Origin of the sequence: Flavobacterium araucananum (genome assembly GCF_002222055.1) — a bacterium.
GTDB classification, from domain to species: domain Bacteria; phylum Bacteroidota; class Bacteroidia; order Flavobacteriales; family Flavobacteriaceae; genus Flavobacterium; species Flavobacterium araucananum.
The window spans coordinates 57,672-115,342 of sequence record NZ_MUGS01000051.1; the positions used below are offsets into that span (position 1 = coordinate 57,672).

Annotated in this window: 50 protein-coding genes, 1 tRNA gene and 1 pseudogene (1 of these 52 only partly in view); 17 read left to right on the forward strand and 35 right to left on the reverse strand. The window is 34.5% G+C overall.

Annotated elements, in window-relative coordinates; all coding sequences use genetic code 11:
* Positions 1-1,148, forward strand: partial view of an alkaline phosphatase family protein gene (locus B0A64_RS19430; RefSeq protein ID WP_089481150.1) — the 3' portion only. 55 nt of this gene lie to the left of the window's left edge; only the last 1,148 of its 1,203 coding nucleotides appear in the window; its start codon lies off the left edge, out of view; it ends in the stop codon at positions 1,146-1,148.
* Between the two features lie 195 nt (positions 1,149-1,343).
* Here B0A64_RS19430 and B0A64_RS19435 read toward each other — a convergent pair whose 3' ends face one another.
* The 5 genes from B0A64_RS19435 to B0A64_RS19455 all read right to left on the reverse strand — a co-directional run bounded on the left by B0A64_RS19435 (position 1,344) and on the right by B0A64_RS19455 (position 6,444).
* The gene (locus tag B0A64_RS19435) at positions 1,344-2,183 is read right to left on the reverse strand and encodes an oxidoreductase (RefSeq protein ID WP_089481151.1); all 840 of its coding nucleotides are present in this window, start codon (positions 2,181-2,183) and stop codon (positions 1,344-1,346) included.
* A gap of 91 nt (positions 2,184-2,274) precedes the next feature.
* Positions 2,275-3,183, reverse strand: coding sequence for a helix-turn-helix domain-containing protein (locus B0A64_RS19440; protein ID WP_089481152.1), 909 nt, complete (start codon positions 3,181-3,183; stop codon positions 2,275-2,277).
* Between the two features lie 220 nt (positions 3,184-3,403).
* Complete coding sequence (locus B0A64_RS19445) at positions 3,404-4,933, reverse strand: SulP family inorganic anion transporter (RefSeq protein ID WP_089481153.1); 1,530 nt, start codon at positions 4,931-4,933, stop codon at positions 3,404-3,406.
* A 278-nt stretch (positions 4,934-5,211) separates the two neighbouring features.
* Positions 5,212-5,424 carry a hypothetical protein gene (locus B0A64_RS19450; RefSeq protein ID WP_089481154.1) on the reverse strand — a complete coding sequence of 71 codons (213 nt, stop codon included), beginning with the start codon at positions 5,422-5,424 and terminating at the stop codon, positions 5,212-5,214.
* A 30-nt stretch (positions 5,425-5,454) separates the two neighbouring features.
* A complete protein-coding gene (locus tag B0A64_RS19455; protein WP_089481155.1) occupies positions 5,455-6,444 on the reverse strand; it encodes a DUF6268 family outer membrane beta-barrel protein in 990 nt (329 codons plus the stop codon).
* A 179-nt stretch (positions 6,445-6,623) separates the two neighbouring features.
* On the opposite strand from B0A64_RS19455, the gene B0A64_RS19460 reads away from it, so the two are divergent.
* Positions 6,624-7,625, forward strand: a complete 1,002-nt coding sequence (locus B0A64_RS19460) for a sensor histidine kinase (RefSeq protein WP_089481156.1) — start codon at positions 6,624-6,626, stop codon at positions 7,623-7,625.
* Entirely contained in the window at positions 7,595-8,317 is a 723-nt protein-coding gene (locus B0A64_RS19465) for a LytR/AlgR family response regulator transcription factor (protein ID WP_089481157.1), read from the forward strand. The genes B0A64_RS19460 and B0A64_RS19465 overlap by 31 nt, the downstream gene beginning before the upstream one ends.
* An 11-nt stretch (positions 8,318-8,328) precedes the next feature.
* Here the strand turns inward: B0A64_RS19465 and B0A64_RS19470 are convergent, their stop codons facing one another.
* A complete protein-coding gene (locus B0A64_RS19470) occupies positions 8,329-8,760 on the reverse strand; it encodes a hypothetical protein (RefSeq protein ID WP_089481158.1) in 432 nt (143 codons plus the stop codon).
* 3 nt (positions 8,761-8,763) lie between these two features.
* A complete protein-coding gene (locus B0A64_RS19475) occupies positions 8,764-9,243 on the reverse strand; it encodes a helix-turn-helix domain-containing protein (protein WP_165769852.1) in 480 nt (159 codons plus the stop codon).
* A gap of 584 nt (positions 9,244-9,827) precedes the next feature.
* Between B0A64_RS19475 and B0A64_RS19480 the strand changes: the two genes are divergently transcribed.
* The gene (locus B0A64_RS19480; RefSeq protein WP_089481160.1) at positions 9,828-10,298 is read left to right on the forward strand and encodes a hypothetical protein; all 471 of its coding nucleotides are present in this window, start codon (positions 9,828-9,830) and stop codon (positions 10,296-10,298) included.
* A gap of 368 nt (positions 10,299-10,666) precedes the next feature.
* Here B0A64_RS19480 and B0A64_RS19485 read toward each other — a convergent pair whose 3' ends face one another.
* Entirely contained in the window at positions 10,667-11,359 is a 693-nt protein-coding gene (locus tag B0A64_RS19485) for a S24 family peptidase (protein WP_089481161.1), read from the reverse strand.
* Between the two features lie 91 nt (positions 11,360-11,450).
* Between B0A64_RS19485 and B0A64_RS19490 the strand changes: the two genes are divergently transcribed.
* Positions 11,451-11,663, forward strand: a complete 213-nt coding sequence (locus B0A64_RS19490; protein ID WP_089481162.1) for a hypothetical protein — start codon at positions 11,451-11,453, stop codon at positions 11,661-11,663.
* A 151-nt stretch (positions 11,664-11,814) separates the two neighbouring features.
* Here B0A64_RS19490 and B0A64_RS19495 read toward each other — a convergent pair whose 3' ends face one another.
* Both B0A64_RS19495 and B0A64_RS19500 read right to left on the reverse strand, forming a co-directional pair.
* Positions 11,815-12,426: a YkgJ family cysteine cluster protein gene (locus B0A64_RS19495; protein WP_089481163.1), complete on the reverse strand. Its 612-nt coding sequence runs from the start codon at positions 12,424-12,426 to the stop codon at positions 11,815-11,817.
* A gap of 114 nt (positions 12,427-12,540) precedes the next feature.
* Positions 12,541-12,981, reverse strand: a complete 441-nt coding sequence (locus B0A64_RS19500; protein WP_165769853.1) for a DoxX family protein — start codon at positions 12,979-12,981, stop codon at positions 12,541-12,543.
* 290 nt (positions 12,982-13,271) lie between these two features.
* Between B0A64_RS19500 and B0A64_RS19505 the strand changes: the two genes are divergently transcribed.
* The 4 genes from B0A64_RS19505 (at position 13,272) to B0A64_RS19520 (ending at position 18,179) form a co-directional block, all read left to right on the forward strand.
* Entirely contained in the window at positions 13,272-14,501 is a 1,230-nt protein-coding gene (locus B0A64_RS19505) for a TMEM143 family protein (protein ID WP_089481164.1), read from the forward strand.
* Positions 14,502-14,590: 89 nt separating this feature from the next.
* Positions 14,591-15,058 carry an Mpo1 family 2-hydroxy fatty acid dioxygenase gene (locus B0A64_RS19510; RefSeq protein WP_089481165.1) on the forward strand — a complete coding sequence of 156 codons (468 nt, stop codon included), beginning with the start codon at positions 14,591-14,593 and terminating at the stop codon, positions 15,056-15,058.
* 39 nt (positions 15,059-15,097) lie between these two features.
* Positions 15,098-15,847 (forward strand): hypothetical protein, encoded by a 750-nt coding sequence (locus tag B0A64_RS19515; RefSeq protein ID WP_089481166.1) that lies wholly within the window; start codon positions 15,098-15,100, stop codon positions 15,845-15,847.
* A 127-nt stretch (positions 15,848-15,974) separates the two neighbouring features.
* Positions 15,975-18,179, forward strand: coding sequence for a TonB-dependent receptor (locus tag B0A64_RS19520; RefSeq protein ID WP_089481167.1), 2,205 nt, complete (start codon positions 15,975-15,977; stop codon positions 18,177-18,179).
* 9 nt (positions 18,180-18,188) lie between these two features.
* Here B0A64_RS19520 and B0A64_RS19525 read toward each other — a convergent pair whose 3' ends face one another.
* Both B0A64_RS19525 and B0A64_RS19530 read right to left on the reverse strand, forming a co-directional pair.
* Complete coding sequence (locus tag B0A64_RS19525) at positions 18,189-18,989, reverse strand: zinc-dependent peptidase (RefSeq protein ID WP_089481168.1); 801 nt, start codon at positions 18,987-18,989, stop codon at positions 18,189-18,191.
* Between the two features lie 410 nt (positions 18,990-19,399).
* The gene (locus B0A64_RS19530; RefSeq protein WP_089481169.1) at positions 19,400-20,992 is read right to left on the reverse strand and encodes a C1 family peptidase; all 1,593 of its coding nucleotides are present in this window, start codon (positions 20,990-20,992) and stop codon (positions 19,400-19,402) included.
* A 436-nt stretch (positions 20,993-21,428) separates the two neighbouring features.
* Between B0A64_RS19530 and B0A64_RS19535 the strand changes: the two genes are divergently transcribed.
* The 3 genes and pseudogenes from B0A64_RS19535 (at position 21,429) to B0A64_RS25275 (ending at position 27,052) form a co-directional block, all read left to right on the forward strand.
* Complete coding sequence (locus B0A64_RS19535; protein WP_089481170.1) at positions 21,429-21,806, forward strand: hypothetical protein; 378 nt, start codon at positions 21,429-21,431, stop codon at positions 21,804-21,806.
* A 122-nt stretch (positions 21,807-21,928) separates the two neighbouring features.
* Positions 21,929-22,378 (forward strand): annotated as a pseudogene (locus tag B0A64_RS19540) (transposase); the annotation flags it as partial.
* A gap of 408 nt (positions 22,379-22,786) precedes the next feature.
* A complete protein-coding gene (locus B0A64_RS25275) occupies positions 22,787-27,052 on the forward strand; it encodes an alpha-L-fucosidase (RefSeq protein WP_109746156.1) in 4,266 nt (1,421 codons plus the stop codon).
* Positions 27,053-27,170: 118 nt separating this feature from the next.
* Here B0A64_RS25275 and B0A64_RS19550 read toward each other — a convergent pair.
* From B0A64_RS19550 to B0A64_RS19620, 15 genes are all read right to left on the reverse strand, one after another.
* A tRNA-Arg gene (locus B0A64_RS19550) sits at positions 27,171-27,244 on the reverse strand.
* A 77-nt stretch (positions 27,245-27,321) separates the two neighbouring features.
* Positions 27,322-27,771: a GatB/YqeY domain-containing protein gene (locus B0A64_RS19555; protein WP_089481172.1), complete on the reverse strand. Its 450-nt coding sequence runs from the start codon at positions 27,769-27,771 to the stop codon at positions 27,322-27,324.
* A 205-nt stretch (positions 27,772-27,976) separates the two neighbouring features.
* Positions 27,977-30,001 (reverse strand): cell division protein FtsZ, encoded by a 2,025-nt coding sequence (ftsZ, locus tag B0A64_RS19560; RefSeq protein WP_089481173.1) that lies wholly within the window; start codon positions 29,999-30,001, stop codon positions 27,977-27,979.
* Positions 30,002-30,084: 83 nt separating this feature from the next.
* On the reverse strand, positions 30,085-31,506 hold the full coding sequence (gene ftsA / locus B0A64_RS19565; protein WP_089481174.1) for a cell division protein FtsA: 1,422 nt from the start codon (positions 31,504-31,506) through the stop codon (positions 30,085-30,087).
* 6 nt (positions 31,507-31,512) lie between these two features.
* Positions 31,513-32,235: a cell division protein FtsQ/DivIB gene (locus B0A64_RS19570; RefSeq protein ID WP_089481175.1), complete on the reverse strand. Its 723-nt coding sequence runs from the start codon at positions 32,233-32,235 to the stop codon at positions 31,513-31,515.
* The gene (murC, locus tag B0A64_RS19575) at positions 32,222-33,571 is read right to left on the reverse strand and encodes a UDP-N-acetylmuramate--L-alanine ligase (protein WP_089481176.1); all 1,350 of its coding nucleotides are present in this window, start codon (positions 33,569-33,571) and stop codon (positions 32,222-32,224) included. The genes B0A64_RS19570 and murC overlap by 14 nt, the downstream gene beginning before the upstream one ends.
* A gap of 153 nt (positions 33,572-33,724) precedes the next feature.
* Positions 33,725-34,810, reverse strand: a complete 1,086-nt coding sequence (murG, locus tag B0A64_RS19580; RefSeq protein WP_089481177.1) for an undecaprenyldiphospho-muramoylpentapeptide beta-N-acetylglucosaminyltransferase — start codon at positions 34,808-34,810, stop codon at positions 33,725-33,727.
* A gap of 47 nt (positions 34,811-34,857) precedes the next feature.
* A complete protein-coding gene (locus B0A64_RS19585; protein WP_089481178.1) occupies positions 34,858-36,177 on the reverse strand; it encodes an FtsW/RodA/SpoVE family cell cycle protein in 1,320 nt (439 codons plus the stop codon).
* Between the two features lie 79 nt (positions 36,178-36,256).
* Complete coding sequence (murD, locus tag B0A64_RS19590) at positions 36,257-37,588, reverse strand: UDP-N-acetylmuramoyl-L-alanine--D-glutamate ligase (RefSeq protein ID WP_089481179.1); 1,332 nt, start codon at positions 37,586-37,588, stop codon at positions 36,257-36,259.
* Positions 37,589-38,815: a phospho-N-acetylmuramoyl-pentapeptide-transferase gene (mraY, locus tag B0A64_RS19595; protein WP_089481180.1), complete on the reverse strand. Its 1,227-nt coding sequence runs from the start codon at positions 38,813-38,815 to the stop codon at positions 37,589-37,591.
* Between the two features lie 102 nt (positions 38,816-38,917).
* Positions 38,918-40,381, reverse strand: a complete 1,464-nt coding sequence (locus tag B0A64_RS19600) for a UDP-N-acetylmuramoyl-L-alanyl-D-glutamate--2,6-diaminopimelate ligase (protein ID WP_089481181.1) — start codon at positions 40,379-40,381, stop codon at positions 38,918-38,920.
* Complete coding sequence (locus tag B0A64_RS19605; RefSeq protein WP_089481182.1) at positions 40,378-42,387, reverse strand: penicillin-binding protein; 2,010 nt, start codon at positions 42,385-42,387, stop codon at positions 40,378-40,380. Before B0A64_RS19605 ends, B0A64_RS19600 begins: the two co-directional genes overlap by 4 nt.
* The gene (locus B0A64_RS19610) at positions 42,378-42,725 is read right to left on the reverse strand and encodes an FtsL-like putative cell division protein (RefSeq protein WP_089481183.1); all 348 of its coding nucleotides are present in this window, start codon (positions 42,723-42,725) and stop codon (positions 42,378-42,380) included. Before B0A64_RS19610 ends, B0A64_RS19605 begins: the two co-directional genes overlap by 10 nt.
* 15 nt (positions 42,726-42,740) lie before the next feature.
* Positions 42,741-43,649, reverse strand: coding sequence for a 16S rRNA (cytosine(1402)-N(4))-methyltransferase RsmH (gene rsmH, locus B0A64_RS19615; protein ID WP_208863558.1), 909 nt, complete (start codon positions 43,647-43,649; stop codon positions 42,741-42,743).
* Entirely contained in the window at positions 43,624-44,097 is a 474-nt protein-coding gene (locus tag B0A64_RS19620) for a division/cell wall cluster transcriptional repressor MraZ (RefSeq protein WP_029273286.1), read from the reverse strand. Before B0A64_RS19620 ends, rsmH begins: the two co-directional genes overlap by 26 nt.
* 378 nt (positions 44,098-44,475) lie before the next feature.
* On the opposite strand from B0A64_RS19620, the gene B0A64_RS19625 reads away from it, so the two are divergent.
* Together B0A64_RS19625 and yihA are read left to right on the forward strand one after the other, a co-directional pair.
* Positions 44,476-45,240 (forward strand): alpha/beta fold hydrolase, encoded by a 765-nt coding sequence (locus B0A64_RS19625; RefSeq protein WP_089481184.1) that lies wholly within the window; start codon positions 44,476-44,478, stop codon positions 45,238-45,240.
* A gap of 42 nt (positions 45,241-45,282) precedes the next feature.
* The gene (gene yihA / locus B0A64_RS19630) at positions 45,283-45,903 is read left to right on the forward strand and encodes a ribosome biogenesis GTP-binding protein YihA/YsxC (RefSeq protein ID WP_089481185.1); all 621 of its coding nucleotides are present in this window, start codon (positions 45,283-45,285) and stop codon (positions 45,901-45,903) included.
* Between the two features lie 238 nt (positions 45,904-46,141).
* On the opposite strand, the gene gldC is transcribed toward yihA, so the two are convergent.
* The gene (gldC, locus tag B0A64_RS19635) at positions 46,142-46,477 is read right to left on the reverse strand and encodes a gliding motility protein GldC (protein ID WP_165769854.1); all 336 of its coding nucleotides are present in this window, start codon (positions 46,475-46,477) and stop codon (positions 46,142-46,144) included.
* Complete coding sequence (gene gldB, locus B0A64_RS19640; protein ID WP_089481186.1) at positions 46,477-47,436, reverse strand: gliding motility lipoprotein GldB; 960 nt, start codon at positions 47,434-47,436, stop codon at positions 46,477-46,479. Before gldB ends, gldC begins: the two co-directional genes overlap by 1 nt.
* 99 nt (positions 47,437-47,535) lie before the next feature.
* On the opposite strand from gldB, the gene nadE reads away from it, so the two are divergent.
* Positions 47,536-48,342: an NAD(+) synthase gene (nadE, locus tag B0A64_RS19645; protein WP_089481187.1), complete on the forward strand. Its 807-nt coding sequence runs from the start codon at positions 47,536-47,538 to the stop codon at positions 48,340-48,342.
* A 92-nt stretch (positions 48,343-48,434) separates the two neighbouring features.
* Positions 48,435-49,064, forward strand: a complete 630-nt coding sequence (locus tag B0A64_RS19650; RefSeq protein ID WP_026730588.1) for a response regulator transcription factor — start codon at positions 48,435-48,437, stop codon at positions 49,062-49,064.
* Here the strand turns inward: B0A64_RS19650 and dnaG are convergent.
* The 6 genes from dnaG to rlmN all read right to left on the reverse strand — a co-directional run bounded on the left by dnaG (position 49,061) and on the right by rlmN (position 56,564).
* Positions 49,061-51,130, reverse strand: a complete 2,070-nt coding sequence (dnaG, locus tag B0A64_RS19655) for a DNA primase (RefSeq protein WP_089481188.1) — start codon at positions 51,128-51,130, stop codon at positions 49,061-49,063. The two genes, B0A64_RS19650 and dnaG, sit on opposite strands and share 4 nt — an antisense overlap.
* A 127-nt stretch (positions 51,131-51,257) precedes the next feature.
* Complete coding sequence (locus B0A64_RS19660) at positions 51,258-52,289, reverse strand: hypothetical protein (RefSeq protein ID WP_089481189.1); 1,032 nt, start codon at positions 52,287-52,289, stop codon at positions 51,258-51,260.
* Between the two features lie 259 nt (positions 52,290-52,548).
* On the reverse strand, positions 52,549-53,298 hold the full coding sequence (locus B0A64_RS19665) for a hypothetical protein (RefSeq protein WP_089481190.1): 750 nt from the start codon (positions 53,296-53,298) through the stop codon (positions 52,549-52,551).
* On the reverse strand, positions 53,285-53,845 hold the full coding sequence (locus B0A64_RS19670; RefSeq protein ID WP_089481191.1) for an RNA polymerase sigma factor: 561 nt from the start codon (positions 53,843-53,845) through the stop codon (positions 53,285-53,287). The genes B0A64_RS19665 and B0A64_RS19670 overlap by 14 nt, the downstream gene beginning before the upstream one ends.
* A gap of 190 nt (positions 53,846-54,035) precedes the next feature.
* A complete protein-coding gene (locus B0A64_RS19675; protein ID WP_089481192.1) occupies positions 54,036-55,013 on the reverse strand; it encodes a polyprenyl synthetase family protein in 978 nt (325 codons plus the stop codon).
* Positions 55,014-55,520: 507 nt separating this feature from the next.
* Positions 55,521-56,564, reverse strand: coding sequence for a 23S rRNA (adenine(2503)-C(2))-methyltransferase RlmN (gene rlmN / locus B0A64_RS19680; protein WP_089481193.1), 1,044 nt, complete (start codon positions 56,562-56,564; stop codon positions 55,521-55,523).
* Between the two features lie 443 nt (positions 56,565-57,007).
* Between rlmN and B0A64_RS19685 the strand changes: the two genes are divergently transcribed.
* Positions 57,008-57,568, forward strand: coding sequence for a YceI family protein (locus B0A64_RS19685; protein WP_089481194.1), 561 nt, complete (start codon positions 57,008-57,010; stop codon positions 57,566-57,568).
* The last annotated feature ends 103 nt before the right edge of the window (positions 57,569-57,671 follow it).

Below are 57,671 nucleotides of genomic sequence, written 5' to 3' on the forward strand. Positions count from 1 at the left end.
TTTCCTATTCTCAATCTAATAAAGACACCTATGTCGTTCTAGTTTCTATGGATGGATTTCGTTGGGATTATGCCAAACAATTTAATCTCCAGAATCTAAAGAGAATAGCAAAAGAAGGCGTTCATGCAAAATCAATGCGACCGTCTTATCCAAGTAAAACTTTCCCGAATCACTATTCGATTGTAACAGGTCTATATGCTGATCATCACGGGATCATCAATAATGCTTTTTATGATGCCGGGCTAAACGCATTATTCTCGCTATCATTGGATACAAAAAATGATTCAAGATTTTATGGGGAAAATCCAATTTGGAATGTAGCCGAACAACAAGGCGTAAAAGCGGCTTCTTTTTTCTGGCCCGGATCAGATCTGGATAAAAGAAGACCTGGTTATTATAAAAACTATGACAATAAAATTCCATACGAAACCAGAATAGATACAGTCTTACATTGGCTACAGCTTCCTGAAAAACAGCGCCCACATTTAATTACTTTATATTTTGATGAACCAGACCATACAGGCCATGAATTTGGTCCGCTATCTGCGCAAAACAAAAAAATGGTAATCAAAATGGATTCGATTATGGGAGAATTATCCCAAAAACTAGATCACCTGGCTATTGGAAAGCAAATTAATCTGATTATTGTTTCAGATCACGGAATGACTGATATCAGCAATGAAAAAAAAGTAATCATCTTAGATTATCTAAAACCGGAATGGCTGGGCTATAAAGAGGTTATTAACCCTATTATGAGCCTTCAGGCAAAACCGGGCTATCAGGATTCTATTGCAAAAGCTTTAAAAAAAGTACCCCATATCAAGTTCTGGAAATCCGGCGAAGTCCCAAAAAGATTGCATTACGGCACCAACCCAAGAGTTCATGATTTTGTTATTGAAACTCAAAAAGGATATAGTTTAGCCAAGGACAAGAACCAAAATACAAATGGCGGAACACACGGTTATGATAATAGAACAAAAGATATGCAGGCTATTTTTTATGCAAAAGGTCCGGCTTTTAAAGTGGATAAAAAAGTAGGTTCTTTTCAAAATGTTTCGGTTTATCCTTTAATTGCTCATATTCTAGGATTACAAATTGACGAAGTCGATGGAAAATTCAGCGAAGTAAAATCGATGTTGGTGAAGTAATTAGAAAATTTACAAATTTGATAATTAGATAATTATACAACCAGAAAAGGCTTTAGCCGAACTTTAAGTTTGGCTAAAGCCTTTCATAGCTTTGTATTTATTCCTCCAGTTAAAGCTGGAAACTATTCAAATTAGAATTCACTTTAATAATCGAATTTCAAAATTATCTAATAGACACATTATCTCCTTATCTGACTAGAATCCGGTCGAAACAGAAACGGCTTTCCAGTTTTCTAAATCTTTTTGTACACTTTCGATTTTTTGGTTGGCCATATTATAAGCATCTTCTCCCAGAAATAAATGCAACGGAGGATTTTTTTCGTGACTCATTTTGATTAATGCTGTTGCTAATTTTTCAGGATCTCCAGGCTGATTCTGATTGATATCGTCTTTGTGTGCACTTTCAGATTGTCTCACTTCTTTGTAATCTGCAATTAGATTTTGTGGCAATAATAATGAGCTGTCTTTTAAGAAATCAGTCCTGAAATAACCCGGATAAACAATTGTTGCATTGATTCCAAATGGTTTTATTTCTGCCGCTAATGATTCTGTCAAACCTGCAACCGCAAATTTGGTAGAGCAATAAATTCCCCAGCCCGGAAAATTTCCGGAATACCCGCCAACAGACGAAATATTAAAAATTTGGCCAGATTGGTTGGCACGCATATAAGGAATCGTATTTCTGATTACATTTAATAAGCCAAAAACATTTACCTCATAATTTTTTCTCGATTCAGCATCGGTTAATTCCTCCAACGCACCCAGTAATCCATAACCTGCATTGTTTACCAATACATCAATTGTTTTAAAATAACTTACCGCTACTTCAATTGCATTTTTGACACTTTTCTCGTCAACCAAATCCATTTCAAGAGGAAGAAAATTTTCCGATGGATCTCCAAGTACTTTTATTAATGCTTCTTCGCTTCTTGATGTTGCAGCCACTTTGTAACCTTCTGCCAATAATTTTTTAGCTAATTCTAATCCTAGTCCTTTTGAGGCACCTGTGATAAACCAAACTTTGTTATTTTCCATGATTTTAAATTTTTACATTTTAATTACAGGACAAAGGTATTGGCGAAGTACTTCTAAAAAATTAAAGTAATCAAACAAGAAGTTACGAAAATCAAATAATTTCAGTCACACGATATGTTTTAGGGGAAACCTGAGTAGTCTTTTTGAAGAAATTAATAAAATGAGACAATTCTTCGAAACCTAAACACCATGCAATCTCATTAATATTCCAATTGGTTTGTTTGAGTAAAATCATCGCTTCCTGAACAATTCTTTCGGATATAATTTGCGAAGTTGTTTTTCCGGTAGTTTCTTTTAAAGCTTTATTCAAATGATTGACATGTACATTGAGCTGATTTGCAAATTCTGATGGCGATCGAAAATTAATTTGTTGTGAGATTGACTCTATTGGAAACTGACGTTCCAGTAACTCCAGAAACAATGACGAAATCCGGATTGTAGCATTCGATTTACTGTATAATGAAGCAGTTACCGTTTGCGTTTTTAGTGCCAGATGAATAATTTCAAAAACCAGATTCCGAAGCACATCGTATTTAAAAGCATAATCAGAATTGATTTCATCAAACATTTTTAAATACACCTTTTTTAAAACTTCAGCCAATTCTGTTGAAACCGGAACAATAGGATTCCCGCCGGGCTGGAATAAAGGATACTCTTTTAAATTGCCAAACTGACTAAAAAAAGCATCTGTAAAAATGCAGAAAAACCCGGTTTGATTTTCATCAATATGTTCCCAGCTGTACGGAATTTGTGGATTTGCAAAAAACAAAGCCTGATCTTCGATCGAAACAACTTTATCTGCATAATGAACTTTGTTTTTACCAATGATCAAACTTACTTTATAAAAGTCTTTTCGGGTATAAGGCAAAGGATTACAAGTACTACCAATATAATCATCGAGTTTAAAAACATTAAAATGTCCGATTTCTTTTTGCAGATTCTCAGGCATTCCTTTTATTTTTACGGTATAAAAATCTTCGAGGGTTTCTGTTAGTTTCATTTGACAAAGTTACAAAAATCAATCTTTGTTCAATTAGATAATTTGTCAATTAGAAAATGAAATCATTATTGACACAACGCATCTCTAGCAAATATTATAATACCTAATGTGAATATCCCACGCAGGCACACTGCATCTTTATAGAAAATCAGGATTTAACTTATATTCGAATTCAAAATTATCTAATGGTCTAATTTACAAATTGGCACATTTTCTAATTTTAAGACACCACTTTATACGTAGGATCTTCGATTACATTTACTTTTATTACCGCTTCGGCATTTTTAAGCAATTTGATACAATCGGGGCTTAAATGTTGTAGTTCGACTACTTTATGGAGCTGATTGTATTTTTTAGTCAAATTATTCAGCGCTTCAATCGCCGACATATCAGCAACACGGCTTTCTTTAAAATCAATAATTACGTGATCCGGATCATTTGTAACATCAAATTTTTCAAAAAAAGCAGCTATCGAACCAAAAAACAAAGGACCATAAATCTGATAATGTTTTACTCCTGTTTCGTCAATAAAATGTTTTGCACGGATTCTTTTGGCGCTTTCCCATGCAAATACAAGTGCCGAAATGATGACACCTATTAAAACTGCCAAAGCAAGATTGTGAAGCAAAATAGTAATCACAGCAACCAATATACCCACAAAAATATCATGTTTTGGCATTTTGTTGATCACTCTGAAACTAGCCCACTCAAAAGTTGTAAGGGCAACCATCATCATCACACCTACCAAAGCTGCCATTGGCAATTTGCCAATTACAGGCGCTCCAAAAAGTATGATTAGTAAAATAGTTAATGCTGCAATGATCCCGGAAAGTCGGGCTCTTGATCCGGCACCAAGATTTACCAATGTTTGGGCAATCATGGGACAACCACCCATCCCGAAAAAGAAACCATTTAATATATTAGAACTTCCTTGCGCGATACATTCGCGATTGCTGTTTCCTCGGGTTCCTGTAATCTCATCGACAAGGTTTAATGTCAGCAAACCTTCAGTTAAACCCACAGCAGCAACAATTACAGAATATGGAAATATGATTTTGAAAGTCTCAAAGGAAAACGGAATTTCAGGAATGTGAAATGGAGGAAATCCTCCTTGAACAGAAGCGATATCTTGGACCGTTTTGGTTTCAATATTAAAGATTATTACAATTGCAAAAACGACCATAATTGCTACCAACGAAGCGGGAACTGCTTTTGTAAGCTTCGGAAAAAGCAAAACAATACTTACCGTTAATGCAACCAAACCCAGCATGATATACAAAGGTGTGCCTTGCAACCATGAAACCTGCCCATTAACAACGGTTTTAAATTGCTCCAGCTGCGACATAAAAATAACGACTGCCAATCCGTTTACGAAACCAAACATAACGGGTTGCGGAACTAACCGGATAAATTTTCCGAGTTTAAAGAGTCCAATACAAATTTGAACTATACCTCCTAATGCGACGGCAGCAAAAACGTATTCTATACCGTGCGATTTCATTAAGGCAATTAAAACAATAACGGTCGCTCCTGCTCCGCCTGAAATCATTCCGGGTCTTCCTCCAAAAATTGCAGTAACCAAACCGGCAATAAAAGCAGCATACAAACCTACCAAAGGCGGAAATCCTGCTAAAATAGCAAAAGACAACGATTCAGGAATCATCGTCATAGCAACGGTTAAACCTGCTAAAATTTCATTTTTATAATTGACTTTTTGAGTAAAATCAAAGAGATGGAGTGCTTTTTTCATAGACTGCAAATGTAGAAAATAATGCCCAAAAAGAGCGTCACTCTTTTAGATCCTGAAAAAGCAATAAAAGGCAATAGTAAATTTAAGCTGTTATGTAAACAGCTTTAAAAACAAAAGCAGAAGAGAAAGAATAACGCTTATCATAACTTAATTTTCTAAAGAAATTATCGCACAAAAGTATTTATAAACCGGCAAAATACAGCTACGTATTTATACCTGTTTTTTATTTAATATTAAACCGCAGCAGAGGTCAAAAACCGTATAACAGGCAAAAACAATTAATCTAACCTAATACAGATATATCCAAGACAATTAACGTAATCGATAATATTATCACATTGCAGATCAACACCTTCGATTCGTAATATTTTATCGCAGTCTTCTAAATCAAAATTAATCTTATAGTCCGGAAAATGGGTCTGAATTACGGCTATGACATAATTTTTATCTGATTCTTTCTGGACATTCGTTTTAAAAACCTCAACAACCATAACTATTTATTTAATTTTTTAGCTTCAGAATTATTTTCGTTGAAAAAGATTGTATGATACTCCTACTCTAAAATATCCCTGTGCATCTTCTTTATGGTCGTATACATATTGACTGGTACGTTCTCCTTTTTCGGTAACACGTGTACTAAGAACATTGTTGACACCGGCTTTTACAAATGCAATTATCTTGGGCGTAAAGCAATACTCGTAAGTAATGCCGGATTTTAATTCCAGCTGATTGAGTTCGTAAATGCCATTTAAATTTGAGGTGCTTAAATTTAAGTAAAAACTTTCAGAATTTAACTCTGTTCCAAGCGAAATCCTTCCATTTTCCGACAATTCTCTTCTAAATAAAAGACGTTGCGGCAATATAAAGTCCATATCCCATTTTGAATCTTTAAATTTATGATTCAGTGTAAAAAGTGGCGTTACCGGAACAATCGAAGACGGATCTAACAAAGCCAAAGCACCTACTGTAATCGTAGTACTTGGTGTTCTTTTAAGCACTATAACCGCAGATACAAATCCTTTTAACCGCTGAAAATTATCCTCATTCCCGTCAGCACTTACCGTAGCATTGTAGATCACCGGTTTTTTAAAAAGTGATGTCATATAAGTGGCACTCACCGCTCCAGCCCAATAATGAAAATCTTCTGTCCCTCTGGTATAATTTTGTGTGGTACTATAATTATAAGTAGTACCAAAATCATAACTTTCATATTTATACCTAAGGGAAGTTGTCAATACCAGTCTTTTAGATTTTGATATATAAAACGGTAGATTAAAAGCCGCTTTAAATCGGTTATGACTTTCGATTCGGCCTCTTTCAGAATTATTTCCAAACAATTCCGAATCGTAATTTGTTGGTCCTAATTGTTCGCACTGCACATCAAAAGTTCTTGTTGTAGGGAATTTATCTACTAATGCCTTACCCAAAACTTTCATTCCGGGTTCTTTTTCCTGAGCGATGGCTTGCAAAGATGCAAATACAACGATTAACGAAATGATTTTTGATTTCATATTCTGAAGAATGACTAAAGTTGTTTTTGGATGGTTTAAAACTCAGAGCAAATGTAATGGGCAAGTGTTTTTTATAATAGTTTTTTTATACCAATGGCGTTTCATTTATACCAATGGCGTTTGTATAATTCCAGCGACCAAAGGCCTAAAAACTATAATATTACCTTAATTTTGCCGTTATGACGATTCTTAAAATTTATCAAAACTTTTTTCTCCGGAACCTCATCGTAAATATCCTGGTTATCGGGATTATTTTCGTTTGTATTTATGACGAAATGAATTACTATAAAAAAGATTCTTTTATTCTGTTGCAAAATATTTGTCTGGGTTACCTGCCCATGTATTTGGGTGTAACCATTAGCAATATGTTTATAATCAATAAATTTCTTTTCAAAAAAAAGTATCGGGTTTTCTGGGTGGTATTCGTCATCTATTGGGTTTTCTTTTACTCCTTAATGACGGATTATTTTTTATATGCAGGGCTGGGAAAAATGAAAACTTTATCGATCATATCTTTAATTTTTAATGGTACTTGTTTGTATTTTCTCCATTTGGGAATCATGAAAAAAGTTTCTCAAACCGATAAGGATATTATTAATTTTAAGTCAGAACTTTCGTTTTTAAAACAACAGCTCAATCCGCATTTTTTATTGAATGCGATGAATAATCTATACGGAGAATCATTATCTGATCCTGATAAATTGCCGGATCGAATCCTCAATCTTTCAGATATGTTGCGCTATCAGATAGAAGCCAGCAAAAAAGATTATGTTTTTCTGGAAGAAGAAATTGCTTTTATCAAAAAATATACGGAGTATTATACTTTTCAGAACGAACGTCTTACGGTTACCCAAAACTTTGAAGGTGATTTTGATACTATGGATATTCCGCCTTTGTTCTTTTTGCCTCTGGTCGAAAATGCGGTTAAATTCTCGGCAGAAACTGCACAACCTTTTATTGTAATTGATTTAAAAGTAAAATGTCAAAATTTATCTTTTACACTCAAGAACAATTATTTAGAATCAGGTTCCCGACTTTCGAGTACGGGAATTGGTATCGAAAACCTAAAAAGACGTCTTGAAGTTTACGGATTAAGGCATGAACTGAACTGTAAAAAAGAAAAGAATATCTTTATCGTAAAATTAAAAATATGGCAACTCCCTACCGCTGTCTTATCATAGACGATGAATCGCCGGCACACAAGGCGCTTGCATCACATATTTCTAAATTTGATAATCTGGAACATTCCGGAAGTGCTTTTAGTGGCATGGAAGCTGTAAAAATGCTTAACGAAAATAGCTACGACATTATTTTTCTGGATATTAATATGCCTGTAATCTCAGGTGTCGAATTAATGGAATTGCAACCCAAAAGACCTTTAACGATTGTTACCACGGCCTACTCTGACTATGCACTTTCGGCTTATCAAAACGATGCAATAGACTATTTGCTCAAACCTATCTCGTTCGAAAAATTCTCTAAAGCAATCGAAAAAGCCAAAATCTACTTATCAGGTAATATACTGCAAAAAGAAACTAATACAAATACAAAAGTTCTCTCACATCGCGTAAACGGACAAATGGCCGAAATACCTCTAACAGATATTATGTATATCGAAAGTCTGGGCAACTACATGAAACTGTATAGCACCAAACTAAAATCGCCTACAATTATTTACGGATCACTGGCAAGCATTGCCGCAGAAATTGACAGCACTAACTTTGTTCAGGTACATCGCTCGTTTATAGTAAATGTTACCAAAATTAAGGCTGTAACGTTTAAATCGCTTACAATGTTTAATGGGGAAGTTATTCCTGTAGGGAGAAAATATCAGATTTTATTGGATAATTTGAAAAAATCTCGGCCTTTATAATTGGATTCTTTTTATTTAACCACAAAAATAACGTCTTTTTCAACCAGATTGCTAACGTTTAAAGTTGGTATAACAAATCTATTAAAAAAGGTATTTTCTGTCTTTGCATGCAATATTCCTCTTGCAGCACCAACTGTTATCACACTAAGATGTTCTAGAAAATGCTTTGGTAATGTGATTTTTTTCTCAGACACAATCTGATTTTTCCATGATGTTTCTTCTACATCAAAATTACAAACTACTGTTATTGCAACAATTGGCTGTTTTTCATGAAGAAATTGAAATTTCATTCTACAGGAAACAACTCTATTTTCAGCATTAATCGAAAACTGAAGTTCTGATTTTAAAGCATTATTATCCGGTACATTTTCGATTTCAAATGTCGCAAACTGCTCTGTAACAATATTCAATAATCTAAAACCAATATTTTTCTTTACATCCATTTTTTACGAATAACTATATTCTACTTCAACACACTCCTCTTCACTTATATATACATCTAAAGGAATGTTTTTGGTTTCCTCTTCTGCAATTATAGTTTTCTCAATTTCATTAAGGTAAGTATGCACTTGAGTCGAAATTTCGATAATATTTACAGTGCTACTAATTAGGATATTATTATTTTCACAAATGTGCATTATTTTAATACCTAATGCTTTTTGTATTCTGGCTATTGTAAAAAGACCTAAGTTTTCAGATCCTTTAACCCACTTATTAACTGTTTGTGGGGTTACCTCTAATAAATCTGCTAAATCCTTTTGAGACATTTTTTTTTCTCTAAGTGTTCTTAAAATACGAACAGCAACTTGTTGAGAAAATCTTAATCCCTCCTTATCTTCAAATCTTTTATTACTTTCCTCAATCCATTTGCTGGGAGTTTTAGAAACCAATCCTTCTAATTTACTTTTTAATTCTTGATTTTCCATAATTGTAGTTTTCATAAATTAATTCAGAATGTCTATATATCCAAAATCATCATCTCCTAATAGTCCATTTTCTCTTAAGTATGCCGCAGTAATTTTTAGTTTAGATAATATTACTTTTGTATGGTCGTGCTCATTCATTGTATCTGTTAGCTTTATAGCACTTCCCGATACTACATAACATTCCAATTCCTGAATGCTAATGTAAATTCATCGCAATCACAATTATCAAACTGAACCGACAACAATCTATTCTCTACAATTGCAAAGATATCAACAATTTCCATAAAATCAACTTATAAGCTTATTATTTTACTATTCTTAATCATTAGCAAAACTCCTAATCACAGATGCTAATCCCGAATGACACAAAAATCGTTAAAAAATTGTTTCAGAAAGAAATTACTTATAAACAATATTAAATTTGAAAATTTAATTTATAGCTTAACTATTTTTTATCCTCTTTAATAATCACACTTCGCATCAAGCATAAATTTTTTCTGCAAAAAAAACCTTTCCTAAACCAATTTTTCTTACATAAATAATTATATTAGCCCCGCCACTAATCGTTAAAATAATTGTAGAAAATGACCTTTTTTAATTTCCTGTTTAGAAGATCAAATATAGAATGCCCCAGATGTCTTGGTAAAGCATTTGTTGATTGGGATGATATCCAACGTTTAAATAGAGTATTAAAATGGGCTCCCGGTCCTTGTGCGTATTGCTACGGTACGGGAAAGGTTGACAAAGAAATGCTCTCGAAAGTTGCAGTTGACTACACTTACCTTACCATAGATTTGCCAGAATCTGAAATGGACAAAATAAAAGAGGGCGACGAAGAAACACTTGAAAAAGGAAGAATACATGAATTTTTTTTAGATAATCTTATTCAATATATCGAACATCAGTATCTAAGTAACAAAATGGATGCTGAAAGTATTGCCAATTTATACCTGACTACTGAGGATGAAACTGCTTTATTTTCGCTGGAAAGAAAAAATCTGATACAGTATATCGAAAAAATAATCGAATTAAAAAAATCTGAACCCAAGCAATAAAGCAAGAAAAATACTTAACAATTCGACTTAACCTCTTTTATTTATGCACTGTTACTGCTTATTGAGCTAAAAACAGGTATAAATACGCATTGCCAAAACTTTATTTAGTGGTAAAATTGCAGTAAATAATTTTTACTTGAGACTGTAGTTTTCCCTAAAAGAAAATTATTATAATACTGTCATTTTTTTTGGAACAATTAAGTGAGATTTCTAATCGTAAATAACGATTAAAAGTCTCACTTTTTTTTATGTTGTACATTAAGAGGGATAAACCAGGAATTTTCACTCCGCAAGGCTCTATACTCTTTGGATAGAAAATATCAGGAATATATTTTTAGCACAGTATAAACTTCTGGCGCTGCAAAAATTTAAAGCATCGTATTTATTCTGACAGAACCTTTTACCAAAGCAAGTGCTTTTATACTACTTACATGAAACTCTATGGTTTGATGATGTGGGTTCTGAGCCACAAATTGCACATACGATTCTCGTTCTGATTGTTTCAGGAAACGGATAAAAAAAGATTCATTGCCATCATTGTTTACATAGACCAGATACATCTCGCCCCAAATAATATTGCTTTCGATATTGAGTATCTTTCTGTAGGCTACAATATCTCCACTTTTTAGCAAAGGATACATACTATCGCCGGAAACATATAATGCTCCGTCGCATTCAGAAATTTTAGGAATTCTGATATAATCTACCACGACCTGATGTTCGTTATCACCAAACAAATCAACAATTCCTTCAGGGGTTTGCACATCGTATAACGGAATATTTGTTTTGTCGTATTTACTTATTTTTTTATAAATGCTCGCTTTTTCTTCCAGAATGCTCAATTTTAACATTTCACCCTCTCCAGTTAGGAGCCAATGGTAGTCAATATCAGTATATCTGTTTAAGATATTTTCTAATTTGTCAACGCCAATTGTTTTGTTATTCTTAAATTGACTGGCAAAAGAACCATTGGACATACCAACTTCTTTTTCGAAAGCACTAACGTTACCACCAATAGAATCAATGTATACCTTGATTCTTTGTATTATCCCTCCTACCATAGTTTATTGTTTTTAGAAAAAATCCTATAAATACTTGTTTTTTAAGAAATATCTTACTATATTTACTACTTAATACGAAACAAAGTGAGCAATGGACAAACCTACGAAAAAAAATAAGAAATATACCTATGATCAAGGTATCATAAGGGCTCTGGCGGAGAAATACAGGGTAACTCCCTTTTATGTAAGGCAGTGTTTAAGCGGGTTTTCTACTAGCGGAACTGCTGATAATATAAAATTGGATTACAAAGAGTTAGATAAAAAGATAAAAGCGACTTATGTCATTTTTATAAATAATTTATAGAAGATTTTAATGCCATTTACCTTGAGGAAATACAGTATACAACAATTTTTTTAAGTTCATGTTTTCTTTATTGTTGTATCTTAATGAGGGAGCTACTAACTCCCTCATTTTTTTTATAATATCGAATGTCAATACTTCTATAAAAAGTCTTTTAAGCGATATTATCCAAGCCCCCCGGAAATGGCCTGTAGGCATAATAATGTAAAACCTCTTCGAGAGCGATTTTTAATGCCTGGTTTACAGGCAATGACAAAACCCCCATTCTAATATCAATTTGTGCAAGCTGCATATAATAATTGGCCAAAACAGGGACGTATTGGTCTTTGTTTATTGCTTCTTCGGCTGCTATAAAATTTTCTTGTTGCTGCTCTTTTATGATCTTGCAGGTCGCTAATCGCAATTTTCCATATTTATCGGTATTTGCGGCATAACCAAAGAGACGACATATTAAACCACGATATCGATAATTGCTACAGCTTCCCTGATGATGTTCTAATAGGGAAAGCGGGCGATATAATAGACAGCTGTTAGAAGATGATGTATCTCTTAAGGATGCCAAAGTTTCTTCGGCTTTGCCATTCAAAAATAAATGAAATGCCCAAGGCAAAAATTCTAATGGCGAAGCATCAATATTGGGTGTGGTACAACATTTGCCGCAACCTGTATTGCAATACAATTGTGTTTGTGTTTTAAAAGCAGTAATTTCTATTTCAAGACGATCAAATAGTGCTTCAACCTGCCGAACCTTATCTTCTATCGCCATCTTTTTGTGTAAGGTAGGCTAATAGAAATGGCTCAAACCAGATCCGGGCTTTTATTGTGAATAGTTTGTGCTAATGACCTGAATGTTTCAGGCGTCAGGTTTAACGTCATTACATTAAAACCTTTGATAGTCTGAGCCTTTTAGTTTTTGCGCTATAAACCTAAGCGCACCTGTAGACCATAAGGTTAGGAAAATTAAAACAGGCTGAAAGAACAATCGCATCAAACGCAATTGATCGGTATCAAGACCAAAAGCACTGGTACCGTTAAGATATTGAGCAATATTGCCCGGAAAAACCAATACGTAAAATAGTGCCAGCGCAAGTCCTGCTTTTACTTTATAGCGGGTTAAAAACACCATACTTAACCCCAATGCTATCTCTACAATTCCGGAGAGTATTACAACAAGATCTTTATCAAGCGGAACCCAATCAGGAACCTGCGCCTGAAAATCGGCTCTTTGAAAAGTAAAATGCCCAATGGCGGCGGCTATCATAAAAATCCCCAAGAGGATTCTAAAGAAATTTTGAGTTTTAGATGTTTTTATATCTTCCATATCAAATATTATTTTGCTTAACGTTTTAATTCCCAATTTAAAAAACAGTTTTTTGTAAAAATTCAAATGCTTTCAAATTTACAATAATTCGCAATTCTTTATTTGTAGGGTTGCTATCGAATTGTTGTGTAATATCCATGTGATTAACCTCCTTAAACTCTTGTTAGTTTCAATCTTTAAAACGCTAAAAGAAAATAACTAAACTTTAATACAAATCCCTCTGTAATTCAAATTTCGGATGTTATTTTTGCGTTTTAGAAATGCCACTAAAATTTAAGCCCAAAATCTGTATGACACGAGAACATTACATTCCCTTTAATAAGGAATTCTTACTCGAACAACAAATAGTTTCTTTTTCTGAAGATCAAAAAAAGGTCGATGATTTTAAAAAGCTGTTTGATATCATCGAACACTATTTTCATTACGAAGCTTTTAACCTGAATCGAAATCTAAAACAAAACTACGCCTTATTTGATCCTGATTTAAGCTACAAAGAGCGTAAAGGATTTATGGGTAAAAGTGATTTTAATATTTTTAAAGAAACGCTGCTTAAAGTTTTAGAACAGGGTAATTACCGTCGTATCGATCAGGAAACTTTAGACAAAGCTTTTAAGGATTCAGATTTAATAGACTTAAATCTTTCGATAGATTTTAATGCTTTTAAAGACTACGAACTGTATGTTCGGGGGCATCATAAAGCAAAAGAAAAAGTAAAAAAATTCATTTTCTGGAAAAAAGAAATTGAAATCGAATATTATGATCGTGTCATGATTTACCTCAATTATAACGAGAAGGATTATTTGAGCGAGAATAAAGTTAAGTTGGGCAAGATGCCTATTGATCCGGGAACTATTGCTTTAAAAATCTTTAAGCGTGTTCCTAAAAACGATCTCGAAACGATTTTTCCAAATGCGATTCCCAGAATGTCTACAAAAGATAAATTATTCTTTTGGGTACCGGGTATTGGTGGCGGAATTTCGTTATTAAGTACTACCGTAATTCCGGCTTTAATTGGTATGTATGCCGCGTATCAATCTGGCGAAGCGATCGATTTGCTCAACAGCAAAGCTTCTCTAAACCAAGGCTTAATCGCGTTGGGAATCTTGTCTTTGTACTTATTTCGCCAATATAGCAACTTTGCAAACAAAAAAATAAAGTACTCTAAAATACTTTCGGATAGTCTTTATTTTAAAAATCTGGGGAACAACAGTGGCGCTTTTTATTCGTTGCTAAACTCCTCTGAAGAAGAGGTACTTAAAGAAACCATTTTGGCCTATACTTTTTTATATACCAGTGACAACCCCTTAACAGCAGAGGAACTTGATGATCAAATCGAATCCTGGTTTAAAACGAAGCTAAACACTGATCTTGATTTTAATGTAAAAGATGCTTTATCAAAATTAAAAAATATTGGTCTTGGTATAGAAACTAATGGCAGATGGGAGGTTATTGCTTTAGACAAGGCCCTTGTTACTATAGATGAATTATGGGACAACGTTTTTGATTATCATCACAAATAAGATTTAATACTATTTTTTTAGCCAAATTTGTAAATTCGATCAACTAAAGGGAAATTTTATTAGATTTACGTATACCTAAATCCAAAAAAATGAGAACATTAGAACAATGGTTTGAAGAATATGCGGTAAGTCATCAAAACCCAAAAAATAAGGCGATACATTACATCTGTGTACCGGCTATTTTCTTTTCTATCGTAGGTTTATTAATGAGTATACCAAGCGGTTTAATTGCCAATACCTTAAAGTTAAACTCGCCAATTATCGAAAATTGGGCGGTTGTGGTGCTTATTTTTGTTCTTATTTTTTATATACGTTTATCTGTTGCAATGGCAATAAAAATTGCTGTTTTTTCAGCAATTTGTCTAATTGTCAATTACTACATTGGACAAGTTGTGCCGTTATGGATCTTTTCTATTGGTGTTTTTATCATTGCCTGGATTGGGCAATTTTACGGTCATAATATCGAAGGCAAAAAACCTTCGTTCTTAAAAGATCTTCAGTTTTTGATGATTGGTCCGGCTTGGGTCGTAGAAAATTTATTTTCGAAAAAGCAATAACATCTTAGCTGTATTTATTGCTAATTAATATCCTGCAATATGAAACCCCAAACAAATAAGGAGATTAAAATTGAAAATTATGACATTTTTACTTTTAGACGAATAAGGCGTGCGATTGGATATTTAGGGATAAGTCTGCCCCTGTTTTTGGTTGGTTTTTCTCTAATTCCTTTCTTTCAAACTCAGGTTCAACCTTCTATAAGTCATTATTATTATACCAACTTAAGAGAAATTTTTACCGGAACCTTATGTGCTGTTGGTTTATTCCTGATTCGGTACAAAGGTCATGATAATCCTTCGCTCTGGAAAAACGACAATTTATTAACCAATATTGCAGGAGTTTTGGCTTTGGGTGTTGCTTTGTTCCCTACGAATCCAGACGATTTTGCAAACAAAATTTATACCCTGATTCCTTATCCTGAAAAGTGGCTGGGTTGGCTTCATTATAGTTTTGCTGCGCTCTTATTTTTAATCCTGGCGTTGTTGGCAATCAACGTTTTTACGATTGGTCAGGAAAACGAAACCAGAACTCCTAAAAGTATCCTGAACGAAAATAATATTTACAGGGTTTCCGGATATTCGATTATTTTATTTGTGGTTTTGGTTCCTGTTTTTGAACTTTTAAAATTATTTACGTATTCGACTTTGGTATTAGAGGCCCTTTCGCTTTTTGCTTTTGGACTTGCATGGTTGGTAAAAGGTCGTGCCTTGGGGGATAAAGGTGTTATAGGTCAAAAACTTTATCAGGAGAATAATGGTGTTAGTACCGAAAAAATCTTCGAAGAATAAAAACCTCCAATACAATCACTTAAAAAATAATCATTTTCTTACAATTAACATATTTTTGTTTTATATTTTGTTTTTGTTAGATTACTTTTGCGGTTTTTAATTGTTCTAAAATTATTACCCTATTCGCATGAGATTATTATTTGTTCTTGGATTGTTTATGTTGTCTTTTTCTATAAGTGCACAAGCTACTCAGGGTATCATTACAGATACAAACGGAAAACCTATTGACGACGCTCTGATTTTAAATAATGTATCAAAAACACACGCTCATAGTTCCATTAACGGAAAGTTTACAATCGAAAGCACAAAACCACAAGACAGCATTCAAATCTCTAAACAAGGTTTTATTACAAAACATCTTAAAATCCTGACCAACGAAGTACTTTCTATCAGCTTAGACGAAAAGCCTTTTTTACTCGAAGAAGTTACCATTTCTAACAACCTGAAATACCTGAATACGATTTCTAAAATAGACTTAGAAATTCAGCCTGTCTCCAACTCTCAGGACCTCATGCGCAAGGTTCCGGGACTTTTTATTGGTCAACATGCGGGCGGTGGCAAAGCCGAACAAATTTTTCTTAGGGGTTTTGACTGTGATCACGGAACAGATATTAGTGTTTCTGTAGACGGAATGCCTGTAAATATGGTTTCGCATGCTCACGGTCAGGGTTATGCTGATCTGCATTTTGTAATTCCGGAAACCGTCGATAACATAGATTTTGACAAAGGAGCTTATTTTGCCGATAAAGGCGATTTTACCACTGCAGGTTATATTGCCTTTAATACAAAAAAAGCGCTGAAAAACAGCTCCATATCGTTTGAGCTTGGCGAATTTAATACCTATAGAACTGTTGCTTTATTTGATTTATTACATACTGAAAATCAATCAGCCTATTTTGCAGGAGAATACATGATGACCGATGGTTATTTTGATGCGCCACAGAACTTTAACCGTATTAATTTATTTGCAAAATATGCTGCCAAAATGGATAACGGAGATAAAATTGCGGTCTCTTTATCGCGTTTTACAAGTCAATGGGATGCAAGCGGACAAATCCCTGAGCGTGCCGTAAATAGCGGTATGATATCGCATTTTGGAGCTATCGATTCTAATGAAGGAGGAAATACCGGCAGAACGAATATCAACCTGCAATATGATTCGAAAATTGATGATTATTCGCAGATTAAAAATACGGCTTACTTAAGTAAATATGATTTTGAATTGTTTTCGAATTTTACTTTTTTCTTAAACGATCCCGTAAATGGAGATCAGATAAGACAAAAAGAAAACCGCACTCTTGCAGGATTCCAATCTGAATATGATCACAAGATAAATGCACAATGGAGTTTTAAATTAGGTGCCGGATTACGAAATGATAACAGTAAAGGTCTTGAATTATCGCATACGGTAAACCGAAAAACGGTTTTAGAATATTTAAGCCTTGGCGATGTCAACCAGACCAATCTTTTCTCGTATGCCAGTGCTGATTTTATATCCGGAAAATGGCTCGTTAATACCGGTTTGCGTTTGGATTATTTTAAATTTGGTTACGAGGATCAATTAGCTCCTGCTTACAGTAATCAAATTCAAACGAAAGCAATCGTGAGTCCAAAACTGAATTTTTTATATACCCAGGATAATACTTTACAATATTTTTTAAAATTAGGAAAAGGGTTTCATAGCAATGACGCCCGCGTTGTAGTAGCCCAAAAAGGTCAAAAAATTCTTCCTGAAACTTATGGTGCTGATCTTGGAATAAACTGGAAACCTTTCCCGAGAATGATTGTTAACACGGCACTTTGGTATTTGTATCTGGCGCAGGAATTTGTATATGTTGGCGATGAAGCTGTAGTAGAACCAAGTGGAAAAACTGCCCGTAAAGGTTTTGATTTTGGTTTAAGGTATCAATTCACCAATTGGTTATTCTGGAACACTGACTATACTTATACGCACGCTCGTACTATAGACGAACCAAAAGGACAGGATTATTTGCCCCTGGCTCCTGTTCATACTTTAACAAGCGGAATTTCGGTTAAGGATCTAAAAGGATTTTCCGGCAGTTTAAGAACCCGTTTTTTAGGAGACAGACCTGCGAACGAAGATAATTCGGTACTAGCAAAAGGATATTGTATTACTGATTTCTCTGTAAATTATCAAATAAAAAAGATCTCGATTGGTGTAAATATTGATAATATTTTTGACACTAAATGGAAGGAAACACAGTTTTTGACAGCGAGTAGACTTGCCAATGAAACGGAACCTGTAGATGAAATACATTTTACTGCAGGAACTCCGTTTAATGCCCGTTTAATCCTGAAATACAGCTGGTAAGTAACTTAATTAAAGAATGCTTTGATAATTAATCATGATTTTTACATGCTCAAATAATTCCGGAAATTCTTCTTTAAAAACTTCCGGAGTTTCAAAAAAGCATTCGAAAATAACGGCTAGAAACTCAAATTTATTCGTGTAGGCATACTCTCTAAAATATTGTTTTTGCCTGATTTCTTCCTTCAAATTTTCATCATCAAAATACTTTTCAATTTCGGTAAATTCATCAAAGAAAATAATGGCATTAGGATCTGTGCTTTTTCTGGAATTAAAATGCAATACATGGGCAAATTCATGCAGTCCTAAGTTTATATTGTCTTTAATCTGATGTCCGCTTAAAAAATCTTCCCAGGAAAAAACTACTGCTTTTGCTCTCGGATTGTATTCGCCTTTGTGATATTCTTCATTTATAACAGAGTAATAGGATGTGGGATATATAATAATGTTTTCGAACAATTCGATCAGGTATCTTCGCATTCCAAAAGTGAGCATGATGTACGTTCCGGCAATAATCAACTTCATTTCATGAGTTACAATAATATCTTTGCCTTCAAATTTATAATGGTTGATAAAACAGTGAATCCTGTGTTCGAAATAACCCTTTTTTTTATCTGAAAGATTGGCATAAAAAGAAAACTCTCTTCTTAAAATACTTTTATCATTTAGGTCTATTTTGTTCAAAATTGGATTCCAAAATAAAAATAACGGTTTATTAAACAGCAGCATATAAGCCGGTTCAATAACTCTGAAAACAATAATTATAAGGCATAAAAGACCGAACAAAATGGCAAAAAACAATAGTAGAATCATAAAAGACAAGATTTGGGATTAAAGATTACGTGCTATTTCTATCTCTTAAGAAAAAAAATACTGATCTCTATTTTGGCTAAAATAACAATTAAAAAAGTTTTTTAACGACCCCTAATTAAACTTGTTGTTTCATTTATCCCTGAAATTTGAAATGCCTGATAAAAACCAATTGGATCTTTATTATGATAAATTGCTAAGCAGCTTCTCTATTTACTTACAAAATATTTTGCGTAAGTATAATATCTTTCATCCAGAAACCAAAGATGATATTGATACTACTATGAAAAGACAAATTATTGAGGAGTTGGTATTTCAGAAAGAATTATGAGGCTAAATACCTCTAATCGAAAAAGTCTCCAAAATCAAGTTGATTTTGGAGACTTTTTTATGATTTTCTTACTCTAAACTTACTATTCGAACCACTGCATCCAGGGTCTTATTTGGGTAGCTGCTATAGTTCCATCAAAACTATCTATCCCTATTTGTTTACCATTTTTATAAACTCTCACATCTGAAATAGAACCTATAGTACCTACAAGCTTTATACCAAAAGTCCTTAACCTATTTATTCCTGATGGTAATTTAGAGTTACTATACATGCCGGTCAAATAAAATTGTCCGTTTTTAACACGGAATCGTATTGTTTTGTCCTCACTAAAAACATTATCACCAAAACCATTGCTTAGATAATTATAGGCTATGTATTTATAAGTTTCTCCTAAATTATTTTTAAAAACAGACTCCTTAGCTGTCCCTGACATTGGAACATTACAACTTATAGATTGATCTTTACCTCCGTACGCCCCATTCCATAATTTTAGCTCAACCCCTTTTTCTGTATCAATAGGATAGCTGGTGTTTTTGCTGGATTCAATTCTTAATCTTACCTCAAAAGTCAAATCACCATCTACATCCAATCCATCATTATTAGGTGTATAATAATTTATATCTAACGTAGGATTATTGTATTGTTCATAGTAAGGTTTTACCAGATTGTTACTCCAATTCAATTCTCCATTGTTCATAAATGCAGCCAATTGATCAACTGAAAAAGTTATGTTATCTGCTTCATTATTTTTATTTTTAACCAAGTAAACAAAACACATAGATCCACCTTTATAAGATAGCAAATTATCTGTTTCTAATACGTACGCATCTGGACTTATAGCTTCTTGTATTTTTCTGTAGGTAGCCCAAATATATCCATTTTCTCCCCAACTCGATCCCCAGGAATTAAGAAGTCTAAAAGCTTGTTTTTCATCATCGTAACCAGTTAAAACGACAGCATGATTACCATAAAAACCAGAACTGTTTTTGTCCCACAATCTAATAGAGTTTGATCCAAAATCGTAATCAACTTTTATACCTATTATTACAGGGTTTCCGTTTGCAATTTGTCTTTTTATATCTTCCAATATCGGTTTACCTGTTTCAGATGGTAATCTATAGTAGTCGTTTACTCTGTTTTTCTTTGCGTTTTTTTCTTGAGATGCAGTAGGGAGAACACCGCAGTTTACTAATCCCATATCTGCATAACTTGGTGTACCTTCTGTTTTTAAGGCATCCAGAGCTTCAATAAAAAAAACACCATTGTCACAACTGTTTTTATTAAACTTATACTTCTCGTATAAATAATCTGCACTTGCATAAGCTTCATAATTTGGACTGCCGTTAGCCAATGTTTTCGATTCTTTATTTAAAAGAGTACGGGCATGAGCAATTGAATAAGCAACACAAGATCCTTTATACCCTTGATTAAGAGCCACGGGTAACTCTGGAAGTACATACTTTGCAGGAAGGGATTCCTTATTATAGTATGAAAATGCATTTAATTCTTTAATTTCTGCCAACTGATCTGGCGTCGATGGAATATATCCCATTGCCCGCCCTTGATTTAAAGTACTATTGGTTTCTCCATTTTGTGGAAGCTCATCCTTTTGACAAGAATGAAGCAGTAATGTTACGCATAATACTCCTGCTAATTTTAGAAATGTCTTTTTCATATTAAATAGTTTTAATGTTGTTAATCAAAACTAAATATCATCATAATATATTATTTATCCTACAATTTAAGTGTTAAAAATAATAATTAACCTATAATTTAATCCTATTCCTCATATATTGGAAGTCAAAAATGGATGTTCTGCTTTAATTAAGTCTAATTACTTGATTTTAGCATAAATAACAAAATAGTACCAACCTTGTCTGAGAAAAATAAATGCTTCTAAAAGACTTCCTTTATAATTCGAATCTATTTATAGTTTAAAAAAATTCTTATATAAAAAATCAGATAATTATAATTTTGCAACTGAATAACGGATCCACAGCAAAAAAACTAAATCAAGGTACGTATTACGGATAATTAAATAGAATCATATCTATATTTTTGTACTAAATCCACAAGAAAGGATTTCCAAAAACCTAATTAAACTAAATACTATGTCTGATTTTTTAAAACAATTCGGAGAAGATCTCAAAAAAAATGTACCTGGTTTTATAGCCGTTTCTGTAGCTGAAATCAAAAGCGGAATGTCATACTATTCACATTCTGTTTTGAGCGATTTCGATCCTGAATTGGCTTCTGCATTTAATCTTGAAGTGGTTAAAGCAAAGATGAATGCCATAAAAGCATTAAATTTAACTGGTCAGGTCGTTGACAATATCATGATTACGTTAACCTCTCAAATTCATATTATCGATGTTTCTGATAATGGGGAGTACTTTATTTATTTAGCAGTAGATTCAACCAAAGCCAATCTGGGAATGACAAAATCGATCCTTAATAAATACAAAAAAGAAATAGCCGAAAAACTGTAATTGTTTTTCTTATAATTGTGAAAAGAGAATATTCGAAAAGGATATTCTTTTTTTTTATTTAATATAATTTTTTGTGCGCGTAGATTAATTTATATTTAATCCCGAAACAAAAGATTTACTGCATGGAATTACGCGAGTACTTCGAGAAATACCACAATGAAGAAACCTGCATTGAAGAATTAAAAAACAAACGCCTGCAAAATGGTTTAGTCTGTAAGAAATGCGCACACAATACACATTCGTTTAGAAGAGTTGATTTAAAATTTCAGTGCAAAAAATGTGGAACCAGAATGGGGCTTCGATCCGGAACTGTGATGGAAAATTCTAATTTGCCTATTAGATACTGGATGATTTGTATCGAATTAATGACACTCTCCAAAAGAAAATTCTCTATACTCCAACTTCAATATCTTTTAGGGCACAAGCGCTATGAACCCATCTGGCTAATGGTGCAAAAAATTCGCCTGGTCATGCACAAAAGAGATGAAAAATATTGGCTAAGGGCCTACTCTGAATTTGATCCTGAGTTTCTTAATGAAATTGATAAATTAGCCCATTTAAAAAATAAAAAATAAGATATTGTCGAAAATTGATCTTTTAAAAACAGTTTAAGAAAGAATATTAAGATAATTAAAAATCGATTTTGTAATGAAATAGATTTTTTTAGAATTTAAAGTACTCCCCTTTTTCTCTTATAGGACTCTTATCTTTTATTAGACTACTTCAAGATTCTAAGCGACTTAACAAAGATCAAAAAAGAAAAGCAGTCAAAATAATTTAAGTAATATTATTCTCTCATCTTGTATTGTTCGATTATAAGTAATACATTCGTACCATACACTCCACAATATACTGACATCCAGCAACTAAACCCGGAAAATCATCAGTATTTTATTTTCTACAGACCATCAAAGTTTATCATTAGCAGTATTACCTATCGCTTTCTTTACAATTATTTATCACTTAAATTAATTAATTTTATGAAAGAATCTACATCAATACCTATGCTTACAGATGAAGAGTTGCTTACAAAAACGCAACAATACACCTTTAAATACTTTTGGGATTATGCATCAAGTTCGGGAATGGTATATGAGCGTCTTCCTGTTTCAGGAACAGCCGGAAACAGAGTTACATCTGGTGGCTCCGGGTTTGGAGTGATGGCTATTTTAGTAGGCATTGAGAGAGGGTTTATTACCCGAGAGCAAGGTCGTCAGCGTATTGAGGGAATTGTCGATTTTTTGACCAACTCTGCGACTAATTACAAAGGAGCTTTTGCGCATTGGATCAATGCAACTACCGGTGAAACTATCCCGTTTAGTACAGATGACAATGGGGGCGATCTGGTCGAAACATCTTATATGATGCAGGGCTTGATTACGGCGCGTCAATATTTTAATCAGCCAACATTACCAGAGCAGGATTTGGTTGTTAAGATCAATATACTTTGGAACAATGTCGACTGGGATTATTTTACGTTTGGGTCAGATAAATTGTATTGGCATTGCAACAATGCGTTGCAAAATGTGATTCAATTGCAAATTGTTGGCTGGAACGAGTGTATGATTACGTATTTGCTGGCTATTGCTTCGCCAACTCATGCCATTAATCCTGGTTTATGGCAAAGCGGCTGGTCTTCTGGAAGTTCCTATAAAACTAAAAATCAAAAGTTTTATGATATTACTCTTCCTATTGGCAAAGGAAGCGCAAAGGGTGGACCTCTATTTTTCTCTCATTATTCATTCTTGGGATTTAACCCAAAAAATTTAAGAGATAGCTATAATGATGTCAATTATTTCCAGCAAAACCAGGCTCATACCTTGATAAACAGAGCTTACTGCGAAGAAAACCCCCTGGAATATACCGGATATGGCGCAAAAAAAGCCTGGGGATTGACTTCTTCTGATGGAGATACAGGTTACAGCTCCCACTCACCCGGAAATGACACAGGTGTTATTGCCCCAACAGCAGCAATCTCCTCTATGCCCTATACACCCAAAGAGTCGTTAGCTGCTCTGAGATATTTTCATGAACAGTTGGGTACTAAAATATGGAACGAAAAAGCAGGATTTATAGACTCTTTTAATGAAACTGCCAATTGGCTCGATGGCAGTTATCTGGCTATTGATCAGGGCCCGATTATTTGTATGATCGAAAATTATCGTTCGGGTTTGCTTTGGGATTATTTTATGTCGGCTCCAGAAATTCAGTCAACATTAGGCAAACTGCAGTTTACTCCGGATTATTATCCGCGTCCAATAATTAGAGAACCTCTTTTATTTGATAATTTTGAAAACGGACAGATCAACTTTACTGCTAAGATTAATATAAACCCTGTAGGCTCTATGCAAATTACGGTAGTAGATAATCCGGACAAAACAGGATCAAACCAAAGTAATAAAGTATTGCAGTTTACACGTCTTGACAACACCATTAAGTGGGCAGGTTTTTTTTGTACACCAAATGAGCCTCTTTCTGAATATAAATATTTGTACCTGAAGTATTATCGCAACAATCCTAACTCTCAGATAAGACTTAGTGTTACAAATGAATTCTTATCTCAAAGCCCCTTAGACAAACAAAACGAATGGGGAGTAGCGGTATTTGATTTATTGTCGAACAAAGTAAAAGATATCACTGTGTTTGGTATTCAGCCTGATTTTACCGACAGTCGTGCCATTGGAGATATTATTTATATCGATGAGCTGACTTTTAGCGATACCGAAATTGATATTAATCCTTTCTACAACAACAATCCTCAAGAACTCAAAGCAACCAATGTACAGACCAATACGATTAGTTTATCCTGGAATCTACTTCCCGGAATAACGTCATACGATGTATTTAAAGAGGGCGTTTTTTATCAAAATGTTACCCTAAATTCGATAACTATAAACGACCTGAATTCATTTGATATTTACTACTTCACAGTAAGAGGTCGTGATGACAACCAGAATCTTTTTACTAAAATGAGTACCAGTCTTTATGTCGCAACACAAGAGACAAAAGCACACAAAGATGAGCGTATGGCCTGGTGGCGTGAAGCGTGTTTTGGGCTGTTTTTGCATTGGGGTACCTACGCCGGACTGGCGGGACATTATACAGGGCCTACTTTAATGAAATCAGGTACAGGTATTGGCCCTGATTACTGGATGCAGGATTATTATTCCTGTTATCGTCCTGAATGGGTTAATCCGGACGGAACTATTAAAATTGATCCTGCTACAGGACAGCCTTACGAACGTGGTCAATATGCGGAGTGGATTATGTTTGCAGCTCAAATTCCAAGAACTGAATACGAAACCCGCTGGCAACAAAATTTTACAGCACAAAATTTCAATGCTTCTCAATGGGTAAGAATGGCAAAAGATGCCGGCATGAAATATATTGTCATTACTGCCAAACATCACGAAGGTTTTACATTGATGCACACCCATCATGTAGGATATAATATTGAAGATCATACCAATATTTCAGCCGATATATTGAAAGACCTTGTAACCGAAGCTCATGCAGCAGGGTTAAAAATTGGATTTTATTATTCGCAATGTCTGGATTGGATGAACCCGGGAGGTATGGGATGGATTCCTCAGAATACTACACCCAGTCATGAGGCTTCCTACGAGGATAGTTCACAATATACGGATAACATTGTAGTGCCTCATATTCAAACCATGATTAATGATTATGGTATTGACCTGATATGGTGGGATATGGGAGGTAGCAACACACCTGAATTCCGTTACCGAATGATGAAGGCTATTAAAAATATCCCCGGATCAGACCGTTTGATATTCAATAATCGTATGGAAGATGGTTTGACCGCAGACTTTAGAACTCCTGAACAAAATATCCCTAATATGCCTCCAAACGGAGATGGAACAGATTGGGAAACCTGTATGACGATGAATGACAATTGGGGGTATGATGCTTATGATACACGTTGGAAAACCGAAACAGATCTCATTCAAAAGCTGATTGATATTGTTAGTAAAGGAGGTAATTTCCTTCTTAATGTTGGTCCGGAAGCAGATGGAACATTCCCTCCTGAAGCTATAAACAGACTGGATGGGTTTGCTGCCTGGATGGTTATCAATAAAATGGGAATAGAAAAGGCCCAATCCAGCCCCTATACCAAACAATTATCGTGGGGACGAGCGACCCGCAAAATTATCGACGCAACGCAATACTTATACCTGCATGTATTTGCCGATAATTGGCCTGAGGATGGGAATTTGGCTGTTCCCGATCTCCTTGACGGAAGTATTGTCAAAGCTTATTTTCTTGCCGATACAACCAAAACAGCATTGAATATAGCCCCGAACGACAATGCTTCAGGGTATATTATTCCGGTACCTGAAAATCCTTTGGACAGCATTAGCACTACCATTGTTCTGGAAATGTCAGGAGTTGTAGATCTTCTGATCTCTTTTGTTAAACAATCTAAAAATGGTACACTTAATCTAAACGCAGTCGATGCAACTGCAACCGGGCTAAGTATAGAAAATGGACCGCTTTATAATCTTGGATCATGGACAAATGATGCGAGTTATGCTACCTGGCATGTAGAAGTTATCCAAGCCGGCAACTTTGTTTTGGATGCAGTGGTAGCTGGGTACTCCGGACAGTTCGTATTAAAAATAAACGGAATAGATCAAGTACCTTATCCATTCACAATTACAACCAGCGGTTTAAGCAACTATCAGAGCTTATCTTTAGGAACCGTTAATTTGCCAGCGGGTGTTTATGACATCGAACTGCATCGTATTGCAAATGGAGGATGGGATCCTGTTAATGTACGTCAAATTTCGATTCATCTTCCAGTTGATACAACTCCTATTGTAACTCAAAACACAGATAAAACTCTTGTTCTTCCTGCTCAAAGTGCCGTACTGCACGGAAGTGGTATTAAGATAGAAAATGCTCCAAACTATAATATTGGTGCTTGGACAGATGCAGCCGCTTATGTAGCCTGGAGAGTAAAAGTAAATGAAGCAGGTATTTACCACTGGAAAAGTGAGCTGGCGGGTATTTCCGGCAAATTTCAATTGATGATAAAAGATAATTTAAGTATTACTTATTCGTTTACAACAATTAACAATAGTTTTACGAACTATCAAATCAAAGAATTGGGTGATATTTATCTCGAAGAAGGAATTTATTACATCGAATTGCACCGTATTTCCAACGGAGGTTGGGATCCTGTCAATGTACGCAATATAACTTTCTATCAGGAGCTGTTGTGAGTACCAAAAATAATAAAGAACAGTTCGAATAAAGACAAGGAATTGCTTTTATAAAAACAAATAGAATTAACAGCACTAAAAAAAGCCTGTAAAATAATATTTACAGGCTTTTTTGTTGTGACCACGGAGGGGTTCGAACCCCCAACCCTCAGAGCCGAAATCTGATATTCTATCCAGTTGAACTACGTGGTCTTTTTGATTGCAGATTGTTGAGTTTAGATTTTAGATTGTCGAATGAAATCTAAAATCTGAACTCTAAAATCTAATTTTTATACTAGTAATTTCTTAACGATTGTCGAAATTGTTTTTCCTTCAGCAGTTCCGCCCAATTGTGCAGAAGCTAATCCCATAACTTTACCCATAGATGCAATTCCTGAAGCACCTGTTTCTGCAATGATTTTTGCAATTACAGCTTCTACTTCTTCTTCGCTTAATTGTGCAGGCAAGAATTTCTCGATTACAGCAATTTGTGCTAATTCAGGTTCAGCCAAATCAGGACGATTTTGTTCTGTAAAAATACGAGCACTTTCTTTACGTGTTTTCACTAATCTTTGAAGTAACTTAACTTCATCATCTTCTGACAATTCTTCTTTAGAACCTGATGCAGTCGACGCTAGTAACATTTCAGATTTAATTGCTCTTAATGCTTCTAGTGCTACTGTATCTTTTGCTCTCATGGCGGTTTTAATCTCGTCCATGATTAATGTTTGTAAACTCATCTTATTTTTTTATTTAAATAGGTAAAACCTATAATTGATATCAATATTTTGAATGTTTATTCTCGACTTGTCTCGAACTGATAACAATATTAACTTTAAAAGTCAAATATCGAAGTCAAATTTTAAATTCTGTGCGAAGATAAAAAAAATAACCCGAAAATTAAATCCAATTTTCGGGCTATCTCTATAATTCGGATTTGTATTCTTAATCTACGTTGTCGTGCAAAAATGAATTATTGGAACGCAACTGCAAATCGTTGTTACTATCTGTTCCAACTGAGATTCTTGAATTAGTCGTATTAGACTGATTGTTTGACAAATCGATTCCTAATCTTTTGTAAGCAGGCTCTTTTTCAAGTTCGTCAATTCTGGAAACATTATTATGAAATTTATAATTAAATTCTTTTAGTTTCTTTCTTCTCTCTTCTGCTCTTAAACGTAAAGTTTCTTCGATTGTCAATTCAAGAGGAGAAACTTCTGAAGTGGTTGTAAAGGCAGCTTCACTTGCAAAATCAACTTTTGGTTTCATGGTAATATTTAATTCCGCCGGAATCACTTCTTCTACCACTTTATCCACAGGTTTTGATGCTACCAGATCATTCTCAACTTCCATATATTCTTCTAGCGAATATTTGATGATTCCTTTATCCGAAACTTCTGTTACCGGTACAAATTGTACAGGATCATTTACTTTAATATTACGGGTATCATTCGTTAATTCGAATAAAATTTTATTTTCCTGTTGTGCAACCGGTTCTTTTTTTACTTCCGGCTCTGATCTGAAAAGAGGCAAATCAAAAGAAAAAGTGGTTTGCTCTTCTCTTTCAAAAATTCTTTGCTGAACTGGTTTTGTTTCCTGAAAATTATGTACTTCAGGAGTCGAAATCGTAAAATCGATATCGGTAATAGGCGAAACAATTTCGAACGTTACATCAAGGTTTTTAATAAACTCTGACATTACTACTAATTCTTCCTTATTCATTGATGGAGCGACTGCAACGGGTGCAACTTCAATTGGAGCAACTTCAACTGGAGTAACTTGTTGTGTAGGCGCAAATGGGGTTACCACATCTTCGTCTTCGATTAATTCAAAAACAATTTTCTCTTCTGATTTCGCAGTAGGTGTTTCAGCATTTAAATCAAAAGACGTAACCGATTTATTCGTTAGATTATGAACACTTCTTTGCTCATCTTCCAGCGTATGAATGATTTTTTTAGGCTCGGTATTTACAATTTCGTTTTGTTGTTCAACATCAAAACCCGTTGCAATAATGGTCACGGCAATAGCATCACCAAGAGTTTCGTCTTCACCAACTCCCATGATAATATTAGCATTATGACCTGCTTCTACCTGAATGTGATCGTTGATTTCTCCAATCTCATCCAATGTAATTTCGTTTGATCCAGAAACGATAAGCAACAATACGTTTTTGGCTCCTGTAATCTTGTTGTCATTTAATAACGGAGAATCCAATGCCGAAACGATAGCATCTTTTGCTCTGTTCTCACCCGCAGCAACAGAAGATCCCATGATGGCTGTACCACTATTTGATAAAACAGTTTTAGCATCACGTAAATCGATATTTTGAGTATAGTGGTGCGTAATAACTTCAGCAATACCTCTGGAGGCGGTTGCCAAAACTTCATCTGCTTTAGAGAATCCTGCTTTAAAACCAAGATTTCCGTATACTTCTCTTAATTTATTATTATTAATTACAATTAACGAATCGACTTGCTTACGCAATTTTTCGATTCCTAAAAGTGCTTGCTCCTGACGCACTTTTCCTTCAAACTGAAAAGGAATAGTAACGATACCAACCGTCAGGATTTCTCTTTCTTTGGCTAGTTGTGCAATTACCGGAGCTGCACCTGTACCCGTACCACCACCCATACCAGCGGTAATAAATACCATCTTAGTACCACGGTCTAACATTTTTTCGATATCTGCGATACTCTCAATAGCAGATTGTTGTCCTACATCAGGATTTGCTCCTGCTCCCAGACCTTCTGTCAGGTTCATACCTAACTGAATTTTGTTGGGTACTGAACTGTTCTGTAGTGCTTGTGAATCTGTATTACAAACGATGAAATCAACGCCCTTAATACCTTGTTTAAACATATGGTTGATAGCATTACTACCACCTCCACCTACACCTATTACTTTGATAACATTTGATTGGTTTTTTGGTAAATCAAATGAAATACTTCCAAATTCTGAGTTGCTCATCATCTTTTTGGTTTTTGAAATTCTTATTTAATACATTTTTTACTTCTTGACTTGGGGCAAAAAGTAATTCCTTTTCTCTTTTTATTTTATTCTGCGTTGTCTAAAAAATCTTTGATTTTATCGACATATCTATCAAAAAATGATCTTCTGATTTTTGTTTCCGTAGATTCTGCCTTACCCGAACCGTTTCTGGTTTCTCTTGAATCTTCGATAGTTTCTACTCTTTCAACGTAGTTTTCTTCGACTTCGTATCGGGGTGGAACAGGTTGTTGCGGCTGCGGAGGAATGTTTCTGTACACCACTTTTGTCTGTTCATTTACAATCTCCATTCTAACAGCACTTTGCGTACTATTTTCGATACTGTTCATTACTAAACCAACTGCTGTTGCAAACAACGGACTTGAAATTTCTTCGCTTGAATTTCCTGCCAGATGCTCATTTGGATATCCAATTCTGGTATCCATACCGGTAATGTACTCTACTAATTGTTTTATATGTTTTAGCTGAGCTCCACCACCTGTAAGGACAATTCCTGCTATTAATTTTTTGCGGGGATCTTCGTGTCCATAAGCTTTAATTTCTGCAAAAACCTGCTCTACAATTTCTACTACACGAGCATGAATAATTTTAGATAAGTTTTTAAGCGAAATCTCTTTTGGCTCTCTGCCTCTTAAACCCGGAATAGAAACAATCTCGTTGTCTTTATTTTCTCCCGGCCAGGCTGATCCGAATTTTATTTTTAACAGCTCTGCTTGTTTTTCGATAATCGAACAACCTTCTTTAATATCATCAGTAATTACATTTCCTCCAAAAGGAATTACGGCTGTATGACGAATAATACCATCTTTAAAAATGGCTAAATCTGTTGTTCCGCCACCAATATCGATCAAAGCTACACCGGCTTCTTTTTCTTCCTGACTCAAAACAGCATCTGCCGAAGCCAATGGTTCTAATGTCAATCCTGACAATTCGATTCCGGAACTCTGAATACATCTTCCAACATTTCTAATCGAAGAAGCTTGCCCAACTACTACGTGAAAACTGGATTCCAGTCTTCCACCGTACATCCCGATTGGTTCTTTTATTTCAGATTGCCCGTCGATTTTAAACTCTTGTGGCAAAACATGAATAATTTCTTCTCCCGGTAACATCGCCAGTTTATTAACCTGGTCGATTAAAAGCTGAATGTCTTTTTCGCCAATTACTTCTTCCGGATTACTACGGCTGATGTAATCTGTATGCTGTATACTTCTTATGTGTTGTCCGGCAATACCCACAACAACATCTTTTATTTTGTAACCTGAATTGTTTTCTGCTTCAAGTATTGCTTGTTGTATCGATTGAATAGTTTGTGTAATGTTGTTTACAACTCCTCTTGCAACTCCCAGACTTTTGGATTTACCAATACCCAGAATTTCCAACTTACCATACTCATTCTTCTTGCCGATCATGGCAACTATCTTTGTCGTTCCAATATCTAGACCTACTGCAATGTTATCTTTTTCCATTTTCTATTATTTTGTGCAAACTACTTGTTCCGTAAACCTAAGGTCAATTTTTTTATATCTGTATAACGAACTGTCTAAAACCGCTTTTTGAAAAAAGGCTTTATAGTTATCAAATTTCTTATCAACATTCATCGTTCTGCCAAAATCGATGAAGTAATTATAATTTCTATTAAACATTTTTAAGCTACCATTAGGCATAATCTGTATTGCAATGATGTTTTTTTTCAAAAACGCATCGTCATAAATTGTGCGAAATAGAGTAGCTAAATCTTCGTTATTTTTTTTATTTATTGCCCCGGAAACAAGAGGAACCCGAGCGGTAAAATTATCCGACAAAGGCATTTTATTACCCTCATAGTCAATATAAAAAGAAGAGTCACCATCATAAACTCTCGCTATTGGTGTCTTCTGTTTTACTACCGCTTTTAGAACCCCATCGATACTTACAAAAACATCTGACTTTTCAATCATCGCTTGCGTATCAAGGGTTTTCTCAATCTTATTCAAATCTAACTCATCTTTTCGGATACTGGAAGCGTCTCTTTTATTTTCTATCAACAATTTATTAACCGTTTCCGGCTTTACAAAAAGCGTATTTTCTCCTACAAAAACGACCATGGATTTTTTTAATTTCCGATCACCATTTCGATGTTGAGCAAAAGAATATAAAAAAAGTACTAGCCCTAAAATGAGAATTAATCTAACATTTGTCCAATTAAATATTTTCATTTAGCATTTTTTTGATTGATGGAACCATTTCACCAATATCACCAGCTCCTATTGTTACAATTATTGGCGCATCACTGGCTTTGATCTCCGCTAATAAATCACTTTTTGCAACAATTTTCTTGTTCGAATTTGTCATTTTTCCCAGCAACCAATCAGATGTAATCCCTTCCATCGGTAATTCGCGTGCCGGATAAATATCCATTAAAAATACTTCATCAAAAGCCGATAAACTTTCGGCAAATCCATCTGCAAAATCTCTTGTTCTGCTAAACAAATGGGGCTGAAAAATTGCTAATACTTTACGATTCGGGTATAACTCCCTTACTGCCTGGTGTACTGCATTTATTTCTGTTGGATGATGCGCATAATCATCTATGTAAACTAAATTTTCGCTTTTAATCTGATACGAAAAACGTCTTCTTATTCCGTTGAATGAAGCAATGGCTTTTGCAATCAAGTCGGTCGGGGTGCCAAAAGTCTTTGCCATCGCAATAGCCATCAATCCATTCATTAAATTGTGTTTTCCAGGCAATCCAAAATGTAAATCTTTTATAATTTCTGATGGTGTTTGTACATCAAAAACATAGCTTCCGTCCTCAATTCGAACATTAAAAGCCTTGTAAACAGCATCTTCGTTTATAGCACATTGTACACCCTCTAGTGGCAACTCTTTTGTTATAAACAGTTTATTTTTATCTTCTACTTTCGAAGCAAATTCTACAAACGAAGCTTCAATTGCTTCACTTGTTCCGTAAATATCCAAATGATCTGCATCCATAGAGGTAATGCAGGCAATATTGGGATGCAAATGCAAAAATGAACGATCAAATTCATCTGCCTCTACAACTGTTACTGTTTTACCGTTCCCTATCAAATTCGAATTATAATTCTCTACAATACCACCCACAAAAGCTGTAACATCTGCACCACTTTCATACAGTATATGTCCTAAAATACTTGACGTTGTTGTTTTTCCGTGTGTTCCGGCAACCGCAAAACTAAAAGTGTCCTTGGTGATAATCCCTAAAACTTCGGCACGCTTTTTAATCTCGTAATTTCTTTCTATAAAATAATTCCATTCTGAATGTGTTTTTGGAACCGCAGGCGTAAAAATTACCAACGTATTTTCTGCAAAATAATCAGACGGAATCAAATTGATGTTATCTTCAAAATGAATCTCAATACCACTTTCGATCAATTCACTCGTTAACATTGATGGCGTTTTGTCGTAACCAGAAACCTGTTTCCCGATATTTTTAAAATAACGGGCCAGAGCACTCATTCCGATGCCTCCAATGCCAATAAAATAAACGTTTTGTATTTGATTTAAATTCATTTCTATTTAATTTTGAGCTATTTACAAGTTGCTTTATTCTATAAAAAACTAGTAATTAAGCCTTTGTAATTTTATTTTTTTAACAACTCAAAACGCCTAAAAATAGCGTTCTAAATTTTTAATTTTGTTCTATAATTTTCGAAAAAAGTTATATTATAACAACTTTTTAATCTGATCTACAATAACTTTTGTAGCATTAGGCATTGCCAATTTTTTGATGTTATCACTTAATTGTTTTTGCTTTCCCTGATCTTTTAATAAGGCTTCAAAAACAATATTAAACTGACTGTCCAATTCTGATTCTTTCAACAAAATAGCTCCTTTTGCATCTACTATTGCCTGAGCGTTTTTAGTCTGATGATCTTCGGCTACGTTTGGCGAAGGAATAAAAATTACAGGTTTCCCCACAATAGATAATTCTGATACTGATGATGCTCCTGCACGCGAAATAATTACATCTGCCGCAGCATACACAAAATCCATTCTTTCTATAAAATCAACTACCCTTACGTTTTGCTGATTGTGCTTTTTATACTCTTCAAAATATAATTTCCCGCATTGCCAGATGACCTGAACATCTTGCGAAAGTATATCCTGCAATTCTTTTTCGATTAACTGATTGACTCTTCTCGCCCCTAAACTTCCGCCTAGAACCAACAATGTTTTTTTATTAGGATCTAAGCCATAAAAAGCTATTGCTTCGTCACGTTTGCTTTCAATATCTATTAAATCCTGACGAACGGGATTTCCGGTTAGAATGATTTTATTTTTAGGAAAAAATCGCTCTAAGTTTTCGTACGCCACACAAATAGCATTTGCCTTTTTACTCAATAATTTATTGGTAATTCCGGGAAATGAATTTTGTTCCTGAATTACAGTCGGGATTCCTGCCCCTCCCGCTGCCTGCAATAATGGCCCGCTTGCAAAACCACCTGTGCCTATTACAACATTGGGTTTAAACTGTTTGATAATTCGTCTTGACTCTAGCAAACTTGTTGCCAATTTTAGCGGAAACATCAAATTTTGCAAGGTCAATTTACGCTGCAATCCGGCAATCCAAAGTCCTTTTATTTCATAACCTGCCTGTGGCACTTTTTGCATTTCCATTTTATCCTTGGCTCCCACAAAAAGAAACTCAGCATCAGGAAATTGTGTTTTTAATTCATTAGCAATAGCAATTGCAGGATAGATATGCCCTCCTGTTCCTCCACCGCTTAATATGAATTTATAATTTGTCATATTTTTAAAAGTTATTCGCTTTAAAAACTATTCTGTTTTTTATTTTTTTACTTGTTCAAAACTGCATTCATCGGATTTCTCGAATTATCTTCGATAGAATACATCCCTTCTTCTTCATAAACCGATTCTCTTTCATCCTCTATCAAATCTTCTTCGGCCAATTCTTTGTCTATTAATCTTTGAAGTGCTTCTTTTCGTCTTTCTTTTTCCTCTTGCTCTTCGGCGATTTCTTCTTCTTTTTTGGTTACACTAATAATAATTCCAAGAGAAAAACAAGTCATCCAGATCGAACTACCACCACTACTAATAAGCGGAAGGGTTTGCCCTGTTACCGGCAATAATTCTACAGCAACTGCCATATTAATCATCGCCTGAAATATCATTGGAAATCCAAGCCCAACGACGACTAATTTCCCAAATAGCGTATTTGCTTTATGTGAGGCTATCACAAATCTAAACAGCAATAATAAATATAAAACCAATATCGCTACCCCACCTACTAAACCATATTCTTCGACAATAATCGCATAGATAAAATCGGAAGAGGATTGTGGCAAAAAGTTTTTCTGAACACTTTTTCCCGGTCCTAAACCACCTAATTTTCCTGAGGCAATAGCGATTTTCGCTTTCTCGATTTGATAATCATCTTCGTCCGGTTTGTCTGAGGTAAAATTCGTAATACGACTTTCCCATGTTGATACCCTGCTAAAGAATCTTGAATCCGGAAAAGCTTTGGCTACCAAAAGAAAAAACAAAAGCATAGCAACTCCGGAACCTATGATAAAACCAATATATTTTAATGGATACCTGCCAATAAAAGTCAACATAATTACCATTGAAAATATCAATGCCGTAGTCGAAAAGTTGGCTGGCAATATAAGCACCAGGGTTATAAAAACCGGCAACCATAACTGTATTAACGACGTTTGAAAAGGTTCGTTTTCGTCTCTGGTTTTCGATAAATAACGGGCAACATATATAAATAATATACTCGCCGCCAAAGTCGATGTTTGAAACGTAATACCAATAAAAGGTACCTGAATCCAACGGCTTGCATTTGCTCCCGCAATTACAGTTCCTTTTAGAAGCGTATAGGCCAATAAAATCCAGACAACAGGAAGGGCAACTTTCGAAATCGCTCTAAAATAATGATACGGCACTCTATGAACCCAATAAATAATCAGGAAACCAATACAAATATGTGCAAGATGTTTTACCAAATAACCCAGTGTATTTCCGGTTCCGTGACCTATATATGCCAAATTACTACTCGCACTAAAAACAGGCATAAACGAAAACAACGCCAATAAAGCCACGAATGACCATATTACCCTATCTCCTTTTAATTTGTTCACTAATTCCTTCATGCGTTTAGTTTCAAGTTTCTTTTGTTTCAGGCTTCATGTTTTAGGCGTCGAACTTGAAACCTGAAACATGAAACTATTTTTATAAATTGTGTACTGCTTGTTTGAATTGTTTTCCACGATCTTCGTAGTTTTCGAATAAGTCGAAACTTGCGCAGGCTGGAGACAATAAAACAGCATCGCCTTTTTCTGTTAAACGTTGTGCTGTTTTTACAGCATCCGTCATGGTGTTTACTTCGACCATAATATCAACAACATTTCCAAAAGCGTTAATAATTTTATGATTATCAACTCCAAGGCATATAATTGCTTTTACTTTTTCGCGAACCAATGACATTAATTCGTTATAATCGTTTCCTTTATCAACACCACCAACAATCCAAACTGTTGGTACATTCATACTGTCTAAAGCAAAAAAAGTAGCGTTTACGTTTGTTGCTTTTGAATCATTGATGTATTGGACATTCTGAATTTTTAATACTTTTTCTAAGCGGTGTTCAACACCTTGAAAATTGGATAAACTTTCGCGTATTGTTGCATTTCTAATTTGCATCAATTTTGCTACAGAGCTTGCTGCCATTGCGTTTTTCATGTTATGTTTTCCTTCTAACGCAATGTATTCTGTTTCCATTGTAAACTCTTCTTGGTTGATCTTTATTTCCATTTTGTTGTTATTTATAGAAGCCCCTTCATCAAATTTTTCAGTCAATGAAAAAGGAATTAATTTTGCTTTTGTTGTGTTGTTTTTTAACCATTCTCCAATTGCTTCATCATCTGCATCGTAAATAAGATAATCGCTTTCGGTCTGATTCATTGTTATTCGAAACTTTGAGTCAATGTATTTTTGATATTTATATTCGTATCGGTCTAAATGATCCGGACTAATATTTGTGATAATGGCAATATCGGGTCTGTAATCTATAATTCCGTCAAGCTGAAAACTACTGAGTTCAAGTACATAGGCATCATATTTATTTTCTGCCACCTGCCACGCAAAACTCTTCCCGATGTTTCCTCCTAAACCTACATTCAAACCTGCTGATTTCAACAAGTGATGCGTTAACATTGTTGTAGTAGTTTTACCATTACTACCCGTAATTCCTATTGTTAGCGCTTCTGTAAAAGGTTTCGCAAATTCAATTTCTGAGATCACTTTAATTCCGACAGCGATAAGCTTTTGTACTATGGGAGATTTCTCTGGAATTCCCGGACTTTTCATCACCACATCGGCATTCAAAATCAGGTCTTCCGTATGTTTTTCTTCTTCCCAAGCAATTTTATTAATGATAAGAACTTCTTTGTAGCTCTCTTTTATCTTTCCAAAATCAGATACAAATACATCGTATCCTTGTTTTTTTCCCAGAATAGCAGTACCAACACCACTTTCTCCCCCTCCTAATACTACCAATCTCATCTATCTAAGTTTTAAAGTAACGATTGATAATATGGCTAACATGATCGCAACGATCCAAAATCTGGTTACAATTTTACTCTCATGATATCCTTTCTTTTGGTAATGGTGATGTAACGGTGACATTAGAAAAATTCGTCGCCCTTCGCCAAAACGTTTTTTTGTATACTTAAAATAGGCTACTTGTAAAATTACCGAAGCACTTTCTGCCAGGAAAATACCGCAAAACAAAACAATCAATATTTCTTTTCGAACGGCAATCGCCAGAACTGCAATGATCCCTCCAATAGTCAAACTTCCTGTATCTCCCATAAAGACGGATGCGGGATAAGAATTGTACCAGAGAAAACCAATTAACGCCCCCACAAATGCGGATATAAAAACGGTCATCTCTCCCGAATTGGGGATGTACATAATATTGAGATAATTAGAAAAAATGATATTCCCGGACACAAACGTAAATATACCGAGCGCCAGAACAGATATTGCCGAGGTTCCCGCTGCGAGACCATCGATACCATCTGTTAAATTAGCTCCGTTAGATACGGCAGTTATAATAAAAATAACAACCGGTATAAAAATTAACCAAGCCCATTTTTCATATCCTTCGCCTGTCCAGGCTAGTATTTCGGCATAATCAAATTCATTATTTTTTACAAAAGGTATTGTTGTCGCCGTAGATTTTTCTTCAATCTGAGCAGGCATAACTATCGAAGTAGATGCTTTTACTCCTCCACTATAACCTGTATCTGTTCTTACCGTAACTGCAGGATTAAAGTAAAGTACGGTACCCACAATAAGACCTAAACCAACCTGACCAATAACTTTAAAAATTCCTTTAAGACCTTGCTTGTCTTTTTTGAATATCTTGATGTAATCATCTACAAAACCAATAGTTCCCATCCAAAGCGTAGTTACAATAAGCAATACGATATAAATGTTTTGCAAACGGGCAAATAACAAAACCGGTACAAGGGTTGCAAAAATAATAATCAAACCACCCATTGTTGGCGTTCCTGCTTTTTCGTTTTGACCTGCAAGACCTAACTCACGAACTGTTTCACCAACTTGTTGATTGCGCAAAAAGTTTATAATTCTTTTTCCGTAAATGGTGGACAGAAGTAACGAAAGCATAAATGCTAAAGCTGATCTAAAAGTGATGTACTGAAAAACTCCAGCACCTGGCATGTCTAATGTTTTTCTTAAGTATTCAAATAAATAGTATAGCATATATCTTGGTTTATATGGTTATTCGGTATTTTTTTTATTTGTAAGTTTTTGACTTTAATAATTATTCGATAAAACAAATAATCTATTAAACTGTTCAACTTTTTATTTTCCTAATTGATCTAAAATTTCTTTAACAGTTTCCATATCATCAAAATGATGGCGAACACCACTTATTTCCTGATAGGTTTCATGACCTTTGCCGGCAATTAAAATAATATCATTGGGCTGAGCCAATTGACATGCTGTTTTTATAGCTTGTTTTCTGTCGGTAATTCTCAATATTTTTTTATAATTATGAGCTTCAACTCCTTTTTCCATCTCATCCAAAATCACTTCCGGATCTTCGTTTCTGGGATTATCAGATGTTAAAATTGCTTTATCACTAAGATCTGTTGCAATTTTAGCCATAATTGGTCGCTTTGTTTTATCTCTGTTTCCTCCACACCCCACAACCGTAATGAGTTGTTCGTTTTTAGTACGGATATCATTTATTGTATTTAAAACATTATCAAGCGCATCCGGTGTATGTGCATAATCTACAATTGCAGTAATATTCGTTTCTGAAACAATGTATTGAAAACGCCCCGAAACACTCTCTAAGTCAGACAATAAACGAAGAGCTTCAAGACTATCCATCCCCAGTTCTACAGCCGTTCCATAAATTGCCAAAACATTATAAGCATTAAAAGTCCCTATTAGTTTTACCCAAACTTCATTGTCGTTTACTTTTAATAACAATCCTGACAATTGGCTTTCTAAAATCTGTGCTTTAAAATCAGCATACGATTTTAAGGCATAAGTAAATTTTCTCGCCACTGTATTTTGCAACATCACAGTTCCGTTTTTATCATCTATGTTAGACAAAGCAAAAGCTGATTTTGGCAATGAATCAAAAAATGATTTTTTTACGTCTCTGTATTCTGCAAAAGTTGGATGATAATCTAAATGATCGTGTGATAAATTGGTAAAAATTCCTCCCACAAAATGCAATGCTTCTGTACGTTTCTGGTGAATTCCGTGCGAACTCACTTCCATAAAACAATGCGTTACACCTGCTTCGATCATTTCATTTAAATAATGATTTATTGTTATAGAATCCGGTGTTGTATGCGTTGCCTTATACTCCGTTTGATCGACCATGATTTTTACCGTTGATAATAAACCAACTTTAAAACCTGCCTTTTCAAACAACTGAAACAATAACGATGCAATGGTCGTTTTTCCGTTTGTACCTGTAACACCAACCAGTTTTAATTTTTCTGAAGGATTCCCAAAATAATTGGCCGCCATAAAAGCTAAAGCCGTATTGGTATCTTTTACTTTAATATAAGTAATTCCTTTTTCGACATGCTCCGGCAACGTATCGCAAATAATCGCAATTGCCCCTAATTGAATAGCCTTTTCTATATAATCATGCCCATCAGAAAGTGATCCGCGAATCGCCACAAAAACATCCTTATCTTCAATTTTTCTTGAATCAAAATCAATTTTATGTATATCAATTTCTGTCGAACCTGTTACAGACTCAATAGCTACTTTATATAATATGTCTTTCAGTATTTTCACGATAATTCTAATACTATTGTTGTGTTTTTACTAATATTTTGTCCAGCCTGCAAAGACTGTTTTTTTACTTTTCCTACTCCGTTTACCTTTACTTTCAAACCTAAATTCTCCAGTAAAGCAATTGCATCCATTCCCGGCATTCCTTTTAAATCCGGAATCTGATTTGTTTTTCTATTGGCTTCTACCATATATTTATTATAACTGTCTTCTTGTTTTGGAATCCTTGAATCCAGTTTTTTAATTTTGTTTGTAGAAGGCGCATCAGTAAATATTTTTTGAGCGATTCTTTTAAAAACCGGTCCGGCCACATCTGCTCCGTAATAATTATTTTTTGATGTGTTAGGTTTATGAACCACTACAATACAAGAATATTTAGGATGATCTGCCGGAAAATACCCCACAAAAGAAGACGCATAATACAATCCTGACTTTCCTTCTTTTCCTCCGTAATTTACCTGAGCTGTTCCTGTTTTACCAGCCATCGAAAAATCTTTCGAATACAACTTTGATCCTGTTCCTTTTTTAACCACATTAAGTAATACTGCTCTTAATTTTTTGATGGTTTCCTGAGAACATACTTTTGGATTAATCACTTCTACATCAAATTTCTTGATGGTTTTGTTCCACTCTTTAATTTCCGAAACAAATTGAGGTTTTACCATTACTCCATTGTTCGCCACCGAATTATAAAATGCCAGCGTTTGCATTGGGGTAACCGAAACTCCGTATCCAAAAGCCATCCACGGAAGCGAAACTCCTGACCAATGTTTGTCTCCGGGCTGCGGGATATACGGTCTTCCTTCTCCCTGAAAATGCAAGCCTAATGTCTTATTTAGTCCGTAACTATTAATATGATTTACAAATTTTGCAGGATTGCTTTTATAATTATCATAAACAGCCTGAACCATCACTGTATTTGACGAAAGTTCGAAACCGCGTGCCAATGATACTTTACCATAACCACCTCTGTGCGAATCAGTAACAGAACGTCCGTAATATTTTACTTGTCCATTGTGACTGTCAAAAACTGTACTGGTATCTGCAACCTTATCTTCTAAAATTGCCATTAAATCGACTAATTTAAAAGTAGATCCAGGTTCGTGAGATTCGGCTATAGCATAATTGGTAGTTTCATAATACGATCCGTCTTCTGCTCTTCCTAAATTCGAAATTGCTTTTACATGTCCCGTTTCCGTCTCCATCACCACTACACAACCATGATCAGCTTCATATTCTTCAAGCTGCTTCAACAAAGCATGATGCGCAATATCCTGAATAAATACATCGATTGTCGAGATAACATCAAAACCATCCTGCGGATCCACTTCATTGACATCACGAATAGGCTTCCATTGCCCTTTTGCAATTTTTTGTTTTAAAATCTTACCATCTTTTCCGTTCAGATAATTTTTAAAAGCCCATTCAATTCCTTTTCCAACTTCAACTCCTGTTGCCGGATCAAAACGATCATAACCAATTGTTCTTTCGGCAATTTTTCCTATCGGATGTTTTCTAACCGTTTCCTGTTCGATTATTATTCCTCCCTTAAAAGCACCTAAATTGAATAACGGGAAACCTTTTATTTTTACATATTCGGTATAACTCAAATTACGGGCAATCAAATAGTACCTGTTTTTATTTGCTCTTGCTTTTCTTAATTCTTTTTCGAAATAACTTCCGGATTTATCCAAAACTGTTGCTAATGAATCTGACAATGCTTTTACATGTTTTTCAAAAGTTTCCGTTTTTGGCGCCTTAGCATCAAATCGAATCTCATAATTAGGAATCGATGTTGCTAATAAACTTCCGTCAGCAGAATAAATATTTCCTTTGTTTGCCGGAATTACGAAATTTCTAACAGTACGCTGTTTTGCCAGCTTTCTATAATAATCTCCTTCAACCCATTGAATATTGGTTAACTTAACAACAATAGCAATTGCCATCACAAAGATGAAAACTGCTACGAGGTAAATTCTGTAGGATATATTTTTATCGTCTACTGCCATATTCTTTTAAAGAAATTCTTTTCTTCTTCTTTTTTTACTTCTATTTTAACCGGAGGAACTGTCGACGGAAAAATTTGCTTTTCAAGCATTTTATCCGATATCGTAGATTCCATCTTCAACTTCATTAACTCGGAACGTCGATCTACAAATTCAGATCGCAATTCTTTTACTTCATTATTGAGTTTTGCAATCTCAAAAACCTTTTGTTCGTATCGTTGTGTATTGGCAATCATCAGAATAGCTAACAGAATTATAAAAACAATGAAACGCCAGTTTTTCACCGCGTCATCGTTTAACAAAAATCTTGCTTTTAATATGCCAAATACTCCACCTTTCATTTTCTTACCTATATATTATATCTTCTCAGCAATTCTTAATTTTGCGCTCCTGGCTCTGTTGTTGATTTTGATTTCGGCATCATCCGGAACAATCAATTTACCAATCGTTTTAAACGGAACCGAAAAATTTCCGAAAAAATCGCGTTCCGGTTCTCCTTCAAACATTCCGTTTTTAATAAATCTTTTTACCAATCTGTCTTCCAGAGAATGATAAGAGATTACAGAGAATCTTCCACCCGGATTAAGAATTTCCAGAGATTGCTCTATAAATTCTTTCAAAACATCCATTTCCTGATTTACCTCAATTCGAATCGCCTGATAGATTTGAGCCAATATTTTATTCTTAACTCTTTCCGGTAAATATTTTGCCAGAACATCTTTTAATTCGTCTGTGGTTTTTATTGGATAATGCTCTCTCGCTTCTACAATTGTTCTGGACAAAAGCGGTGCATTTTTCAATTCCCCATAATCAAAAAAAACACGACGTAAATCCTGTTCTTCATATTCGTTAACCACACGATAAGCATTTAAATCATTTTTCTGACTCATCCGCATATCCAGCTCAGCATCAAATCGTGTCGAGAAACCTCTTTCCGGAACATCAAACTGATGGGAAGAAACACCCAAATCAGCCAGAATTCCATCTACACTTTTGACACCATGAAAACGTAAAAACCTTTTTATAAACCTAAAGTTCTCATTAATTAAGGTAAACCGTTCATCTGGTAATGCATTTGCAAGTGCATCTTCATCCTGATCAAAGGCAAACAATTTTCCGTTTGGTCCTAATCGTCTCAAAATTTCTTTTGAGTGACCTCCGCCACCAAACGTAACATCTACATAAATGCCATCTGGTTTAATATTTAAACCATCAACTGTAGGATGAAGCAAAACCGGATTATGATATTCCATTGTCGTCGTCATTAATATTTCCCATTACTTCTTCGGCTAAATCTGCAAAATCCATATCTTCGCCGCTTATTGATTTTTCATATAAATCTTTATCCCAAATCTCCACAATATTAACCGCAGATGAAAAAACCACATCTTTAGAGATACTTGAAAAAGCGACCAAATCCTTTGGAACCAATAATCTTCCCAATGCATCAATTTCTACCACTTTAACACCAGCAGTAAATCTTCGGATGAAATCATTGTTCTTTTTTACGAAACGATTCAACTTGTTGATTTTTTGCATCATCAGGTCCCACTCTTCCATTGGATATAATTCTAAACACGGTTGAAAAACAGAGCGCTTCAAAACGAATCCGTTTTGAAGAGAGGAAGCCAATTGCTTTTTTAGGGGTGCAGGCATCATTAGCCTCCCTTTAGCATCGACTTTACACTCATATGTTCCAACAATTGTGTTCAAGAAAAATACATTAAGATGTTATACAGCAAAAATATAAAAAATATTACCACATTTTACCACTATGTACCACTTTGTTAATAAGTTTAACCACTTTCTTACCACCAACCTTAATTTATAGACTATCAATACTTTAACTTATAATTAACGAAAAGTCAATAACAGTTAGACATCAAAAAAATTATGCATAATATTTCTTAAAAAATTAGCTATAATGCAGTTTTCTTAACATTTAGGAAATACAGTAAAACCACCTGTAAAAGCTGATTTTTAACCACTTACATATTCTACCAAAATTATCTAGTTAAAAAACGGTAGCAAAAATTCATTTTTATTTATTTAACCCTATATTTGTCCCAAATGAAATTGGCATTAAATTAAATGGACAAACACTACAAAAAAGAAGGCAAATACAGCTATTATGAAGCTGGAGAAGGAACTCCTATCGTTATTTTACATGGCTTAATGGGAGGCCTTAGTAACTTTGATGCTGTAGCAGAATATTTCCCAACAAAAGGATACAAAATCGTTATCCCGGATTTGCCAATATACACACAGAGTATTTTAAAAACGAACGTAAAAAGCTTTGCTAAATACGTTAAAGATTTTATCACTTTTAAAGGTTTTGATAAAGTTATTTTACTAGGTAATTCTTTAGGAGGTCATATCGCTCTTTATCACACAAAATTATACCCTGAAAAAGTAGCAGGACTTGTAATTACCGGAAGTTCAGGTCTTTACGAAAGTGCCATGGGAGATAGTTACCCAAAAAGAGGTGATTATGAATACATCAAAAAGAAAGCCGAAGATGTATTTTACGACCCTAAAATTGCAACTCCGGAACTTATTGACGAAGTATATGCAACGGTTAACGATCGTATCAAACTAATCAAAACATTAACGATTGCCAAAAGCGCAATTCGTCATAATATGGCTAAAGATTTACCAAAAATGACAGCAGAAACCTGCATCATCTGGGGTAAAAATGACGCCGTAACTCCGCCAAATGTGGCTGAAGAATTTGATAAATTATTGCCTAATTCAACTTTGTACTGGATAGACAAATGTGGACACGCTGCTATGATGGAACATCCTGAAGAATTTAATAAAATTCTGGAAGAATGGCTCGTTAAAAAGAATTTATAGCACCTAACTTTCGACTTTTAGGAGGTCTTAAACACAAAAAACATGAAAATTAATACTGCCGAATTTATTATCAGTAATTCTGAAGTTGCAAAATGTCCGCAGGATTTTTTGCCGGAATATGCTTTTATCGGCCGCTCAAACGTAGGTAAGTCATCATTGATCAATATGCTTACCAATCATAAAAATTTAGCAAAAACTTCTGGAAGACCCGGAAAAACACAATTAATTAATCACTTTAAGATTAACAACAATTGGTTTTTGGTCGATTTACCCGGCTATGGTTATGCTAAAGTATCCAAAAAAACAAAATCAGTTTTTCAGCAATTCATTACAGATTACTTCGAAACCAGAGAACAATTAGTTTGTGCTTTTGTTTTGATTGACATTCGTCATGAAGCTCAAAATATCGATATCGAATTTATGTCGTACATGGGAGAAAGCGAAATTCCGTTTTGCATCATTTTTACCAAAGCAGACAAAATTAGCAAGACAAAAGTTGATTCTCATATTGCAGCATACAAAAAACAAATGTTTGCCAATAACTGGGAAGAAATGCCGCATTACTTCGTGACTTCTGCTACGGAACAAATAGGTAAGGATGACGTTTTAAAGTATATAGACGAAGTCAATCAAGAGGTTTTTAAAAACAATAATCAGTTTTAAAAAACAAATTTCAGGTTTATATAGTAAAGGCGACAGGTTTTAAAAATCTGTCGCCTTTATTATTTGTATTTGTTTTGTCATTTCGACGAAGCAGACCCGAACGATAGCGAACAGGCGAAGCAAATCTTATCAAGTGACTCCGCAACGAGAATCCAATCTTTGTCGAGCTTCTCGCGAAGATTTCTCCTTCGTCGAAATGACAAATTAAACTTGAAATTTCAATTACAAGAATTGAAATTTATTTCGTCAATTCTAATTTCTCTGCAAAATAATCACAGAAATCTTTCATGGTATCCGACATTTTTTCGTCGTCTGTAGCGCGCTTAAAAGTATCTGCCATTGCTACTAAAGTCTGGTGAAAGAAAATTTTCATTTCATCAACCGGCATATCTTTTGTCCACAAATCAATACGCATGGTTTCTTTTACTTTACTATCCCAGATAGACAACATTATTGCTTTTGCTTCTTCTGCCTGCACACCACCATCTTGTGCACTCCATGTTAATTTTTCCGGAACACGGTTTTCATCTAATTCTATATTGAATTTAATTTCTGAGTTTATTGTATCTGACATTATTTCTTAGGTTTATATTTTGATTTTTCAAAAATTTCTTTTGCATTCGTTTTTAATAATTCCGGCAATGTTACATTCGGGTTATTCTTCATATAAGACCGTACCATTTGCCAACCAAGCCAGGCACCAATTCGTCCCGGAGAATCATTATCTATTTCGAGATAAAATTTAGAAAACGGAGCTGGCGCTATAAATCGCGTCGTTAATTTTGGATCATCGCTGTACAACAATTCATTTTCTATAATAAACCGCCACATATAGGCTTCATTTTCCTGGCTCCATATTATTTGCTCGGGCGTATAACCAATTTTTTCAGCATCTGTATAATCCGGCAAAAGCAAATCTTTTGCATACAGTTGTTTCCCTTCGAAAATCATTTGAGAAACTAAATTTTTATCCGGAAAAGCAGGAATGTTTCTGTAAGCAAAACTCGAAACCACATCCGGCATAATTTGTTTTTCTTCAAAATTCTGTTTTAAGTAATTGGGAAACTGATAAAATTTATGTCCTTTACCCAAATACAGCTCCAGAGCCACAATTACCAGACTATCCGCATAAATTGCTTTGGCATTATAATCCATTTCGCCAATTACAGTAATTACTTTAGGCGTTTTAGTTTTAGGAAAATAATATTTTACATGTTGAAAAAGCGTATTAAACTCTTTGCGTACCGGCTCAAAATTAGCATACTTTTTTTGCACTTCTGCATACACTTCTTTCCAAAGCGGATCCTGCATTTTTTTCAACCAGATGCTATCGTCATTTCCGGCAGGAAAAAAGAAAGGATATTGCTTTTTTACCTTAGCCAGATCTTCTGGTTTAGTTTCGAAAAACACCTTATCAAAACGCTCTACTTTAATATCGACCGGGATTTCTTCGACCTCTTTTTCTACTTTAGTTTTTTGTTCACAAGACAAAAAAAACAAGCACAGAACCACTACAAAGCGATAAATTTTCATTTTATTTTAATTAGATTTGTGTTGCTGGATTTTAAGTAAATAGATACTTAAAAATAATTCTGCAAATATACACCCCTGCATCTTAAAACTTAAACTATTATGGCTAAAAAAAGTACTATTCAGACAGAAAAAGTAAATATCCACATTGTAGAGTGGTTAAAAAATTATGCTAACAATGCAAAAGCAAACGGTTTTGTAATTGGAATTTCAGGCGGAGTTGACTCTGCGGTAACGTCTACCTTATGTGCTCAGACAGGCTTACAGGTTTTATGCGTAGAAATGCCAATTCATCAGGCTGAAAATCAAGTATCAAGAGGAAGGGAACATATTGAGCAATTAAAAAAACGTTTCCCAAATGTTTCGAATGTACAAACTGACCTGACCAACACTTTTGAAGCTTTTAAGAGCGCTGTACCCACATCAAAAGATTCAACAAAAGTTAATTTATCGTTTGCGAATACTCGTGCACGTCTGAGAATGACCTCTTTATATTATTTAGCTGGAATTCACGGGCTTTTAGTTGCGGGAACTGGAAACAAAGTAGAAGATTTTGGTGTAGGATTTTATACTAAATACGGAGATGGAGGAGTCGATTTAAGTCCAATTGCCGACTTAATGAAATCAGATGTATACGCTTTGGGAGAGTTTTTAACAATTCCGGAGTCAATTTTAACAGCTGCTCCAACAGATGGATTATTTGGAGATAATCGCACAGATGAGGATCAATTAGGGGCAAGTTACGACGAACTTGAGTGGGCAATGTTGGCCGCAGAGTCAGGAAATACGGCATCTGACTTCAGTGGGAGAGAAAAATCTGTCTTCGAAATTTATAAACGTTTAAACACCAGCAATAAGCATAAAATGGATTCTATACCCGTTTGTAGCATCCCAAAAACGTTAAAATAAAACTTTTAACATTCGTCTGCAATTAATTACAGAATTTATTTATTAATTTTACAGTTCCAAAAACATGAACAATTCTAAAAAAGGTAAAAATTATGATTAAAGTATGTCTTGCAGACAATCATCCTGTGACTCACTTTGGCGTTAAGTCTTATTTCAAAGACCACGATCAAATTTCAATTGTTGCCAACGTAGGCAATTTTTCAATGGTTAGAGATATCCTTCAAACGAAGGAAATCGATATCCTAATTCTCGATCTAGAGCTCGAAGGTCTCTCAAGTATCTTCGAAGTGAAGTCGATCCTGAAAAATTTCCCCAAAACAAAAATTGTAATTTTTAGTGACCTCGCTGAACAAATGTATGCTCCAAATGCTATTAAGGCAGGAGTTTCCGGGTATGTGCACAAAACAGAAAAACTTGAAACTTTAGGTCTTTCTATTATTAAAGTACATGAGGGGAAAATTATCATCAACGAAACTGTACGTAAAAACATGGCACTTATTGCTAAACAAAGCAAAAGCGAGCGTTTGTACAGAAAACTTTCTAATCGCGAGATTGAAGTTTTACGTTACTTAAGTGATGGTAAAAAGAACAATGAAATCTCTAAAATTTTAAATCTGAACGAGAAAACGATCAGTACTTACAAATTGAGATTATTAACTAAATTAAACGTAACTAATTTAGTAGACTTAGTTAACAAAGCTAAGACTTTAGAAATTATTTAATGGTATCTCGACATTACTCTTCCTAGTTTTTTCGAGAACGAATTAACCAATTTAGAGTAATCGACAACCATAGACAAAAGCTCTGTATTATCTGAATTATCAGGTTTTATAGAGCTTTTTAATTCTTCGATGATTTTTCCAACCAAAAACCAACGCATTGACATAATCGTTTCTGTAACGTATTGCGCAATCGTTTCGTGTTTCATTTTCGAAAAAATATTCTGTCCTTCCCAATCGTGCAGCGTCAATCGTTCATCTTCCATCAAAATATCAGTAACCTCCTGAGCAAAATCAGGTTCTAAACGCATTAAATATTGTTCAAGACTGAATTTTTCATTTTGATTATAAAACCCAATCAGACCCGTAAAGATATCACGGAACAGATGATTAGAAAGCTCTACCTCATCTTCCTGTAAACTCAAATAAATACGTTCGTATACTTTATATTGTCTCATTTCAGAAACCATAACAACTTCACCCTCGTCATTATTTTTTAAAAGGACATCTTCAAATTCTTCCGTTTTATCTCCATAAAGCAATAAAATTTCAATTACTTTTCGTTCTAAACGGTATAAAATATCTACTTTTTCTGTTGGCTCTGCTGGCGCAGCATATCCTGGTCCTCCCGGATAATAATCATCTGGCGGCCCTGTTCTTGGATCATCAGGATCTCCTCCGGAATATCCCGTATTAGTTGGAGGTTGGTTTCTAAAAACTTCAAAAGGTTTTTGTTCCTGCTTTTGCTTTTTGTTAGCTTCTGTAATATCTTTTTGAATCAACTGAGCCAAAGTACTCACTAATACCTGCTCAGAAATTTCCATAATTCTGGCACATTCCTGAGTATAAATTTCACGCTGAATACGATCCGGTATTTTCGAAATACTTACCACCATATCCCGAATCAAATCGGCTTTTTTTATAGGATCGTTTTTAGCCTCTTTCATTAAAAGAGATGCTTTAAACTGAATAAAATCTTTACTATTTTCTTCTAAATAAGCAACAAGATCTTCATACGAAGTTTTTCGCGCAAAACTATCCGGATCTTCTCCATCAGGAAAAGCACAAACTCTTACATTCATTCCTTCTTCCAGAATCAAATCTATTCCTCGAACAGAGGCACGCAATCCGGCAGCATCACCATCAAAAAGAACAGTTATATTTCTGGTTAATCTATTAATCAAACGAATCTGATCAGGCGTTAAAGCTGTCCCTGAAGAAGCGACAACATTCTCAATTCCAGCCTGATTAAACTGAATAACATCTGTGTACCCTTCAACCAAATAACAATTGTTTTGTTTTGCTATAGCTTGTTTGGCCTGAAAAATTCCGTAAAGCACTTTACTCTTATGGTAAATATCACTTTCGGGCGAGTTTAAATATTTTGCAGCTTTTTTATCATTCGTTAAAATACGTCCTCCAAAACCTAAAACACGTCCGGACATACTTTCTATAGGAAACATAACACGCCCTTTAAAACGATCAAAAGGACGGTCTTCTCTGGCAATTGTCAAACCGGTACTCTCCAGAAATTCCAGCTTATACCCTTTCCCTAAAGCTTCTTTGGTAAGTGCATCCCAGGTTTCCGGTGAATATCCTAAACTAAACTTTTTGATGGTTTCATTTGTAAAACCTCTTTCCTTAAAATACGAAAGTCCAATTGCTTTTCCTTCTTCTGAATTTAAAAGAGTTTTATGAAAATATTCTTTTGCAAATTCCGAAACCAAATACATACTTTCCCGAACATCTGTGATGGCTTTTTCAGCATCTGTTTGTTCTGTTTCTTCAATTTCGATATTGTATTTTCTGGCAAGATATCGAATGGCTTCCGGATAGGTAAATTGCGAATGCTCCATCAAAAATTTAACAGAGTTCCCTCCTTTTCCTGTACTAAAATCTTTCCAGATTCCTTTTGCAGGCGATACCATAAACGAAGGTGAGCGCTCATCTGAGAACGGACTTAAACCTTTGAAATTACTTCCAGCGCGTTTTAAATTGACAAAATCACCAATAACCTCCTCTACACGAGCAGTTTCAAAAACAGTATCAATTGTATTTTGTGAAATCAAAACGTAAAATATTTTTAAAGTTGAGAGCCTGTAAAAGTACACAAATCAATTCTGAAATTTGGCGATTTTACCTAAAAAAAAGCGCCTCTTTCGAAGCGCTTTTTCTACTAACTAATCAACTGCATTTTTAATTTAAATCAAGACGTACTCCTAACGAAATATTATTTTCTTTTACTAAATTATTTTTAAACAAAGGATTCAAATCATATTTTGCATATAAGCTAAATGCTCCATATCCTACATAAGAACTTAATCCGTAGATAAAATTATTTACATTATAATCTCCTTTTATGGTTGTTTTATAATCTAAATCATCCTGATCGTACTTTAGAATTTGTTTCGATTTTACGTTAATTCCTGCGTAACCTCCAATCCCGAAACGGAAGCTTTTATGCGTTCTAAAACAGGTCTTCCCGTTGCTTACCTGAGGCCTGGTAAAATCAAATTCTAAATGCAATGGCAGCACGATATAAACGTTTCTGAAGCGAGATTCATCCAGATTAATAGCGTTTGTCTGCAAGACTGTCTGATCGCCATTTACCACAAAAGTTCTGTTGTCTGTTGGGCGAATGTTATTGTACATTAACGAAAGCCCGTATTTGGCATGCAATAAATTATCGTTTTTCATTAATCTCGAGTTATAGGTAAAGCCCCACTCGTAAAAATGTGAACCAATAAAACTGTAATTAGAGTCCTGAAGTTTACCATCGACCATCATATTATTCAATCCCATTGCAAATACAAATTGCGAAGTGGTTCTTTTTTCGCCGTGAATAGAATCTTTATCAGAATCTTTTCTCGTCCAGCGAAAGGTATAGGTATGCGTAGAATCTTGTTCTTTGATCTTTCCGTCTACTTTTTGTTGTACCAGATCATTAAGTTCATTTTGAGCCAGGGTCACTTTTTCTTCAATGATTACTGCTCTTGCTTCTGCCAATTCTTTTTTGCGTTTGTCTGCTTGTTCCTGCGTAATTTTCCCTTCAGACAATTGAATGTTTACCGCTTCGACTTCTTCTTTAAGAGCCGCTTTTTCTTCTTTTGTAACTTTCTCTATTTTATTGGCAATTCTCTTTGCTTTTAATTCAAAAGTTTCCTGCCCCAGAACTTTACTAACAAATAAAAAGACGAGGATAACGAGATAAAGTGTAAAATTTTTCATGATTGATTGATTTTTAAAATTGATTGATGATGATTATTAATTCTTAATTATTGATTTTGAATTGTTGATTGTTGATTGTGAAATGTGAATTGCGAAATGCGAAATATGAATTCCATCTACATCGGGTTAAAACCCGACGCCACAATATGGATCGTTCCTCCGGAACTAAAAATCTGCATTCTTATTTCTTTCCTCTATATTCTTTATTCTATTTTCTATACTCTGAACTCTTTCTTCTATACTCTTTCTTCTATTTTCTTTATTCCTGCTGATTTCGATTTGCCAAAGCCACTTTTACTGTTTGGTAGTTTTTATTGACTTTGGTAATCATTTTTTCTCTAAATGAAAGCTCTAATTCACCATCTACCTGATTAAGCAGATCATTGGCATTAATTTTTACTTTTGATTTTGGTTTAACCGAATTTTCTGCAACAACACTTTTTTCGGCTGATTCCAGCAATTGATCTACTGTTTCTTTTTTAGAAGTTTCGGCAATTGCTGTTTGATTTGTAATAGATTGTTTTTCCTGATTGTTTTTCTTGATGATTGAAGACTCCGCTATTTGATTTGATTCTTTTTTAATGTTTTTATTAGAATTTGGTACCAAAATATTGGGATGATTATTTCCCTGATTTATTAATTTATGTTTTGAAGCTTTTTCTGAAACCGCAACTTCTGTTTTAGCAGGAACCATTATATTCAAAGTTGGTCCTGCAACAGAATCTTTCTTAGTATTCTCTTTTATAACGACATTGTTTTTTGGCGTTTCGGCTACACTTTTCTTTTGGTTAAAAAAGAAAGTTCCAACTAGCAAAAAACCTACAATACTGGCAGCGATATAGATCCATTTTTTTCCGGAAGTTTGCAGAGAGCGAAGTCCAATTACAGGTTCCTTTTTTTCGGCAATACTTAACATAGCATCCAGTCGATCCCAGGCTTTATCGCTTGGCTCTATCGTGCGTTGTTTTAGTTTTTCACGGAAATCCTTTTCAAAATTATTCGGTTCCATTATCTTGTTTTTTTAATATATTAATTTGTGTTTGCAGCATTTTTCTAGCGTGCGATAATTGCGATTTTGATGTCCCTTCATTGATCCCCAACATCTTTGCAATCTCATTGTGTTTATAACCTTCGATAGCGTATAAATTAAAAACCATTTTATATCCATCCGGCAAAGCATCTATTAAAAACTGAATCTGATCTGTCGAAAACTGACTATCAATTGCATTGAAACTTTCTTCGACATAAATTTCGTCTTCAACAAACTTTACTTTTTTCTGAACCCTTAGGTACGATATACATTCGTTAACCATAATTCTGCGAATCCAACCTTCAAAACTTCCTTTGTGTTCAAATTTGTTTAAGTTGGTAAACACCTTCATAAAAGCGGTTATCATTACATCTTCTGCCAATTGAATGTCTTTTATATATTGTCGACAAACACTTAGCATTTTTGAAGAAAACCGACTGTAAATTTGCTGTTGTGCTTGTCGATTATGACCGACAGCCAACTTTATAAGTTCAGTTTCTTCTTGATGTAAATGGATAATTTTCATTAATAAGCGTTCAGATTTTATTTTACTAACAGTCTTCTATTAGCATAGACGATTGTCGTTTCGAAATGGTTGCATGAAGATTGAGAAAAAATTAAAAAATAAATTAAAAACTCTAATTACACACATAAAAATGCCTGATTTACAAACATATAAGCCAATTATCTAATGAACAAATTTCTAATTAAAAGAATTATTTTTTTCTTTCAATAACGTAGTTTACCATTAAAATAAGGGCTGCTTTAAACTCAGAATCGGGGAAATTCTCTAATAACGCAAGTGCTTCTTGTTGAAATTGCACCATTTTATTTTCGGCATAAGCCAAACCATTATTGTCTTTTACAAAGGCAATAACTTCTTTTACGCGCTTTTTGTCTTTGTTGTGGTTTTTGATGGAGTTTATCAACCACTTTTTTTCTTGTGGGGTACAAGTATTTAAAACATGAATTAAAGGCAATGTCATTTTTTGCTCCTTAATATCAATTCCGGTTGGCTTACCAATGGCTTCGTCACTATAATCAAACAAGTCATCTTTTATTTGAAAAGCCATTCCGATTAATTCGCCAAATTTGCGCATGTTTTCAACCTGAATATCATCTTCAATTACTGATTTTGCACCTAGAGCACAACAAGCCGCAATAAGGGTAGCGGTCTTTTTTCGGATGATTTCATAATAAACATCTTCAGTAATATCAAGTCTTCGGGCTTTTTCTATTTGAAGTAATTCGCCTTCACTCATTTCGCGAACGGCTACAGAGATGATTCGGAGTAAATCGAAATCTCCATTATCTATAGAAAGTAACAATCCTTTAGACAATAAATAATCTCCCACCAGAACGGCAATTTTATTTTTCCAAAGGGCATTGATAGAAAAAAATCCGCGACGACGATTACTGTCATCGACAACATCATCATGTACTAAAGTCGCCGTATGGATAAGCTCAATTACTGATGCTCCGCGATACGTTCTTTCGTTGACAATGCCTCCTGAAACCATTTTTGCCGTCAAAAAAACAAACATCGGACGCATTTGTTTTCCTTTTCGGTTTACTATATAATAAGTAATACGGTTCAGTAAAGCCACCTTTGAAGTCATCGATTCATGGAACTTTTTTTCAAAAAGTTCCATCTCGTTAAAGATGGGCTGTTTTATTTGAGAAGTAATATTCATTTCGTTCCCAAATATACTATTTTAAATAAAAAAACGTTGTGTATTTTACGTTAGTATATTAATAATTTATAGAATAATTAAGAAAACGTATCCGAAACATTCTCTGTCTAAAGACTATTTTAAAATTCTATACTTAATAAAAGCAAAACCAGGAAAACCATTTTATAACAAACCAAATTAGCAAACCAGAATCCTTTTTGCCCAAAAAAGCATTAAAAACAAGAGTAACGCTCGTTTTTAATGCTTTTTGTTTATTTATTCTATTATGTAGTCCCTACGGGACATTATTTAAATTGTCTTCAATTGATCTGCCAACATATAATCTACCAACATGTAACTCCTGGCGGAGTATTCCCTGAAATTACAAATTGACGCAAATAAATTGATACCAACATATAATCTACCAACATGTAACTCCTAGCAGAGTATTTTCTCAAACTATATATTGGTAGCAAAAACATAACCGGTATTGCTATTTTGTCCCGTAGGGACTACACAAACCCCAGACTATCCTTCTTTATTGGCTAATTGTCCGCAAGCCGCATCTATATCTTTTCCTCGGCTTCTACGTACTTTACATACTACTCCAATATTCTCCAGCGCTTTTATATACGCCATAATAGATTCTTCTGAAGCTTGTTGAAACTCACCATCATCAATTGGATTATATTCGATTAGATTAACCTTGCAAGGCACATATTTGCAAAACTTTACCAAAGCATCAATTGAGGCTTTATCATCATTGATTCCTTTCCAGACTACATATTCGTATGAAATCTTATTTTTTGTTTTTTTGTACCAATACTCTAGTGATTCTCTTAAATCTGCCAGAGGAAAATTTTTGCTAAAAGGCATTATTCGCGCACGAACTTCATCAATAGCGGAATGTAAAGAAACTGCCAATTTGAATTTTACATCATCATCGGCCATTTTTTTGATCATTTTCGGGATTCCTGAAGTCGACACCATAATACGTTTTGGCGACATTCCTAAACCTTCCGGCGACGTAATCATATCAATAGCTTTAATAACATTGTTATAATTCATCAAAGGCTCCCCCATTCCCATAAAAACTATATTCGAAAGCGGATGATTGTGATACAATCGACTTTCTCTATCTATTGCGATAACCTGATCGTAGATTTCTCCCGGTTCAAGATTTCGCATTCTTTTTAAGCGTGAAGTCGCACAAAAATTACAATCTAAACTGCAACCCACCTGACTTGAAACACAAGCTGTTGTTCTGGTTTCGGTTGGTATCAAAACAGATTCTACCACAAGACCGTCATGTAAACGCACTGCATTTTTTACAGTTCCGTCGCTACTGCGTTGCATCGTATCAACCTTAATATGATTGATTACAAAATTATCCTCGAGCATAGAACGAGTTGCTTTTGCAACATTTGTCATATCTTCAAAACTATGTGCTCCTTTGCTCCACAACCATTCATATACTTGGTTTCCACGAAAAGCTTTATCATTATTTTCAACAAAAAAATCGCGTAACTGATCTTTTGATAGGGCTCGTATGTCTTTTTTCTCCATTTGCATGGTGCAAAGTTAATCACTTTTGTCCTTTTTTTTTGATTTTTTGCTTCATTCCTTACTTAAACAAAGAAATCGTAAAAAAAATCATCAATATCTCAAATCCAGCTTCAGGTTTAAAGATTTTTAAATAATTGTCTGCTAGCTTTTCTAAAAACCCATTAGAAATAAAAAAGAGGATGACATGACGATAAAACAACTACAATCAACTAGTAAATAAACACTTAGTTCTAAGTCAATTTTAAACACTATCACAATTCAGTCTCAATTGATCTGCTTATCCTTTACTATAATACTTTAATAAAATTTTAACAATGATTTTTATCATTCCGTTTTTTCTGTATCCTAAATAAATTTGATCCAGGAAATAAGGTCACCACTTAATTCTGTAAAAGACTTATCGAATTATAAATTTCCTCATTTAAGTAATTAACCTATACGTTATCAAAATGAAAACAATTAAATCAATCTTACTGACAATAATTTTTACAGCCTTGGGATTGCAGGCAAATGCGCAAAAAAACTATACTGTAAATACAAAATCAACTTTTGAAGTTGCAGGAACTTCTACTGTACACGATTGGGTAATGAAATCTACAGAAGGAACCGGTATTGCGAACTTAACGATCAAGGATTCTAAACTTGCCGGCTTAAACAGTTTAACGGTAACATTATTAGCAGAAAGTTTAAAAAGCAGTAAAACAAGCATGGATAAAGTGGCTTATGAAGCCCTGGACACAGAAACACATCAAAATATTGAATACGTTTTAAAATCTGCCGAAAAAATAAACGAAACTACCTGGACTCTAACCGGAATTTACACCATTGCAGGTGTGAGCAAAGAATATAAAACGCAGGTAAAGGTAACAGCTGATAACGGAACTTTTATTTTGCAGGGCTCTAACCAAATTACTTTTGGGGATTTTGAAATGGCTCCTCCAAAAGCTGCTCTTGGGGTTGTAAAAGCCGGAAAAGACTTAACGCTAATATTCACTATAATTTTAAGCTAATCAAAATCCATTTTTAAAGGATAAAACCAAGTTAAATCATCTCTCCTAAAATGAAAACGTTATAGTTATTAAATACATTTTTAATAAAATTTTAACAATGATT

Coding starts and splice junctions, on each gene's coding strand:
- B0A64_RS19435 (WP_089481151.1), bottom strand. CDS start 2,183: ATGGAAAATAACAAAGTTTGGTTTATCACAGGTGCCTCAAAAGGACTA.
- B0A64_RS19440 (WP_089481152.1), bottom strand. CDS start 3,183: ATGAAACTAACAGAAACCCTCGAAGATTTTTATACCGTAAAAATAAAA.
- B0A64_RS19445 (WP_089481153.1), bottom strand. CDS start 4,933: ATGAAAAAAGCACTCCATCTCTTTGATTTTACTCAAAAAGTCAATTAT.
- B0A64_RS19450 (WP_089481154.1), bottom strand. CDS start 5,424: ATGGTTGTTGAGGTTTTTAAAACGAATGTCCAGAAAGAATCAGATAAA.
- B0A64_RS19455 (WP_089481155.1), bottom strand. CDS start 6,444: ATGAAATCAAAAATCATTTCGTTAATCGTTGTATTTGCATCTTTGCAA.
- B0A64_RS19460 (WP_089481156.1), top strand. CDS start 6,624: ATGACGATTCTTAAAATTTATCAAAACTTTTTTCTCCGGAACCTCATC.
- B0A64_RS19465 (WP_089481157.1), top strand. CDS start 7,595: ATGGCAACTCCCTACCGCTGTCTTATCATAGACGATGAATCGCCGGCA.
- B0A64_RS19470 (WP_089481158.1), bottom strand. CDS start 8,760: ATGGATGTAAAGAAAAATATTGGTTTTAGATTATTGAATATTGTTACA.
- B0A64_RS19475 (WP_165769852.1), bottom strand. CDS start 9,243: ATGGAAAATCAAGAATTAAAAAGTAAATTAGAAGGATTGGTTTCTAAA.
- B0A64_RS19480 (WP_089481160.1), top strand. CDS start 9,828: ATGACCTTTTTTAATTTCCTGTTTAGAAGATCAAATATAGAATGCCCC.
- B0A64_RS19485 (WP_089481161.1), bottom strand. CDS start 11,359: ATGGTAGGAGGGATAATACAAAGAATCAAGGTATACATTGATTCTATT.
- B0A64_RS19490 (WP_089481162.1), top strand. CDS start 11,451: ATGGACAAACCTACGAAAAAAAATAAGAAATATACCTATGATCAAGGT.
- B0A64_RS19495 (WP_089481163.1), bottom strand. CDS start 12,426: ATGGCGATAGAAGATAAGGTTCGGCAGGTTGAAGCACTATTTGATCGT.
- B0A64_RS19500 (WP_165769853.1), bottom strand. CDS start 12,981: ATGGAAGATATAAAAACATCTAAAACTCAAAATTTCTTTAGAATCCTC.
- B0A64_RS19505 (WP_089481164.1), top strand. CDS start 13,272: ATGACACGAGAACATTACATTCCCTTTAATAAGGAATTCTTACTCGAA.
- B0A64_RS19510 (WP_089481165.1), top strand. CDS start 14,591: ATGAGAACATTAGAACAATGGTTTGAAGAATATGCGGTAAGTCATCAA.
- B0A64_RS19515 (WP_089481166.1), top strand. CDS start 15,098: ATGAAACCCCAAACAAATAAGGAGATTAAAATTGAAAATTATGACATT.
- B0A64_RS19520 (WP_089481167.1), top strand. CDS start 15,975: ATGAGATTATTATTTGTTCTTGGATTGTTTATGTTGTCTTTTTCTATA.
- B0A64_RS19525 (WP_089481168.1), bottom strand. CDS start 18,989: ATGATTCTACTATTGTTTTTTGCCATTTTGTTCGGTCTTTTATGCCTT.
- B0A64_RS19530 (WP_089481169.1), bottom strand. CDS start 20,992: ATGAAAAAGACATTTCTAAAATTAGCAGGAGTATTATGCGTAACATTA.
- B0A64_RS19535 (WP_089481170.1), top strand. CDS start 21,429: ATGTCTGATTTTTTAAAACAATTCGGAGAAGATCTCAAAAAAAATGTA.
- B0A64_RS25275 (WP_109746156.1), top strand. CDS start 22,787: ATGAAAGAATCTACATCAATACCTATGCTTACAGATGAAGAGTTGCTT.
- B0A64_RS19555 (WP_089481172.1), bottom strand. CDS start 27,771: ATGAGTTTACAAACATTAATCATGGACGAGATTAAAACCGCCATGAGA.
- ftsZ (WP_089481173.1), bottom strand. CDS start 30,001: ATGATGAGCAACTCAGAATTTGGAAGTATTTCATTTGATTTACCAAAA.
- ftsA (WP_089481174.1), bottom strand. CDS start 31,506: ATGGAAAAAGATAACATTGCAGTAGGTCTAGATATTGGAACGACAAAG.
- B0A64_RS19570 (WP_089481175.1), bottom strand. CDS start 32,235: ATGAAAATATTTAATTGGACAAATGTTAGATTAATTCTCATTTTAGGG.
- murC (WP_089481176.1), bottom strand. CDS start 33,571: ATGAATTTAAATCAAATACAAAACGTTTATTTTATTGGCATTGGAGGC.
- murG (WP_089481177.1), bottom strand. CDS start 34,810: ATGACAAATTATAAATTCATATTAAGCGGTGGAGGAACAGGAGGGCAT.
- B0A64_RS19585 (WP_089481178.1), bottom strand. CDS start 36,177: ATGAAGGAATTAGTGAACAAATTAAAAGGAGATAGGGTAATATGGTCA.
- murD (WP_089481179.1), bottom strand. CDS start 37,588: ATGAGATTGGTAGTATTAGGAGGGGGAGAAAGTGGTGTTGGTACTGCT.
- mraY (WP_089481180.1), bottom strand. CDS start 38,815: ATGCTATACTATTTATTTGAATACTTAAGAAAAACATTAGACATGCCA.
- B0A64_RS19605 (WP_089481182.1), bottom strand. CDS start 42,387: ATGGCAGTAGACGATAAAAATATATCCTACAGAATTTACCTCGTAGCA.
- B0A64_RS19610 (WP_089481183.1), bottom strand. CDS start 42,725: ATGAAAGGTGGAGTATTTGGCATATTAAAAGCAAGATTTTTGTTAAAC.
- rsmH (WP_208863558.1), bottom strand. CDS start 43,649: ATGACGACGACAATGGAATATCATAATCCGGTTTTGCTTCATCCTACA.
- B0A64_RS19625 (WP_089481184.1), top strand. CDS start 44,476: ATGGACAAACACTACAAAAAAGAAGGCAAATACAGCTATTATGAAGCT.
- yihA (WP_089481185.1), top strand. CDS start 45,283: ATGAAAATTAATACTGCCGAATTTATTATCAGTAATTCTGAAGTTGCA.
- gldC (WP_165769854.1), bottom strand. CDS start 46,477: ATGTCAGATACAATAAACTCAGAAATTAAATTCAATATAGAATTAGAT.
- gldB (WP_089481186.1), bottom strand. CDS start 47,436: ATGAAAATTTATCGCTTTGTAGTGGTTCTGTGCTTGTTTTTTTTGTCT.
- nadE (WP_089481187.1), top strand. CDS start 47,536: ATGGCTAAAAAAAGTACTATTCAGACAGAAAAAGTAAATATCCACATT.
- B0A64_RS19650 (WP_026730588.1), top strand. CDS start 48,435: ATGATTAAAGTATGTCTTGCAGACAATCATCCTGTGACTCACTTTGGC.
- B0A64_RS19660 (WP_089481189.1), bottom strand. CDS start 52,289: ATGAAAAATTTTACACTTTATCTCGTTATCCTCGTCTTTTTATTTGTT.
- B0A64_RS19665 (WP_089481190.1), bottom strand. CDS start 53,298: ATGGAACCGAATAATTTTGAAAAGGATTTCCGTGAAAAACTAAAACAA.
- B0A64_RS19670 (WP_089481191.1), bottom strand. CDS start 53,845: ATGAAAATTATCCATTTACATCAAGAAGAAACTGAACTTATAAAGTTG.
- B0A64_RS19675 (WP_089481192.1), bottom strand. CDS start 55,013: ATGAATATTACTTCTCAAATAAAACAGCCCATCTTTAACGAGATGGAA.
- rlmN (WP_089481193.1), bottom strand. CDS start 56,564: ATGCAAATGGAGAAAAAAGACATACGAGCCCTATCAAAAGATCAGTTA.
- B0A64_RS19685 (WP_089481194.1), top strand. CDS start 57,008: ATGAAAACAATTAAATCAATCTTACTGACAATAATTTTTACAGCCTTG.